The sequence below is a fragment of the Pseudomonas sp. LJDD11 genome, assembly GCF_024584215.1.
Classification (GTDB): Bacteria; Pseudomonadota; Gammaproteobacteria; order Pseudomonadales; family Pseudomonadaceae; genus Aquipseudomonas.
The window spans coordinates 1-57671 of sequence record NZ_JANJFL010000009.1 but is presented as its reverse complement, the minus strand read 5'-3'; the positions used below and the strand labels follow the sequence as shown (position 1 = coordinate 57671).

Below are 57671 nucleotides of genomic sequence, written 5' to 3'. Positions count from 1 at the left end.
TCAGGGGCGCATCACTTTGGTGCGTGACTATGACCCGAGCATTCCCGATGTACTGATCGACCGCGAGCAGATGATCCAGGCAGTGCTCAATATCGTGCGTAACGCCATGCAGGCAATTGGCAGCCAAAACGAGCTGCGCCTTGGGCGTATCACCTTGCGCAGCCGGACCATCCGCCAGTTCACCATCGGCCATGTACGTCACCGCCTGGTGAGCAAGGTCGAGATCACCGACAACGGTCCGGGCATTCCGGCCGAACTCCAGGAAACCATTTTCTATCCAATGGTCAGCGGCCGCCCCGACGGTACCGGGCTGGGCCTGGCCATTACCCAGACCATCATTAGCCAGCACCAGGGCCTGATCGAGTGTGAAAGCCATCCCGGCCATACCACCTTCTCGATCTTTCTGCCGCTGGAACAAGGAGCCGCCTCGTGAGCCGTAGCGAAACTGTCTGGATCGTAGATGACGATCGTTCCATCCGCTGGGTACTGGAAAAGGCCCTGCAACAGGAAGGCATGACCACGCAGAGCTTCGACAGCGCCGATGGCGTGATCAGCCGCCTGGCCCGCCAGCAGCCGGATGTGATCATTTCCGATATCCGCATGCCCGGTACCAGTGGCCTGGACCTGTTGGCGCGGATTCGTGAACAGAACCCGCGCCTGCCGGTCATCATCATGACCGCGCATTCGGACCTCGACAGCGCCGTGGCGTCCTATCAGGGCGGCGCGTTCGAATACCTGCCCAAGCCGTTCGATGTCGATGAAGCCGTATCACTGGTCAAGCGTGCCAACCAGCACGCCCAGGAACAGCAAGGCCTGGAAGCTCCGCCGGTCATGGCCCGCACCCCGGAAATCATCGGCGAAGCGCCGGCGATGCAAGAGGTGTTTCGCGCCATCGGTCGTCTGAGCCACTCCAATATCACCGTGTTGATCAACGGTGAGTCCGGTACCGGTAAAGAGCTGGTCGCGCATGCCCTGCATCGTCACAGCCCACGTGCCGTCGCGCCGTTCATTGCGCTGAACATGGCGGCGATCCCCAAGGACTTGATGGAATCGGAGCTGTTCGGCCATGAAAAAGGCGCGTTTACCGGCGCCGCCAACCTGCGCCGCGGACGCTTCGAACAGGCCGACGGCGGCACCCTGTTTCTCGACGAGATCGGTGACATGCCGGCCGACACCCAGACCCGCCTGTTGCGCGTGCTGGCCGACGGCGAGTTCTACCGGGTCGGCGGCCATACGCCGGTCAAGGTCGATGTGCGCATCATCGCCGCGACCCACCAGAACCTTGAAGGCCTGGTGCATGCCGGCAAGTTCCGCGAAGACTTGTTCCACCGCCTGAACGTGATCCGCATTCATATTCCACGCCTGTCGGACCGTCGCGAAGACATCCCGACCCTGGCCCGCCATTTCCTCAGCCGCGCCGCCCAGGAACTGGCCGTCGAGCCCAAGCTGCTCAAGGCCGAGACCGAGGAATACCTCAAGCATCTGCCGTGGCAGGGTAACGTGCGGCAACTGGAGAATACCTGCCGCTGGATCACCGTCATGGCGTCTGGCCGTGAGGTGCACATCAGCGACCTGCCGCCTGAACTGCTTAGCGTGCCGCAGGATGCAGGCCCGATCACCAACTGGGAACAGGCGCTGCGCCAGTGGGCCGATCAGGCGTTGTCACGTGGCCAGTCGAGCCTGCTCGACAGCGCGGTGCCATCCTTTGAACGGATCATGATCGAAACCGCCCTCAAGCACACCGCCGGTCGTCGTCGTGATGCCGCCGTGCTGCTCGGTTGGGGTCGCAATACCCTGACGCGCAAGATCAAGGAACTGGGCATGAAGGTTGATGGCGGCGACGAAGACGAGGCCGAAGACAACTGACGAAAGGGCAGGCCCGCCCGCCAAGGGCTGCACGGCCTGCTGTCATTTCTATCAGTTTACGACCCTGCCGTTCGCTGATTAGCTCCGGAAAACGGCCTTGCATGGCAAGGCCAGAAGGAGCTTATCGCGATGGACCCACGCCCTCTTACTGGCAACCGCCCGCCGCTGTGCGGCCTGCCGTCACGGTCATCCATTGGCTGCCCTAACCGCATCGTCGACTATCAGCTCGCTGAAATGGCGGTGCTGCTGCGCAGCGGCGAACTGACTGCCGAACAGTTGACCATTGCCAGCCTGGCACGCCTTTACCGGTTCGAAGAATCGCTCAAAGGCTATGGCGACAACAGCCTTTCGGTGCATATCGATGCGCAGCAGGCGCTGACCCGCGCGCGCCTGGCCGATCAATGGCTGAGCAACGCCGATGACCCTCGCGGCCCTGCGCCGCTGCTGTGCGGCATCGTGCTGGGCATCAGCGAGTCACTGGTGGCCGTGGCGCGTAATGGCCGGCCCTGGAAACTTGAAGACTCGCCGCTGGTTGCCCGGCTGTATGACCAGGGCGCGATTTTACTCGGCCCGCTGCGCGGCTCGATATGCCCCGGTGGCACGCAGAGCGGGTTGAGCGCCATCGCCCCGGTCGCCAGGCTGTGCGCTGCGGCGCTGGCGCAAACCGCCGATGACGCCTTCATGATGCCCAGTGCCGCTCATGCGGCCAGCGGCATCAAACCGTCGCTGGGCCTGGCCATGGGCTGGGACGTGCCCGGCACTGTCGCACGCAGCGTGCGCGATGCAGCGCTGGTGCTGGCAGCGCTCAGTGAAGCCGGTGCAGCGCAAACCGCGCCCGTGCGATGGCCGGTGACAGCCCGGTCAGGCTACAGACCGCTGCTCAGTACCCGCATTGGCGTAACGCCGCCGAGGGCAGCGGACGCGCCGCAAAGCTGGCAGGTCCTGGAGCGGTTTCGCGAGCAACTGGCGCGCCTGGGAGCGCGATTGATCGAACTTCCCGATGCACCGCCATGCCCGCCGCGAGGCTGGGAAAGCAACCTGCGCGATCAACGCCTGGACTTCATGCTGGTGATGTCCTCAGCATCGTCCGGGCCTGACAGGCTACCCCATGTGCCGGGCTGGCCGATGGTCACTTTCCCCATCGGCCAGAGCAGCAGCGGTGCCAGCATCAATGCAGCGTTCTGCGGCCCGCACCTGTCGGACGCCAGGCTTATCCAGGCGGCCCTGGACTTTCAGGCGTGCTATCCGCACTACCATGACAGCGCCCCGCCGCTGCGGATCGGCTCACTGAGGCTCGCCAACGTTACTGCGCCAAAGAAGGCCTGGCCCACAAATTGATACCGCCCTCCACGGCAAAGCGATCAATCTCGGCCAGCTCCTCGGCACTGAACGCCAGGTTGTTCAAGGCGGCAACGTTTTCGACGATCTGCTCGGGTCGGCTGGCGCCGATCAACGCCGAGGTTACCCGTGGGTCACGCAGGGTCCAGGCCAGCGCCATCTGTGCCAGGCTCTGGCCACGCTGCCGGGCGATCGCGTTGAGTTTGCGTACATGCTCAAGGTTCTGCTCCGACAGATGCTCAGCCTTCAATGAACCACCGCCGGGACGATTGACCCGGGCATCTTGCGGCACGCCATTGAGGTACTTGTCCGACAGCAGGCCCTGGGCCAGCGCAGTAAAGACAATCACGCCCGCGCCCAGCTCATCGGTGGCATCAAGCAGGTCTTTCTCCACCCAGCGATTGAGCAGGTTATAAGCCGGCTGATGAATCAGCAGCGGCACATTCCACTGTTTGAGCAGCGCGGCGATTTCCCGGGTTTTACTGCCCGAGTAAGACGAGATGCCGATGTACAGCGCCTTGCCTTGCTGCACGGCGGTGGCCAGTGCGCCAGCGGTTTCTTCCAGCGGCGTGTCGGGGTCGAAGCGGTGCGAATAGAAGATGTCGACATAATCGACACCCAGCCGTTGCAGGCTTTGATCGAGGCTGGCCAGCACGTACTTGCGCGACCCGCCGCCCTGACCATAAGGACCTGGCCACATGTCCCAACCGGCCTTGGTGGAGATGATCAGCTCGTCGCGATAAGCCTTGAAGTCTTCACGCAGCAAACGGCCGAAATTGACCTCGGCGCTGCCATAGGGCGGGCCGTAATTATTGGCCAGGTCGAAGTGGGTAATGCCCAGGTCGAAGGCAGTGCGTAGCATGGCGCGCTGGGTATCGATCGGCGTGGCGTCACCGAAGTTGTGCCACAGCCCCAGCGACAGCGCCGGCAGCAACAAGCCACTGCGCCCGGTGCGACGATAGAGCATGTCGTTGTAGCGGTTTTCGGCAGCGATATAGGTCATGCGGATTTCCTTGAATAATTCGGTGTTTTCGTCGCCGTAAGCCCGGCCGGGCGGTGGCCCGCTTTAGCCGGGAAGCCTTCGCTGCTAAAGCAGCTCCTACGGGATCAATGGCTGTGCCAGACCGCCTTGCTGACATCGATTTTCCTGGGCAGCAGACGGTTATCGTAGAACAGGTCCGCAGTCACCTGCTGCGCCTTGATGATCTCAGGGGTAATCGGCAGGCTCGGCGAGACCGGACGGTGGTCGATGTACAGAGCGATCACCTCGGCCGGCAGGCCCATGCTGCGGGTCAGGATCTCGATGCTCTGCTCGCGCTGGCTGCGGGTCAGGTCATCGGCAGCCGTCAGCTCATCCAGCACCTGCTGGACAAACGCCGGATGTTCCTGAGCAAACCCACGTCGGGCAGTGTAGACCGGACCGGACAAGCCCAGCCCCGTACCATCGGCCAATAGCCGGCTATGCCCTTCAACCAGCGCGATGGAATAGTACGGGTCCCAGATCGCCCAGGCATCGACGCTGCCATTTTCAAAGGCCGCCCGGGCATCAGCCGGGCTCAGATAGATCGGCTGGATATCCTTGAACGTCAACCCGACCTTGAGCAAGGCGCGCAGCACCAGATTGTTGGCGCTGGAGCCTTTCTGCAAGGCGACCTTGCGGCCCTTGAGGTCCTCGATCTTCTGCAAGGGGCTGTCCTTGCGAACCAGAATCACCTCGGCTTGGGGCTTGGCCGGCTCGGCGCCGACATACACCAGATCAGCCCCGGCAACCTGGGCGAAGATCGGCGGAATATCACCCGTGGAGGCGATGTCCAGACTGCCGACGTTCAACGCTTCAAGCATCTGCGGCCCGGCCGGAAACTCGACCCACTTGACCTGCGTCTTGGCAAAGCGCTTCTCCAGCAGTTGATGCTCTTTGGCCAGGACCAGCGGAATCGAGCCTTTCTGAAAGCCGATCCGCAACGTCTCCGGGTCAGCGGCAACGGCCATATTGATCAAGCCGCAAAAGGCCAGAGCGGCGCTGAGCAATGCCAGTGGTTTCATCGGTAATAGACCTCATTCAAATCGGTTGGCGGGCCGTTGCAGCCCCAGATTTTCGCGCAGGGTGGTGCCTTCATATTCGATGCGGAACAGGCCACGGCGTTGCAGCTCCGGCACCAGCAGCCGGGCAACATCTTCCAGCCCGCCGGGCAGATGCGGCACCAGCACGTTGAAGCCATCGGCCGCACCGTTTTCAAACCAGTTCTGCAGCTCATCGGCAATCTGTTCAGGTGTGCCGATCAGGCTGTAATGCCCACGACCACCGGCAATCCGTCGCCCCAGTTGCGCCAGGTTCAGGTTTTCCCGGGCAGCCAGCTCAGTCAGCAATTGCTGGCGGCTGCGCTGACCGCTGTCGGTCAGCGGCAGTTCCGGCAGTGGCCCGTCCAGTGGATAACCGGACAGATCGAAATTACCCAGCATGCGGCCCAATAACGCCACGCCCACCTGCGGCTCGACCAGTTCCTGAAACGACTCGAACTTTGCCTTGGCGGCTTGCTCAGTCTCGGCCACTACAATCAGCACACCGGGCATGATCTTCAGCGAATCCTGACTGCGCCCATACGCTGCCAGCCGCCCCTTGAGGTCGGCATAGAAGGCTTGAGCACTGGCCAGCGAAGTTTGCGCGGTGAACACCACTTCAGCGGTGCGCGCCGCCAGGTCACGGCCCACTTCCGAAGAGCCGGCCTGTACCACCACCGGCTGGCCCTGTGGTGAACGCGCCACGTTCAGCGGCCCCTTGACCCGAAAGTGCTCGCCCTGGTGATTCAGCACATGCAGCCTGGCCGGGTCGTAATACTCGCCGCTGGCCTTGTCACGAGTAAAAGCATCATCGCCCCAACTGTCCCACAAGCCGGTCACCACCTGGTGAAACTCCTGTGCCCGGCTGTAGCGGTCGGCGTGACCGACATGCTCATCCAGACCGAAGTTCTGCGCTTCGGCCGCCGCGTCGGAGGTCACCAGATTCCAGCCGGCACGCCCGCCGGACAGGTGATCGAGCGAGGCAAACTTGCGCGCCACGTGGTACGGCTCGTTATAGGTGGTGGTCGCCGTGGCGATCAGGCCGATATGCTCGGTCACCGCGCTGAGCGCCGACAACAGGGTCAGCGGCTCGAAGTGATCCGAGCGTGCCATGCGGCTGGCGATATCGCCGGTCGCTGCTGCCACGCTGTCGGCCACGAACAGCGCATCGAAACGCGCCGCCTCGGCCACCTGGGCCAGATGCCGGTAGTGCTTGAAGTCCAGCCCCGCGTTGGCGGGGACATCCGGGTGACGCCAGGCCGCGACGTGGTGCCCGGTAGCCATCAGGAATGCGCCCAGTTTCAGTTGGCGGGCAGGCTTGTTCATCTATACGACTCCTTGGTGTTGAGGGTTGTCGCACGCAGTAGGGTTGTAGAGGTAAACACAGGCTGCGAACACAAGGCCCGTAGGAGCGGCTTCAGCCGCGAAGCTTTAGCCTCGAGTCTTCACCGCTAAAGCGGCTCCTACAGAAAACCGTGCAGCACTGTCAGAAGTCTTTACGCAGTTGCACGCCAAAGTAGCGCTCATCGTCACGCGGAACGGCGCGGTAGATGTAGTTGCCGCCGGTGGCCAGCATCGGCGAATACGACTTGTCGGCCAGGTTTTTGCCCAGCAGCGCTACGCGCCAGCCAGCGTTGTAGTCGGCCAGGGCCACGCTGGCGTTCCAGATGCCGTAGGCGCCCTGCTTGGTGTCGATGTTCTGGCTGATGTCGTACTGCACTTCGCTCTGCCAGGCGTAATCGGTGCTCAGCTCGATATCCAGGCCGTTGTCCAGCGGGATGCTGTAGTCGGCACGGACATAGCTTTTCCAGTCCGGGCTGTACGGCAGGGTCTTGCCATCGACATTGCACGAGGCGGCGGCGCCGGCCGGGCAGGCAAAGGTGTCGATGCGCGCCTTGGTGTAGGCCAGGGCACCGGAGAGTTTGAACTGCGAGGTCACCTGCAGCGCATAGTCGAGTTCGACGCCCTCAGTCTTCACGCTACCGGCGTTGATCAGCCGGGTCACCACCTGGCCGGCGACGCTGTCGAAGAAGTTCGCCTGATAGTTGTCGTAGTCGCTGTGGAACACCGCCAGGTTGGTGGTCAGGCGGTTATTCCAGGCGCTGGCCTTGATGCCCACTTCCCAAGTGTTGGAGGTCTCCGGCTTGAGCGCGTCAGTGTCACGTGGCTGCATGTTGAAGAACACGTTGTACGCCGGGCCTTTGTAGCCACGCGAGTAGGTCACGTAGCTGGTCACCGTATCGCTCAGGTCGTACTGCAGGCCCAGGCGGCCAGATTTGCCGTCTTCGTCCACGCTACCCGAACTGCTGGTGGCCGGCTGGATACCGCTGACCGTGACCGCCGAGGTCGAAACCCGCCGGTGATCGTATTCGAGCTTGTCGTGGGTCCAGCGCAGACCGGCAATGGCGCGCAGATCCGGGGTCAGATTGAAGGTGCTTTCACCGAACACCGAATAACTCTGGTTGGTAGTGCTGTAGTCGGCGATACCACGGTCGCGGCTGTTCGGGGTGATCAGTGTGCGCTGGTAGGTTTCGTCACTCTTGCCGTACATGTAGAACAGACCGCCGACGTATTCGACGAACTCGCCTTTGGGCGAAGCAAGACGCAGCTCCTGAGAGTACTGGTTGTAGTCGAGCTGACCTTTGTCTTCAGTGCCGGCAAAGGCGCTGGTGATCGCCCCGAGGCGGTCGCCGTCCTGGTACTGGGTGTTATCCCAGCCGCGCCAGGCGGTGATCGATGTCAGGGTGAAGTCGCCCAGTTGCCAGTCCAGCTGGCCAGACAAACCCTTGTTCACATCATCGACATGGCTGCGGTAATCGCTGAGCACATCACGGTTGTCGCTGTCGGCACGTACCGGCGCCAGCGCCGCGCCAAACGCCGGGGTCAGCGCTTTGCTGACCACCCCGTTGGGCGCGTCGTCATGGGCCTGCTGGTAATCACCGATCAGGGTGAACGTGATGTCGTCGTTAGGGGTGAACTCCAGCTTGCCGCGAATGCCTTTACGGTTGTAGCCGTTGACTTCCTGGCCGTTGAGTTTGTTATCCACATTGCCGTCATAGCTGCCGAACAGGGTGGTCAGCGAGCCTTTGAGGGTGTCGGGAATCAGGCTGCCGCCAATCCCGAAGCGGGTCCGGCTTTCATTGCCGGTGTACCACGACTGGTCGATGTAGCCATGGGTCTCGGCGCTCGGCGCCTTGCTCACCACGTTCAGTACACCGGCCGAAGCGTTCTTGCCAAACAGCGTACCCTGCGGGCCGCGCAGCACTTCGATGCGCTCCAGGTCGAGCAGGTCCAGGGTCGCCTGACCCGGACGGCCAAGCACCACACCGTCGATCACGGTGGCCACGGTCGGCTCGACACCCGGCGAGGTGGAGATGGTGCCCACGCCACGAATGAACAACGAGGTGTCCTTGTTCGAAGCACCGGTCCGGAAATTCAGGGTCGGCACCTGTTGCACCAGGCTGGCCACACCATTGCGGTTATCGCGCTCCAGTTGCTCGCCCTCGACCACCGAGACCGCCACCGGGACTTTCTGCAGCGACTCTTCACGGCGCGTGGCGGTGACCGTCACGGCGTTGAGCACCGGTGCATCGCTGGCATTCTGGCCAGTCTCGGCCAGGGCCGCACCGGGCGCCAGTGGCAGGCTCGCCAGGCCCAGCAGCAACCAGGCGCAACGGCCTGCACGTCGGCTATTCGGCTGAGCGCCAGCATGATGAATGGCCTGCGCCAGAAGAGTGTGTTGCGTACCGCCCCCAAGTGTTGTCTGCATCTGTGTGCCTGCTTTAAATGTGCCGAACCTCGCCAATGCCCCACGCATCGACCGCTGATTGTCTGCTAACTTGATTCGGCATTCGCGGCAGCGAGTAGCAGACAAACCATGACGTTAGCGCTAACATCGCAAGTATCAGAAATTGGCACATAGAGCGTCCAATACTGAAAAATTACTTTTATATATCGTTAAGTTTTATAAGCCTTCGAGCATGACGGAAAAATCCAGCGCAACACGCAAGCGCCGTAACGCCGGTCGGGTGACCCTGAGTACGGTGGCCAAACAGGTCGGGGTTTCAGCGATTACCATCTCGCGCTACTTCAACCAGCCCGAGCAAGTCTCGCCAGACCTGCGCGAGCGCATCGCCGCCGTGGTCAACGAGCTGGGCTATGTACCCAATCTGGTCGCCGGCGGCCTGGCCTCGGCGCGCAGTAAAGTGGTCGCGATGGTTATCCCCAATATCTCCGGGCCGATCTTTGCCAATACCATTCAGGGTTTCAGCGACACCCTGAGCCAGCACGGTTTTCAACTGCTGTTGGCGTCCAGTTACTTCTCTGCCGAGCAGGAAGAAAGCGCCGTGCGCGCGTTTCTCGGCTGGTCACCGGCAGCATTGGTATTGACCAGTCATTTCCATACCCCGGCCACCGAGAAGATGATCGAGCAGGCCGACATGCCGGTGATCGAGACCTGGGACTACCGCCCGGAGCGCGGCCCGATGCAGATCGGATTTTCCCATTACCAAGTGGGCGTCAGCGCTACCCGCCATCTGCACGCCAAGGGCTACCGGCGCATCGCCTTCGTGCTCAACAGCATGGCCGGCGACTTCAGCGCACTGGAGCGCCGCGACGGTTACGCCGCAACGTTACAGGCCCTGGGCCTGGAGCCCTGGGTGTTCACCCCGCAAGCGGGGCTGACCCCGTTCGAAGCCGGCAAACAGGCCATGCACGCTCTGATGAACAGCCCCACCCGCCCTGATGCGATCGTGTTTGCCAACGACAACCTGGCCGCCGGCGGGCTGCTGGCCGGGCAACGGGCCGGCCTGAGAATTCCACAAGACTGCGCGGTGATGGGCTTTGGCGACTATGCGTTCGCCGAGATGCTGCTGCCCAGCCTGAGCACCATCAAGCCCCCGGCGCTGGAGATCGGCGTACTGGCCGCGCAACGGGTTTTACAAAGCCTGGGGGTGTTGCCGGTGAGCGGGGATATCCAGCGGTTGAACCTGCTCGATTGCCAACTGATAGAACGAGAGAGCACTTAAACCGCCTAAGATGGGTTGATGTTTCTTAGTTTGCCAAAGGAGACCTGCCCCATGACCCGCTCTCGAAAAGTCGCGATCATCACCGGTGCATCACGCGGCATCGGCGCCGAAATTGCCCGGCGCCTGGCGGCCGATGGCTTTGCCGTGGTGATCAACTACGCCAGCAGCGCCGATGAAGCCGATACCCTGGTGGAACAACTGATCGGCGAAGGCCGTGACGCCATCGCGATCAAGGCCGATGTGTCCAGCGTCAGCGATGTGCGGCGGTTGTTCGACGCCACTGAACACCATTTGGGCAAGGTCGATGTGCTGATCAACAATGCCGGTATCCTCAAGACGATGGCGCTGGCCGAAACCAGTGACGAACTGTTTGAACAGACCTTCGCCATCAATACCCGTGGCGTGTTCAACACCCTGCGTGAAGCCAGCAAGCGCCTGAACGACGGTGGACGGATCATCAATTTTTCGACCACCGCCCTGGCCCTGAACCTGCCGGGTTACGCCATCTACAACGCCAGCAAGGCTGCCGTGGAAGCCATGACGCCAGTGTTTGCCAAGGAGCTGCGCGGACGCAACATTACGGTCAACAGCGTCGCTCCCGGCCCGGTGGCTACCGAGCTGTTTCTGGCCGGCAAGACAGAGGAACAGATTCAGCATTTCGCCAGCCTGCCGCCGCTGCAACGGCTCGGCCAGCCAGAGGATATCGCCAGTGTGGTGGCCTTTCTGGCCGGGCCGGACTCGGGATGGGTCAATGGGCAGGTATTGCGCGCCAATGGTGGCTTGGCCTGAGTTGTGCTGCCGGGTGGGAGGGGGCTAGCCGGGATGCCAGACCACCCCGAAAGGGCCAGTAAAACCGGCACATCTGCTGTGAATGTACCGCAGCATTCGTCGGCTGCCCGGAGCGCCGACCGGCCACTCCCACCAGACCGCGTTGCCCTTAACTGATCGGCATTACCCCGTAGGAGCGGCTTTAGCCGCGAAGAGCATCGCGGCTTTCGCGGCTGAAGCCGCTCCTACGTCGGCCTGCGCGCAAGGCGCAATCAGTATTCGATGCGCACGTCGGTTTTCGGAATGCTGCAGCACGACAGGATGTAACCTTCGGCCTCGTCGTCTTCGGTGATGCCGCCGTTGTGCTCCATCTCCACTTCGCCGCTCAGCTTCATGACCTTGCAGGTTCCGCAGATGCCCATACCGCAGGCTTTGGGGATCATCAGACCCAGCTTGGAAGCCGCCGCGTGTACGGTTTCGCCCGGGGCAATGCGGATGCTCTTGCCGGTGTCGGTGAACTCCACCTGATGCAGGTCAGCGGTGTCCACATCAGCCGCTTCAGCCGCATGCTCGGCGTTTTCGACCGCGTCAGCCTTGGCTTCGGGCGGCGTCGCACCAAACGACTCTTCATGGTACTGGGCCATGTTGAAGCCATTGTCCTGCAGCATGCGCTTGACCGCACTCATGTAAGGCGTCGGGCCGCAGCAGAACACCTCGCGGTCGCGGAAGTCCGGCGCCATCATTTCCAGCATTTTGATGTTCAGGTAGCCGCGATAGCCGGCCCATGGCTCGCCCAGGCCATATTTTTCACAGATCAGGTGCAGGTCGAAGTTCTCGATCCGCGCCGCCATGTGTTCCAGCTCACGATGATAGATAATGTCTTTCGGCGAGCGGGCGCTGTGCACGAACACCATGTCGACGTTGGCGTTGGTGTCGTAGTACCAGCGCGCCATGGACATGACCGGGGTGATCCCTACACCGCCGCTGAGGTAGAGAATCTTGGGGTTAGGGAAATCGATGGCGTTGAACAGCCCGACCGGGCCATGCACCGCCAGTTCCTGACCTTCGTGCAGTGTGTCATGCAGAAAGTTGGAGACCTTGCCGCCAGGCACCCGCTTGACGGTAATCGAAAAGCTGTAAGGCACTGAGGGGGCACTGGAGATGGTGTACGAGCGCATCACCGGCTGGCCTTCGATCTCCAGCTCAAGCGTGACGAACTGTCCCGGCTTGAAAAAGAACATGATCGGCTGGTCGGCCATGAAGCAGAACGTACGGACATCCCAGGTTTCCTGAATGACCTTGACGACGCGCACAAGGTGACGACCGTTGGCCCATGTCTGGGTGTTGACCGGGTTAAGGAAGTTTTGGGACATGCTCGATCTCCACGGCCGACTGTCGGCCTTCTTATGGAACGGATTCTGCGCAAGCCCCCGTCCGGCCATTTACCTATCAGCGACATTGACGTACTTACCGCGACCAGCCCCATAGGGCATGGGGTTGCCAGTCGGGAACGGATTCGGCCATGTCGTGCATGGATAAGGATCAAGCCTCGTGTATCTCCACACTCGCCGCTAAATCGTTACGCGATGCTCGTAAGCCAAAACGAACCAAAACGGGCGCCTGAAAAACCCGCCCTGCGTGCCAACAAGAACCGTATTAGCCACATTATTTTCGCGGCCGCCCGAGGCGGTCATGAGGAACCACACGATGGACGTCACTGCAAACCTGAGCCTGGGCGACCCGCTTGAAGCCGCACGCAAGGCAACTGCCGAGATGCTGCAGACCCGCGAACGCACCTATTCTCTGCCGCAACCGTTCTACAACGATGAGCGCCTGTTCGAAATCGACATGCAGGAGATCTTCCAGAAGGAATGGCTGATCGCCGGCATGACCTGCGAGATTCCGAAAAAGGGCAACTACCTGACCCTGCAGGTCGGTAAAAACCCGGTGCTGGTCGTGCGCGGTCCTGACGACACCATCAATGCGTTCTTCAACGTCTGCCGTCACCGTGGCTCGCGCCTGTGCACCGGTGAAAAAGGCAAGGTCGCCAAGCTGGTCTGCCCTTACCACCAGTGGACCTACGAGCTGGACGGTCGCCTGCTGTACGCTGGCAGCGAGATGGGCGATGACTTCGACATGAAGAAATTCAGCCTCAAGCCGATCAAGGTCAAAACCGCCGGCGGCTACATCTTCATCAGCCTGGCAGAAAACCCGCCAGCCATCGACGAGTTCCTGGCCACACTGCACCACTACATGGAACCGTACGACATGGAAAACACCAAGGTGGCGGTGCAGACCACCTTGATGGAAAAAGCCAACTGGAAGCTGGTTCTGGAAAATAACCGCGAGTGCTACCACTGCAGCGGCTCGCACCCTGAACTGCTCAACACCCTGCTGGAATGGGATGACACCAACGACCCGCGCGCCAGCCAGGAATTCAAGGACCACGTGGCAGAGTCCGCTGCCAAGTGGGAAGCCGAGAAGATCCCTTACCTGCACGCCGGTTTCGGCCTGCGTAACCGTATCGTGCGCATGCCGCTGCTCAAGGGCACCGTGTCCATGACCATGGACGGCAAGCAAGGCAGCAAGAAGCTGATGGGCCGCATCCAGAACCCTGACCTGGGCTCGATGCGCATCCTGCACCTGCCGCACTCCTGGAACCACTGCATGGGCGATCACATCATCGTCTTCACCGTGTGGCCGATCAGCGCTCAGGAAACCATGGTCACCACCAAGTGGCTGGTGCACAAGGACGCTGTGGAAGGTGTCGACTACGACGTGGCACGCCTGCGCGAAGTCTGGGACGCCACCAACGACCAGGACCGTCGCCTGGCCGAAGAGAACCAGCGCGGCATCAACTCTATCGCCTACCAGCCAGGCCCGTACTCCAAAACCTACGAGTTCGGCGTGGTCAACTTCATCGACTGGTACAGCGCCCGCATGCTGGCCAACCTGGGTGCCGAGCCTGCGCCTTACCTGAAAGAAGTGAAGATCCAGAGCAACTGACCAGCGCCTGGCCTGACAAGCCCGCCTCTGTAACCGGAGGCGGGCTTTTTTGTGGCCGATGAGGATTGCCTCAACGGCCTCTATCAGTTCTGCCAGTAACTGCGCACGTTGATGATTCCTAGACTGATGTTGGCCATGTCATCTGCTCAACAGAAATGGTCATCCCCTCAAGGAACCAGAGACGCCTCATGAAAGCCATTGCGCACCTCATCTTGCCCGCCATTCTGCTCGCAAGCCCGTACGCAGCCCTGTCGGTCGGCACTGCGTACGCCGAAAACGGACCTGACATGTCAGCCGCCCCTCAACCAAACGCTGAAAGCAATACTGCTCCGCCGACCGAGTCACTTGAACCGCGCGAAGAGTCGGCATCGCAAAGCCAGGCTGGCGATGAATATGCCGGTGATGAGCAAGCCACGACTTCTGACATATCGGTTACCCAAGGAACAGTCGAACGCCCCAATACCTGGTCTGATTACTCTCGGGTCGGTGATATAAACGTCTACGAATACGGCGGTCAGCGCTTGTTATTTCAGGCCAAGCGTGAGGGACGACCCTCCGACTATAATTGGCACTACCCCACGTCAGCATCCGACAATGAGCACTGGACGTTCTACTCCCGGCACATCGGAACGTTTAGCGACCCCAAGGACTGGAATGACTACAGCGTGCCGGGTGATATTCATCGTTACGAATATGGTTATAAAACCCTGTTCTTTCAGGCCCGGCAGTCCGGTCGGCCGTCCGCTCATAACTGGTATTACCCGACCCGTGAAGTCAGTGACGCTAACTGGACTTACAAAGGATTGCATGCCGGTACATGGCAAGATCCAAAAACGTGGAACGAGCCGACCTGGCCAGGCGCTGTACACTGGTATAAAGAATACAATCTGTTTTTCACCTCCCGGGTCACCGGTACACCTTCAGCCAACTACTGGCATTACCCGACTTCGGCCGTGAGTAACACTTACTGGTCCTACCTGAACCCGCAAACCCGCACCGCGCCGACGATCAACGACCTCGACAGAGGCTACGATAAATACACTTGGGTAACCGCGCATAATGCTTATCTGGACGCGCTGACGCCACAACTTGATCGGGGTGTAAGAGGCTTCATGCTGGACTTGCGCCTCGACTCACAAAACACCGTGCGCATGTGCCATAAGCCAGGCCCGCAGGACAAGTGTTCAACCAGCGATCCTTCATTGCGCGATGCGTTCTCGAACACATTCCTGCCTTACCTGCAACAGAACCCCAACGCCGTCATCGCCCTGCTGCTGGAGGCCTATGTGTCACAGGACGATATCCAGCGGGTGTTTGAGCAAGTCCCGGACCTTGCCAATTACAGCTATGCTCACGGCGACAACGAACTGCAATGGCCCACATTGCGCCAACTAATCAGCACCAATAAACGCTTGCTAATCTACTCCGACAGATCCCTGCCAGGTACCTATCAGGTTGGCAACAAAAACATCACCATTTATCGCGCCTCCGATCATCAGATCGAAAACACTTATAACCTTGGCGACACGGTACTCATTCATAACTGGGAGTGTAAGTCTCGCTACGGCGCAGGGTTTGACCCCTTCACTACCAGCAGTGGCATGAACAAACTGTTCGTGCTCAATCAATTCCATTCATTTGGCAGTAGCACAGCGCACGCCGGTGACATGGACAACAATCTCACCTGGCTGCAACGGCGGGTGGAGCGCTATTGCTCAGGACCGACCAACGGGCGCAACCCGAATTTTTTGACCATAGATTTCAATCAGGTGGGCGATGCCTTTCCTTACGCCGCCGCGCTGTCACAAGGCGGCTACTATTTTTATGAACACAATGCCGGCAACCGGGATGGCGACAGCACCTGTGCATTACCAGGTAATCAGCCAAGTGGCAGTGATGGCGTCCAATACAATTTGCGGCTGGCCGCCAATGGTTGTGAGAACGACGAAATCCGCTCCTTGGAACTGGATGGAATTCGTGCCGGAACCCGACTGGAACTGTATGACAGTCCCGATGCTGACCGGCAGGATGATTTCACGCTGATTGATGTAAAACAGTCGATACCCATGGGCCAGCGAGTGCGCATTAATTCACTGGAAGGCTCTGCAGAAACGTTCTACTACCGCAAACTCGCGGCCCATAATAACGGGCTTGATGGCAAGGTCTCACGTATCAGGGTCCGCACGACGCCAGCCGATAATGATATAAGCGATGCACTGATCGTCTTTCACGAAGGCAATAATGGCAGCCAGAATATTGTCTGTTCGGTTCCCTTCGATACTTACCGTGCATTCAAAATGGGCAGCGGCAATAACCCCTACGGCTGCGATAACGACGAGATTCGTTCGGCCAAAATCATCAAAGCTGGCAAGGGCTCGACCTTCAGGGTGATGGGCAACCCGAACGGCAGTCCTGACCAAGGGCAGGCAAGCGTGACCGTCAAACGCAACATCCTGACCCCTGTTACGATCGGCAGCTTCGCCAGCAGCTATGAAAATGCAGATGTAAAAGTCATTGGTGGTGGAGGCAATCTGGATGGCAAGATTTCTTACGGTGACTTCCAACCCAAGGCCGAGCCTGAGCAGCAGCCCGAACCTGAGCCGCAGCCCGACCCACCGCCCGACCCCGGCGCGCCTGCGGCACCTACAGACCTTCGGCTGGAGCAGCAACAACAACAGCAGCATCTGCGGCTGCGCTGGAATCCGAGCTCAAACGCGGTTAAATACAGGGTATTCCATTACTTCAAGCAAATCGGAGAAGTCACTGGTACTTCACTGGCCTATGACCATCCAGACAGTGTTGCCGGTCGTTATCATGTGCATGCAGTGGACAGCCAGGACAGGTTATCACCCAGATCGGATTTTCTTTGGGTTTACCCCGAATGGTGATGGGTGAGGGGTGCGGGGTGCTCAGCGATGCCGAACTGATCAATTATTGAGCACCCACCGGTAAAGCATACGTGACGTGGCCTGGAGCCAAGAGCAAACAACTTGTCCACAGGCCCGCCAACAGAGATTGTGCACAACAATTTGAATTGTGCTGCTACGATCCAGGAACCGTACCCTGCAGGAGGCTCCCAATGTCAGCCAGCTGACCTGATCATTATTTGACCTTCGGCTTGCATCCCTTTAAATACAAGGGCTACAGAGATAAGCAAACATATTATCCACAGCCAGGCACACAAGGAATGTGCGTAACATCGGGAAGCGCTGAGCTGCGCGGCTAGCGCATCCATAACAAGGTTGAAGGGCCATGTCATGGAAATCGTTTGTTTTTTAACCAGTACTTCTAACTTTCTGATTTTAAAGACAATTAATTGAAAGCGAACAACTTGTCCACAGAGGCGCTAACAGAGATTGTGGGCAACTGTAGGCAAGCTGACCTCTTGTGGGGTTTTATCCACACTGGAGAAATCTGAAAAATCAAACCCTTAACTGTTCAAAAATTGAACAAAGCTCTACACGCCTTTAAAGCCGGTCATCTCAGGCAGTAGCGAACAACTTATTCACAGGCACGCGCACAGAGATTGTGCGTAAGCGGGGGCAGCGCCCGGAATGTGGTCTTCGCAGCTGGAGTGTGGTCTTCGCAGCTAAAGCTGCTCCTACAGGGCCGCTCAGGTCAGGATATTTATACTGCCTGGGGATAAAAAGATTCGCGGCTAAAGCCCTCCTTGCACCTGGATCTCCGGTCCTGTGCAAGAACAGCTTTAGCCGCGAAAGAGGACAACCTGTGCGGTGGATAAAACGGGGCTTAACGCAGCACCCCCTCCTCCACCAGAAGCTTGAGAATCGCCTCGGCGCCTTCCTGGGCGCTGACGCCTTTGAGTACTTTACCGCCGCCACCGCTGGCCTTGGCGGTCGCCGCCTTCATGCGGTCGGCGCCGCTCTTGGCCTTAATCACTTTCAAGCGCTTGGGTCGCGGCTTGGCCGGTTGCAGGCTGTCGCTGCCGAGCACCTCATCACTGACCACCTCGACCTGATCGACACCCAGCACACCGCGTCGGGCCGGTCCGAAAGCCGTCTGGCGTGGCGTGGGGCCTGCGTTATCCACAGTGGCGAGAAACGGCAGGCGCACTTTCAGGCGCCGCCGCTGACCACGTGGCAGGGCTTGCAGGACGATGGCCACGCCGTTATCCAGCGACTCGACCTCAGCCAGGCCCACCACCAGCGGCCAGCCCAGCCGTTCGGCCAACAGGAACGGCAGCATGCCCGACCCTTCGCCGGTTTCAGCCTGCGTGCCGGTCAGCACGATCTGTACATTGCAGTCGCGGATATATTCCGTCAGGGCCGGCAGCGCATCGGCGCCGGCCGGTTGTTCAAGAATCTGTATTTCATCCAGGCCCATACCCAGATAGGCACGCAGCGCAGGTTCTTCAGGATTACCGGCGTGCAGCAACTGCAAGTTATCCCCAACCAGCTTGAGGCCCAGCTCGACTGCCCGGGCGTCCTGCTCGGCACGCCGGGCGCGCCCGGAAGTCGGGTGAGAGCCCACCGAGACCAGGCTCAGCACCTGTAGCGCCGGGTTATTCACAGGCTTAGGCTGCATCGCGTTTACCTCCGTTGCGCCAGGCTTCGACGGCCTCGATGAGGGCTTTGAACACTTCGGTGCTGTCGCCAATTACCGACAGGTCGGCACGCTTGATCATGTCGCAGCCAGGGTCCATGTTGATTGCCACGACCTTGTCGCAAGCGCCAATACCCTGCAAATGCTGGATCGCTCCGGAGATACCCACCGCCACGTAGACCCGTGCAGTGACCCAGGTACCGGTTGCACCGACCTGACGGTCGCGGGCCATGAAGCCGTTATCCACAGCCACCCGCGACGCGCCTTCGGTGGCGCCCAGCACAGCGGCAGTTTTGTGGAACAGCTCCCAGTCCTGTACCCCGTTGCCGCCGGAGAAGATGAACTCCGACTCGGCCATCGGAATGGCGCCGGGGTCGACCGCCACCGAACCCAGGTCTTCGATACGCGCCAGGCTGCGTACCACCTCTGTGGACAACTGCACCGGGGTCGCTTCGTGGCGGGTTTCGCTGATCGGGTCGGCGCATTCGGCGGCAGCCAGAATCAGCCGCGCCAGTGGCCGCACCAGATCTTCGCGGCCAGCACCGGCGCGCCCGCTGCATTGCCCGTCCTTGATCTGCCAGACCCGCGTGGCCGGGCGCTCGCCAAGGCTTGCGGCAAAGCGTCGGCCCAGTTCACCGCCACCGGTGCGGCTGTCAGGCAGCAGCCAGTGACGTGGGTCGAACTGGTTATCCACAGCCCGCAGGCCCTGGACACGTTGCTCTGGCGAGTACCCTGCAAAAGCGTCGCCTTCGATCACCAGCAGGCGGTCCACGCCAGCGGTGTCGAATGCGCTTTCCTTGTGCTCACCAAACACCACGGCCAGTACCGCACCGTCCTGACCGGCCAACTGGCGAGCCAGCCCCAGCAGGTCACGGTCGTGGCTGCTCAGGCGGCCACCGACCATGTCCGGCACCACGGTGATGTAGAACGCTGGCGCGGCAACAACATGCAACGGCAGTTGGACTTCCACGGCAGCGCTGCGCTTGGCCGAACCGCCTTGCTGGGCACCGGTGCGGTCAATCCGTTTAATGCCGTTGGGGCCGATGAAACCGATGCCGTGCACGTTCTTGCGGATCAGCCCGTTGGGGCCCATCCAGCGATCCTGGACCGGCTGCATGGCCGCGTGCAGCGGGTGCAGGCGGTTACGGGCGATCCACTCGGCGCGCGGGTCGCGGCGGATAATGTCGCTCATCAGTGCACCTCCGCAGGTTCACGTTTGGCCGGGGCTGCCTGACGGGCCGGGGCAGCAGCGTCGTTTTCGAGCAGCGCGTCAGCCACCAGCTCGGCAATGTCCTTGATCAACGGCCGTGGCTCGACCACGCCTTCGAGCATCGCGGTACATTGTGGGCAGCCCACCGCCACCACTTCAGCGCCCGTCTCGCGGATGTCTTGCATGCGCATGTCAGGAATCCGCTGCTTGCCCGGGATGTCAGTGATCGGCGCACCGCCGCCACCGCCGCAGCAACGTGAACGGAAGCCCGAGCGTTCCATTTCCTTGACCTCGATGCCCAGCGCCCGCAGTACATCACGCGGTGCCTGGTACTCGCCGTTGTAGCGGCCCAGGTAGCAAGGGTCGTGATAAGTCACGCTGCCACCTTTGTGCTGGTCGAGGTTCAGCGCGCCGGCCTGGACCAGTTCGGCAATGAAGGTGCTGTGATGCTGGACCTGATACTCGCCACCAAAGGCGCCGTATTCGTTTTTCAACACATGGAAGCTGTGCGGGTCGCAGGTCACGATACGGGCAAACTTGTAGCGCGACAGGGTCTGGATATTGCGTTTGGCCAGGCTCTGGAACGTTGCTTCATCCCCCAGACGACGGGCCACGTCACCGCTGTCACGCTCTTCCAGCCCCAGCACCGCGAAGTCCACGCCAGCAGCCTTGAGGACCTTGACGAAGGCCCGCAGGGTGCGCTGGTTACGCATGTCGAAGGCACCGTCACCGACCCAGAACAGCACATCGGCCGACTTCTTGTCGCTGAGCAGGTTGAGGTTGAGGTCCGCCGCCCAGTTCAGACGACCACCAGGGTTGAAACCACCCGGGTTATCGGTCGCGATCAGGTTGTCGAGCACCTCGGCGCCCTTGTTCGGGGTCGCGCCTTTTTCCAGCGTCAGGTGACGACGCATGTCGACGATGGCGTCGACGTGCTCGATCATCATCGGGCACTCCTCGACGCACGCACGGCAGGTGGTGCACGACCACAGCGTTTCGGCGTCCACCAGGCCATTGACGATCGGCTGGTGCGGATTACCGCTGTGCTCACCGACCGGTTTGCCAGGGTAAGGGCTACCGGCAAATTTGGCATCGCTGCCGCCGGCCAGGCCGACGACCATGTCCTGGATCAGTTTCTTGGGGTTCAGCGGCTGGCCGGCAGCAAATGCAGGGCACATCGCCTCGCACTTGCCGCACTGCACGCAGGCATCGAAACCCAGCAACTGATTCCAGGTGAAGTCTTTGGGCTTTTCGACGCCCAGTGGCGCTTGCGGGTCTTCCAGATCCAGCGGTTTCAAACCTGTGGAGCGACCGCCACCGAAACGCTCGGCGCGGCGGTGCCAGGCCAGGTGCAGAGCACCGGCGAAGGCGTGCTTCATCGGCCCGCCCCAAGTCATGCCGAAGAACAGCTCACTCACACCCCACAGCACGCCCAGGGCCAGAACCCCGGCCAGCAGCCAGCCACCGAAGTCGGCCGGCAGGATGCCTGCCACCGGCAGGGTGAGCAGGAAGAAGCTCGCCGAGAACGCCAGCAGGCTTTTGGGCAGGCGCATCCACGGGCCTTTGGACAGGCGCGAAGGCGGGTTCAGGCGACGACGGAACACGAAGATTGCGCCGACGAACATCACCGCCGTCATCAACAGCAGCGCGTAACCGAGAATCTTGTTATGCAGGCCGAAACCATGCACCAGAATGGCCAGCACAATCGAAGCCACCGCACCACCGGCAGTCGCAACGTGAGTGTTGGCGATGTATTTGTCGCGGGCGACCACATGGTGCAAGTCGACCATGTAGCGTTTGGGCATGGCGAACAGGCCGCCGATCAGATCGACTTTCGAGGCCCGGCCGTTACGCCACATTTTGACCCGCCGCAAGGCGCCCAGGACCGCAAGGCCCAGGGCGGCAAACAGCAGGATGGGGAGAATAGTATTCAGCATGATGGCTCCTGGCGAACTCATCGAAACGCAGCGAAGTGCGTAGGAGCGGCTTGAGCCGCGAAAATTTGCCAGGCGTCACCAATGCAGCGCCCGCATTCGCGGCTGAAGCCGCTCCTACACCATGGCTGTCAGAAGTCTTTGCAGAGTCGAAGACCGTCGTAGATCGCCGCATGGGTGTTACGCTGCGCCACGCAGTCGCCGATCCGGTACAGCAGGTAACCGTCGCCCGGCTGGCTCAACTCTGGCTGGGGAGCGATGGCGAACAGGGCTTCGATGTCGATCTGGCCCTTGTTGCGCGATCCTTCCTTCAGCGCGTAGTAGATCTCTTCGTCAGGACGCACGCCGTTTTCCACCACCACCTGGTCGACGACCCGCTCTTCCTTGGCACCGGTGTACTCGTTCTCCAGTACCGCAATCAGCTTGTCGCCTTCGCGGTAGACTTTCTCCAGCATCATGTCGCCAGTCATGATGACTTCTTTCGGATACATGCTGCGGTAGTAGGTCGGGAAGGTCGTACCGCCCATCGCGACGCCCGGCTTGATATCGTCGGTGACAATCTCGACCTGCGAGCCCTTGTCGGCCAGGAAGTCGGCCACCGACATACCGGTGAATTCACAGATGGTGTCGTAGACCAGCACGTTCTTGCCCGGTGCAACCTTGCCGTCCAGCACATCCCAGCTGCTGACCACCAGGCCCTCAGCCGCGCCCCAGTGTTCGTTCTGCTCCATGAATGGATGGCCGCCGACGGCCAGCACCACGATGTCCGGGCGCAGGTCCATGATGGTCGCGGCATCGGCCGCAGTGCCCAGCCGCAGGTCAACTTTCAGACGCGCCAGCTCCAGCTGATACCAACGGGTGATACCGGCGATCTGGTCACGTTGCGGCGCCTTGGAGGCCGTGGTGATCTGGCCGCCAATCGCGTCTTTTTTCTCGAACAGGGTCACGTCGTGGCCGCGCTCGGCAGACACCCGCGCCGCTTCCATACCGGCCGGGCCGGCGCCGACGATGACCACCTTGCGTTTCGGCCCGGTGGACTTCTCGATGATGTGCGGCACGCCCATGTACTCACGGGACGTCGCGGCGTTCTGGATGCACAGTACATCCAGGCCCTGATACTGACGGTCGATGCAGTAGTTGGCACCAACGCACTGCTTGATCTGGTCGACCTGGCCCATCTTGATCTTGGCGATCAGGTGCGGGTCGGCGATGTGTGCACGGGTCATGCCGACCATGTCGACGTAACCGCCTTCCAGAATGCGCGTGGCCTGGTTCGGGTCCTTGATGTTTTGCGCGTGCAGCACCGGCGCCTTGACCACTTCCTTGATGCCGGCGGCCAGGTGCAGGAACGGCTCCGGTGGATAACTCATGTTCGGAATGACGTTGGCCAGGGTGTTGTGAGTGTCACAACCCGAGCCGATCACGCCGAAGAAGTCCAGCAGGCCGGTATCGTCGTAATACTTGGCGATCTGCTTCATGTCGTCATGCGACAGGCCATCGGGGTGGAATTCATCACCACAGATACGCATGCCCACGCAGAAGTCACGGCCGACTTCGGCACGTACGGCTTTAAGCACTTCCATGCCGAAGCGCATGCGGTTTTCGAAGCTGCCGCCCCACTCGTCAGTACGCTTGTTGACCCGCGGGCTCCAGAACTGGTCGATCATGTGCTGGTGCACCGCCGACAGTTCGACGCCATCGAGGCCGCCTTCTTTGGCCCGGCGCGCAGCCTGGGCGTAGTTACCGATGATCCGCCAGATTTCTTCCGGCTCGATGGTCTTGCAGGTCGCACGGTGCACCGGCTCGCGGATACCCGACGGCGACATCAGGGTCGGCCAGTGATCACCGTCCCAACGGGAACGACGACCCATGTGGGTAATCTGGATCATGATCTTGGCGCCATGCTTGTGCATGGCGTCAGCGAGGTTCTGGAAATGCGGAATGATCCGGTCAGTCGCCAGGTTGACCGACTTCCACCAGCTCTGCGGGCTATCAATAGCCACCACAGACGAACCGCCACAGATCGCCAGGCCGATACCGCCCTTGGCTTTCTCTTCGTAATACTTCACGTAACGCTCAGTGGTCATACCGCCGTCGGTGGCATACACCTCTGCGTGTGCAGTACTCAGAACACGGTTACGGATGGTCAGTTTGCCGATCTGAATCGGCTGGAACATCGCTTCAAAAGCCATTTCCAAAACTCCTCAAGGCGAAAACAGGCTGCTGCGCTCGGTCGCTTGTTGCGTAGCCAGACTTGCCGGCCACGCCTTGCCAGAGCTTCACTCGCGCTGTTTTCTGACGGCGCTATTTAAAGTGGTTTGACGACAAACAGACCGTCATCGTGGCCCTCTTCGGAGCCTCCGTAGACCTGCTCGGCCACGGTGCGGATCGAGCTGCCACGGGCAGCCAGGATCTGATCCATGGCGCCAGCGAACCAGCCGGTGAACATGTAGTCGACCTTGCGACCGACCTTGCCGTACACGTACACGAACGCCGAGTGCTCAAGCGTGATACTGGCGGTGCCTTTGTCCAGGTCGATGTCCTGAATTTTGAACAGGCCCCAGCCACGCTGCGACAGACGCTTCATGTAGTGCTCGTAGACCGCAACGCCTTCCAGACCATGGCACTCGGCTTCTTTCTCGCACCAGTGCCAGGCAGACTTGTAGCCGGCCTTGTAGAGCACTTCGGCATAAGCTTCGGCGCCCAGCACTTCTTCGATGCCGATGTGGTTGTTGACGAAGAAATGACGAGGTACGTACAGCATCGGCAGGGCGTCGGACGTCCAGACGCCGGTTTCGCTGTCGACTTCGATTGGCAATTGCGGGGCGATTTTGGCCATGGAAACTTAACTCCAGAAAAATTCTTGTGATTGGGCAAGCCTTCAGGCTTGCCGGAATTGAGCGGGGTGTGGCTAGCGGCGTTACTCGCCCCAGACATCCTTGAGGACGCGCACCCAGTTCTCGCCCATGATCTTGCGTACCACCTGCTCGGAATGGCCGCGCTTGAGCAGCGTCTCGGTCAGGTTCGGGAACTCGCCCACGGTGCGGATGCCCAGCGGGTTGATGATCTTGCCGAAGTTGGTCAGGCGACGGGCGTAGCCCTTGTCATGGGTCAGGTATTCGAAGAATTCCTTGCCATGGCCCTGGGTGAAGTCGGTGCCGATGCCGATGGCGTCTTCGCCAACGATGTTCATGGTGTATTCGATGGCTTCGGCGTAATCGTCGATGGTCGAGTCGATGCCTTTGGCCAGGAACGGCGCAAACATGGTGACGCCCACGAAACCGCCGTGATCGGCGATGAATTTGAGTTCTTCATCGGACTTGTTGCGCGGGTGCTCTTTCAGGCCTGAAGGCAGGCAGTGGGAATAGCAGACCGGCTTCTTGGATTCGAGGATGACTTCCTCGCTGGTCTTGGAGCCTACGTGGGACAGGTCGCACATGACGCCGACACGGTTCATCTCGGCAACGATCTCGCGACCGAAGCCCGACAGGCCGCCGTCGCGCTCATAACAACCGGTGCCCACCAGGTTCTGGGTGTTGTAGCACATCTGCACGATGCCAACCCCGAGCTTTTTGAAGATCTCGACATAGCCGATCTGGTCTTCATAGGCATGGGCGTTCTGAAAGCCGAACAGGATGCCGGTTTTGCCCAGCTCTTTGGCCTTGTAGATGTCGGCGGTGGTGTTGACCGGCATGACCAGATCGCTGTTTTCGCGCATCAGTTTCATGCTGGAGGTGATGCTGTTGACAGTCGCCTGGAAGCCTTCCCACACCGACACGGTACAGTTGGCCATGGTCAAACCGCCTTTGCGCATGTCTTCAAACAGCTCGCGATTCCACTTGGCGATGATCAGACCGTCGATAACGATGCTGTCGGCGTGAAGTTCTGCTGGGCTCATCAGGCGGTCCCCTTTATAAGACTCTTGCGCACCGAATCGGTTGTCGGCGCGTTATGGGGCCAGCATATGCCTGAGGCTCAGGGGAGCCGGATGTAAAAACGACAGGGGAATTGCCGAAAGCGTCAAGCTGCGACAAAGCGTCCCTCATCTGCGCAGAGGCGCCAGCCAAACCTGTTCTTTGTCATGCGCTTGAGCCAGAATCCTGAGCATTAATGGCTCGGAGTGAATCGATGAAAACATTTTTCCTGGGGCTGGCCCTGACAGCCGCCATAGCCGGTAACGCCTATGCTGCACAAGATTCCGATTCGACCCCGTGCGACGGGGTCGACAGCGACAACCAGACCCTGGAATGCTCCATTTACAGCCGCACCACTGCCGAGGAGCTGCTCAAGGAAAACTTCCAGAACCTGCTCAACCGGGTGCAGTCGCAATTTGTCGCCAACAAAACCCAGTACAACGACTTCACCAACAAGCTCAGAAGCGCCCAGCAGGCCTGGGAGAAACTGCGTGATGCCGATTGCGCCGTGGAAGTGTTCCCGTCGGCGGCGGGCAGCAAGGCGTACAAAATCAGCGAAAATGACTGTATTGCGCGGATGAGCGACGAACGTTCGGAATACATCGAGTCACTGGTGCAGGAATAATCCGGCCAACGGCTGCGTCTGAAAACGTGAGTGCTGGCAACCCGGGTGGTTGTTAGAGGTGACCAATGCGCTACCCTGTGTATTTGTCATGCAGGGCACAGGGAATTTCATGATCATTTGCGGTGTAGAAATCAAGGGCAGCGAAGCCATCTTCGCCCTGGCCACCGGTCAGAACGCGACCCTCAGCCACCTGCCATTGGCGACACGCAAGCTGGCGCTGGAAGATGACGACGAGTCGCTCAACGTCAAAGACTTCGCTACCCGGATTGCCGCTTTCGTACGGGAAAACGGCATCAGCCATATCGCCATCAAGAAACGCAGCAAAAAGGGCGAATTTGCCGGTGGCCCGACCACCTTCAAGATCGAGACGGTATTGCAGTTGCTGACCGACTGCGAGGTGACCCTGCTGTCACCGCAGACCATCACCGCTCAGCACAAGAAACACGCCATTGAACTGCCGGGCAGCCTCAACAAATACCAGCACGAGGCTTACAAAACAGCCTGTGCGGCGCTGTTGAAGAAGGCCTGACGGATCACCCACCACCTGTAGGGGTAATGCCGATCAGTCGCGATTATCCGGCTCAACTCGGTCCCGGTGGGAGGAGGCTAGCCGGGATGCCGGACCACCTCGAAAGGGCCAGTAAAACCGGCACATCTGTTGTAGATGTACCTCTGTATTCGCCAGCAGAGCTGCCTCCCATAGGACTAAGCCGGTCTTGAGTGATAGGTATTATTCCTACTGACCGACCACAAAAAAACCCGCATCGCTGCGGGTTTTTTGTTCAGCGAATCAACACTCAGTTGATCCGGGCGTCCAGCTCGCCTTTGGCGTAGCGCTCGAACATGCGGTCCAGGGAGACCGGCTTGATCTTCGAGGCGTTGCCGGCAGTGCCGAACGCTTCGTAACGGGCGATACAGACATCACGCATGGCCACAACGGTCTTGGCCAGGTATTTGCGTGGGTCGAACTCGGCCGGGTTCTTGGCCATGAATTCGCGGATGGCACCGGTGGAGGCCAGACGCAGGTCGGTGTCGATGTTGACCTTGCGTACGCCGTGCTTGATGCCTTCGACGATTTCTTCAACCGGTACGCCGTAGGTCTCTTTGATGTCGCCGCCGTACTCGTTGATGATTTTCAGCCATTCTTGCGGAACAGACGACGAACCGTGCATCACCAGGTGGGTGTTGGGGATGCGCTTGTGGATAGCCTTGATCTGCTCGATGGCCAGGATGTCGCCGGTAGGCGGCTTGGTGAACTTGTAGGCGCCGTGGCTGGTGCCGATGGCAATGGCCAGGGCGTCGACGTTGGTGCGCTTGACGAAGTCAGCCGCTTCTTCCGGGTCGGTCAGCATCTGGCTGTGGTCCAGCACGCCTTCAGCGCCAACGCCGTCTTCTTCGCCGGCCATGCCGGTTTCCAGCGAGCCCAGCACGCCCAGCTCACCCTCTACCGACACGCCGCAGGCGTGGGCGAAGGCGACGACGCGACGGGTCACTTCAACGTTGTAGTCATAGCTGGCCGGCGTCTTGCCGTCTTCCATCAGCGAGCCGTCCATCATCACTGAGCTGAAGCCCAGCTGGATCGAGCGCTGGCAGATGTCAGGGCTGGTGCCGTGGTCCTGGTGCATGACCACCGGGATGTGCGGGAATTCTTCGATCGCCGCGAGGATCAGGTGACGCAGGAACGGGGCACCGGCGTATTTGCGGGCACCGGCCGAGGCCTGAACGATCACTGGGGAGTCGGTCTTGTCGGCCGCTTCCATAATGGCGCGCATCTGTTCCAGGTTGTTTACGTTGAAAGCTGGGACGCCATAGCCGAATTCGGCGGCGTGGTCCAACATCTGGCGCATGCTGATAAGTGCCATTGTCTGTTTCTCTCCCGGTCGGGTCGTTAATCGTGCAAGCCTGCCCCAGTGGCGGCTGCTGTTCAAGTAATGCGCAATCTGGACAGCTCTAAAAACTACCTGCGTTGCCATCGCTGCGTTGAAAACCGGCTCAAAATGCTCATTTACAACTCGTAAACTGCGCTTTCTCGCCGGTTTTCGCCTTGCGCTGGCTGCCTCGCCTACGTTTTTAGAGGTGCCCAACTGCGCGTGGTACATCGGCTGCGGGCTATCTACCGCTCATCGGGCCTTGCAGCCGCGACCGATCAAATCGTTGGTGGCAGACCAGTACACCAGGCCTTCATCACCGTTTCTGGCAAACGACAGTACGCCGTTGCCAAACAGTTCACCGGCGGCACCGGGCTCGGCCTGCAGATGAAACACCTGCTCGCTCTGGTTCAGGCGCACATCCACCGCCTTGCGGGCAGCGTCAGCGTAGCGCCAGGTGACCTCGGCCTTGCTGTCACAGACCCAACGGGTCCACGGGTCTGCCGGTGCGGCAGACTTGAAGCTGGAGCAACCGCTCAATACCGCCAGCGCCGCAAGGGCAATCAGGCCTTTCATCAATTCTCCTGGACTGCCCTGGCGCGTATAAGGTCAAGGGCAGTGTTGTTCGTGTTTACCATCGTCAGCCGGTTCGCCCGTAGCCTGGGCTTCGACCCGCTGGCTGTTTTCGGTGGTAGGCACTACCACCGAGGCCGGGCTGAAGACTTCACAAGCCTTGGAACGGCTACCGGAACCGCTACAACCGGCAAGCATCATGCAACTGAGCAGCATCACAGCGACGATCTTCATGGCGAAACTCCTTTCTGGAAAGATCCACCCTGTAAATGACCGCCATATCGCAGGGATGTTGCCAGAAAGCGCCTTGCTCAATCAGCGACAGGCGACGTTGCCGACCTGCGGCGTGAGGTCATACCGGTCCCACACCTCCTGGCCGCCACGTTTGTAGACGACCTGGATGGTCTCGGCCTGCCAGGCAGTCTGATAGCAGCTCAACTGCAACGCCGCTTGCTGCTCTTCCCTGGCATCCTCAGCCGCAGGGCTGCCGGCACACCCGGCCAGCACCCCCACGATCAGCAACACCGGCATCGCCCTGACCATTTGCCACATCCTCAAGCCGCTCGGCTTATTGCGCCTTGGCGCGCTGCTCCAGCACTTCGACCGCAGGCAAGACTTTGCCTTCGACGAACTCCAGGAACGCGCCACCGCCGGTGGAAATATAGGAAATCTGCTCGCCCACTGCGTATTTGTCGATCGCCGCCAGCGTGTCACCGCCGCCTGCGATGGAAAACGCCGGGCTCTCGGCAATCGCCTTGGCCAGCACTTTGGTGCCATTGCCGAACTGGTCGAACTCGAACACGCCCACCGGGCCGTTCCACAGGATAGTCCGGGAAGATTTCAACAATTGGGCGAACTGCTCGGCTGTTTGCGGGCCGATGTCCAGAATCATGTCGTCATCGGCAACGTCAGCGATCAGCTTGACAGTGGCTTCTGCGTCTTCGGCAAAGGCCTTGGCGACGACCACGTCGACCGGCAGCGGGACGCTGACCTTGGCGGCGATGGCACGGGCGGTATCGAGCAGGTCCGGCTCGTACAGCGACTTGCCGACCTTATGACCGGCCGCCGCGAGGAAGGTGTTAGCGATGCCGCCACCGACGATCAACTGGTCGCAGATACCGCTCAGGCTGTTGAGCACGTCGAGCTTGGTCGACACCTTGGAGCCAGCGACAATGGCAGCCATCGGCTTGGCCGGCGCACCCAGCGCCTTGCCCAGTGCTTCCAGCTCGGCCGCCAGCAACGGGCCCGCCGCCGCAACCTTGGCGAACTTGGCCACGCCGTGGGTCGAGCCCTCGGCGCGGTGCGCAGTACCGAACGCGTCCATTACGAACACATCGCACAGCGCGGCGTATTTCTGCGCCAGCTCGTCAGCGTTCTTTTTCTCGCCCTTGTTGAAGCGCACGTTTTCGAACAGCACCACGTCACCGGCTTTGACTTCAACACCGTCGAGGTAGTCGGCCACCAGCGCAACTTCGCGGCCCAGCGCCTTGCTCAGGTAGTCGGCCACCGGCTTGAGGCTGTTTTCAGCCGAGAACTCACCTTCGACCGGACGGCCCAGGTGCGAGCAAACCATGACCGCTGCGCCTTTTTCCAGCGCCAGACGAATGGTCGGCAAGGACGCCAGAATGCGTGCGTCGCTGCTGACGGCACCGTCCTTGATCGGCACGTTGAGGTCTTCGCGAATCAGTACACGCTTACCTTGCAGGTCAAGGTCGGTCATCTTCAGCACGGTCATGAGGCGTTCCTGTCTTTACTGTTGTGGGTCTGCAACGCGCAGCAAATGACCTGCGACGTCGAGCATACGGTTGGCAAAGCCCCATTCGTTATCGAACCAGGCCAGCAGGTTGACCAGCCGGGGGCCGGACACGCGGGTCTGACTCGCATCGACAATCGCCGAATGGGGGTCATGATTGAAATCGCAGCTGGCATGCGGCAATTCGGTATACGCCAGCAAGCCTTTGAGCGGGCCGCTGCTGGCAGCCTCGCGCAGGATGCGATTGATTTCGGCGGCATCGGTGTCGCGTGCCACCTGCAAGGTGATGTCCAGGCACGAGACATTGACCGTCGGTACGCGAACTGCTTTGGCCTGAATTCGGCCCGCAAGTTCCGGAAGCAGGCGTTCAATGCCTCGCGCAAGGCCCGTCGACACCGGAATGATCGACTGAAATGCCGAGCGCGTACGACGCAAATCCTCGTGGTGATAGGCGTCGATCACCGGCTGGTCGTTCATCGCCGAATGGATGGTGGTGATGGTGATGTATTCCAGCCCCAGCGCTTGATCGAGCAGGCGCAGCAAAGGCACGCTGCAGTTGGTGGTACACGATGCCGCCGAGACCAGCAACTCGCGGCCCGTCAGCGTCTGCTGATTGATGCCATAGACAATCGTGGCATCGACGTCGGCCTCACTGGCCATCGGCTGCGAGAACAGCACCGACGGCGCACCGGCCGCCAGAAAGCGCTGGCCATCTTCGCGAGTATTGTAGACACCCGAGCATTCGAGCACCAGGTCCGCGCCCAGGCTGGCCCAGTCGATGCCTTCGGGCGTCGGGCTGCGCAACACGCGGATGCGGTGATCATCGATATGCAGATAGTCCCCCTCGACCCGCACATGGCCGGGAAAGCGGCCATGGGTAGAGTCGAAGCGGGTCAGGTATTCGAGACTGGCCATGTCGGCCAGATCGTTGATCGCCACCACCTCGAACCCGGCGCTGGCGCCACGCTCGCAGAGCGCACGCAAAACGCAGCGACCGATACGGCCATAGCCGTTCAGGGCAACCTTGTACACACGGGGTTGAGGCATGGTGGCTCACATTTCGGTAGGAGCGACCCTGGTCGCGAAAGGGCCGGGCCAGGCGATACATGTTTATCGCCTGGCAAGCCGGATTCGTGAGCAAGACGGATCGCCGCCCGCTCGCTCCCACATTGCAGGGCTATCAGTCTTCGAGCAGTTCTTCGGCGGTGCCCAGGATGTTCTCCAGGGTGAAGCCGAACTCTTCGAACAACGCTGCGGCCGGGGCCGACTCACCGAAGGTGGTCATACCGATCACACGGCCTTCCAGGCCGACGTACTTGTACCAGAAGTCTGCATGGGCAGCTTCGATAGCGATTCGCGCGCCGACCTGAACCGGCAGTACCGACTGCTTGTAAGCCGCGTCCTGGGCATCGAACACGTTGGTGCTTGGCAGCGAGACCACACGCACCTTGCGACCTTTGGCGCTCAGCGCATCAAACGCCTGCACGGCCAGACCGACTTCGGAACCGGTGGCGATCAGGATCAGCTCGGGTTCGCCAACGCTGTCGCGCAGCACATAACCGCCACGGGCGATATTGGCCAGTTGCTCGGCATCACGGCTCTGGTGTGGCAGGTTCTGGCGCGAGAACACCAGCGCCGATGGGCCGTCGTTGCGCTCGATGGCGTACTTCCAGGCCACTGCCGATTCCACGGCATCGGCCGGGCGCCAGGTGTCGAGGTTTGGCGTGGTACGCAGGCTGGTCAGTTGCTCGACCGGCTGGTGAGTCGGGCCGTCTTCGCCCAGGCCGATGGAGTCGTGGGTGAAGACATGAATGACCCGCTTCTTCATCAGCGCCGCCATGCGCACGGCGTTACGAGCGTATTCCATGAAGATCAGGAAGGTCGCGCCGTAAGGCACGAAGCCGCCATGCAGGGCGATACCGTTCATGATGGCCGCCTGGCCGAACTCACGCACACCGTAGTGCAGGTAGTTGCCGTTGGCGTCTTCACCGCTGATGCTCTTGCAGCCTTTCCAGATGGTCAGGTTGGAACCGGCCAGGTCAGCCGAACCGCCAAGGAACTCAGGCAGCAGCGGACCGAAAGCGCCCAGCGCGTTCTGGCTGGCTTTACGGCTGGCGATGGTTTCGCCCTTGGCGTTGACTTCAGCCACGTACGCTGCGGATTTTTCGGCGAAGTCGGCTGGCAGTTGACCGCTGACCCGGCGTACGAACTCGTTAGCCAGCTCAGGGAAGGCAGCGGAGTAAGCAGCAAAGCGCTGGTCCCACTCGGCCTCGGCGGCCAGGCCTTTTTCCTTGGCGTTCCACTCACTGTAGATATCGGCCGGCACTTCGAACGGACCGTGGTTCCACTTCAGCGCAGCGCGGGTCAGGGCGATCTCGTCGGCGCCCAGTGGCGCGCCGTGGGATTCTTCCTTGCCGGCCTTGTTCGGCGAACCGAAGCCGATAGTGGTCTTGCAGCAGATCAGGGTCGGCAGCGGGCTCTTGCGCGCGGTGTCGATGGCGGTTTTGATCTCGTCGGCGTCATGGCCGTCGACATTGCGGATCACCTGCCAGTTGTAGGACTCGAAGCGCTTTGGCGTGTCATCGGTGAACCAGCCTTCGACTTCACCGTCGATGGAGATGCCGTTGTCGTCATAGAAGGCGATCAGCTTGCCCAGGCCCAGGGTGCCGGCCAGGGAAGCGACTTCGTGGGAAATGCCTTCCATCATGCAGCCGTCGCCCATGAACACATAGGTGTTGTGGTTGACGATTTCATGACCTGGGCGGTTGAACTGCGCCGCCAGGGTTTTTTCCGCGATTGCGAAGCCCACTGCGTTGGCGAAACCCTGACCCAGCGGGCCAGTGGTGGTTTCGACGCCAGGGGTGTAGCCATACTCGGGGTGACCCGGGGTGCGGCTGTGCAGTTGGCGGAAGTTCTTCAGGTCGTCGATGGACAGGTCGTAGCCGGTCAGGTGCAGCAGCGAGTAGATCAGCATCGAACCATGGCCGTTGGACAGCACGAAGCGGTCGCGGTCGGCGAACGACGGGTTGGCCGGGTTGTGCTTCAGATAATCGCGCCAAAGGACTTCGGCGATATCCGCCATACCCATGGGGGCACCTGGGTGGCCGCTGTTGGCTTTTTGCACGGCATCCATGCTCAGGGCACGAATGGCATTGGCACGCTCACGACGGCTAGGCATCGCTGATCTCCTGGGAAGTAAAGAATTGGGAGCAGAAAAAGGCGTCCATTTTCCCTCAGCCTCTGGCTGGGGGCAATGAAAGATAGTCACCTGAGCGCTTTTTTCCTGCCATGCAGGCTTTGTTGGCCTTTAACCGGCTCAAGGATAGACCGCAGCGGCGGGTTGACGACGCCTGTTTACTGACATCGCGGGCAATATCAAAACTTTTTGATATTGATCTTGCAGCTTATTCAGAGCGTGACTAGACTGCGAACCTATGAATCTACCCGCGCCAGCAGTACGCCATGATGATTGCGACGAACTGTCTGCCTTGTGCAAGGCTGGCGGCGACCCGTTGCGGCTTAATGTGCTGCGTGCCCTGGCCAACGACTCGTTCGGGGTGCTGGAACTGGCGCAGATCTTCGCCACCGGTCAGTCCGGCATGAGCCACCACCTCAAGGTGCTGGCCCAGGCCGGTCTGGTTGCCACGCGCCGCGAAGGCAACGCCATTTTCTACCGCCGCGCCCTGCCCCATAGCGGGCTGACCGGCGGACGCCTGCATGCGGCGCTGCTCGATGAAGTCGATGCCCTGGCGTTGCCGGTCGAGGTCAAGGCGCGAATCGACGCGGTGCACCAGCAACGCGCCGCAGCCAGCCAGGACTTTTTTGCCCGGGTTGCCGACAAGTTCAATGCCCAGCAAGACCTGATCGCAGGTCTTGCGCAGTACCGCGACAGCCTGCTGGCGTTGCTCGACAAACTGGTGTTCGCGCCGCAGGCCAAGGTGCTTGAGGTCGGCCCCGGTGATGGCAGTTTTCTGCCCGACCTGGCCCAGCGTTTTGCCCATGTCACGGCCATGGACAACAGCCCGGCCATGCTCGAACTGGCCCGCAAACTGTGTGAGCGCCAGGGCCTGGACAACGTGGAATTGCGCCTGGCCGATGCACTGAACGACGCTAAAGTACAGGTCGATTGCGTCGTTCTGAACATGGTGCTTCATCATTTCGCAGCGCCTGCCGATGCTCTTGGGCAACTGGCAGAGCACTTGCAACCCGGCGGTAGCCTGCTGGTGACGGATTTATGCAGCCACGACCAGAGCTGGGCCAGGGAGGCCTGTGGCGATCTCTGGCTGGGCTTTGAACAGGATGACCTGGCCCGCTGGGCCGTCGCTGCCGGGCTAGTCCCCGAACAGAGCCTCTACGTGGGCTTACGCAATGGTTTCCAGATCCAGGTACGCCAATTTCAGCGGCCGGCTGGTGACACTTACCCTCGATTTACTTCAGGAAACCCGTAGACATGAGCGAATACTCAATTTTCACCTCCGAGTCCGTCTCCGAAGGACATCCGGACAAGATCGCCGACCAGATTTCCGATGCGGTTCTGGATGCCATCATCGCGGAAGACAAATTCGCCCGTGTCGCGGTCGAAACCCTGGTCAAGACCGGCGTGGCAATCATCGCCGGCGAAGTCACCACCTCGGCCTGGGTCGACCTGGAAGACATCGTCCGTAACGTGATTCTCGACATCGGCTACAACAGCTCCGACGTCGGCTTCGACGGCGCTACCTGCGGCGTGATGAACATCATCGGCAAGCAGTCGGTAGACATCGCCCAGGGCGTTGACCGCAGCAAGCCTGAAGACCAGGGTGCGGGCGATCAGGGCCTGATGTTTGGCTACGCCAGCAACGAAACCGACGTGCTGATGCCAGCACCGATCACCTTCTCGCACCAACTGGTCCAGCGCCAGGCCGAAGCGCGTAAATCCGGCCTGCTGCCATGGCTGCGTCCGGACGCCAAGTCGCAGGTCACCTGCCGCTACGAAGACGGCAAAGTGGTCGGCGTCGACGCTATCGTGCTGTCGACCCAGCACAACCCGGAAGTGTCGTACAAAGACCTGCGTGAAGGCGTGATGGAGCTGATCGTCAAGCACGCCATCCCGGCGCACCTGCTGCACAAAGACACCCAGTTCCATATCAACCCGACCGGCAACTTCATCATCGGCGGCCCGGTGGGCGACTGCGGCCTGACCGGCCGCAAGATCATCGTCGACAGCTACGGCGGCATGGCCCGTCACGGCGGCGGCGCATTCTCCGGCAAGGACCCATCGAAGGTTGACCGCTCGGCGGCCTACGCCGGTCGCTACGTGGCCAAGAACATCGTGGCTGCGGGCCTGGCCGACCGCTGCGAAATCCAGGTTTCCTACGCCATCGGCGTGGCCCAGCCAACCTCGATCTCGCTGAACACCTTCGGCACCGGCAAGCTGTCGGACGACAAGATCATCCAGCTGGTGCGCGAGCACTTCGACCTGCGTCCATACGCGATCACCACCATGCTCGACCTGCTGCACCCGATGTACAAGCAGACCGCAGCCTACGGCCACTTCGGTCGCAACCCGTTCGAAATGACGGTCGGCGAAGACACCTTCACCGCCTTCACCTGGGAAAAAACCGACCGCGCCGCCGCCCTGCGCGCCGCTGCCGGCCTGTAATACCGACCGGTATTAGCCAAAGCCCCGGCACCCTCGGTGTCCGGGGCTTTTTTGTGCCTGCCATAAAACCGGCGCCTGAAAAAAATCGAGTGATCTGCGTCACAAAATCGGCGCACCCGTGGGAATTTTCTGAGTTGTAGCCTGTCTGTATGGGCGTCGATACACACCATGAAACATTCGTAACACTGATCGACATCCTCAGGGCGTACTGCCCTTCCCTCGGGGTCGCCCAGACCAGACCCCGGCATCAACGATGGAACGCTTATGCCAGTCTTCTCCCGGACATGGATGGCCTCGTGCACCCTGGTGTTTGGCCTCGCCTCCCAATTACCCGCCCACGCTGCAGGCCTGCCGACACCCGGCGAGCAGGACCTGATTCGCGACCGCCAGGACCGCCTGCTGGAAGAACAGCGCCGTCGCCTCGAAGAACTCAAGACCCTGCCCGGCCAACAGGCCGAGCCGAGCGCGCCATCGGCCGCGACCGAACAACGTTGCTTCGATATCCAGCGCATCGAGCTAAAGGGCGCAGAGTCACTGTCCGAAGCCGAGCGCAAAAAACTGGTCAGCCCCTGGGTCGGCAAATGCCTGGGCGTGCCGCAGCTCAACGAAGTGCTCAAGGCCATCACCGACCACTACCTGAACAAGGGCATGGTCACCACCCGCGCCTACCTGCCGCAACAGGATCTCTCTCAGGGCGTACTGCACGTGCTGGTGGTCGAGGGCAAGCTTGAAAAACTCGGCAGCGAGGGGCCGGGCAAAGTCTCCGAACGTGAACTGGCCATGACTTTCCCCGGCAAGCCCGGCGAGGTGCTTAACCTGCGCGACATCGAGCAGATGGTCGACCAGTTCAACCGCCTGCCCTCGCGGCGGGTGCAAACCCGCCTGACGCCCGGCCAGGCCATTGGCGGCAGCAACGTGCTGGTCGACAACAGGCCGGACAAACCCTGGCGCGCCAGCCTGTCGCGGCATAACGACGGCCAGCGCAGCACCGGTGAACAACAGTGGAGCACCGGCCTGGAATGGGACAGCCCGTTGGGGCTGGCCGACCAGTTGCGCCTGCGCGGCGGCCATGACGCGCTGAGCGACCATCGCAAGACCTCGAAAAACTTCCTGATGGGCTACGAGGTGCCATGGGGCTGGTGGAACTTCAGTTACTACTACAGCGAGAGTGACTACCGGGCGCTGGGGCAAGCCAGCACCTTCGACTTCAAGCAAAGCGGCGACAGCCAGAGCCACCAGTTGCGCGCCGAGCGGGTGATCCACCGCGATGCGCTGAGCAAGACCTCGATCAATACCGGCCTGTCGCACCTGCGCACCAACAACTACATCAACGATGAAAAGCTCGGCACCAGCAGCAACCGCATCACCGAGGCCCAGTTCGGCATCACCCATGGCCGGCGGGTCGGCGGCTCGTTCGTCAACATCGACCTGGGCATGCAACAGGGCATCGGCGCCCTGGATGCACAAGGTGACCATGACCCGAATGGCAATCGTCCAGGCCCCGGCATCCCCACCGCCCGCTACCGCAAGTACACCGCCACCGTCAGTTACCTGTACCCCTTCCAGCTGTGGGGCGAGCGGCTGACCTTCAGCAGCCTGGCCACCGGCCAACACAGCGAGGATGCACTGTACAGCCCGCAGCGTTTGAGCCTGGGCGGGGTGTCTTCGGTGCGCGGTTTCAAGGACCAATACCTGTCAGGCGACAGCGGCGGCTACTGGCGCAACGAGCTGCGCCTGACCCGCCCGGTCGGCCTCGACTGGCTGCGCCCGGCGTTCAGTGAATATGGCGCGGCCATCGGCTACGACCAGGGCGTGATCAGCAATGACCGCTACAACGGCGCGCAGCACGGGCGGTTGTCCGGCCACTCGTTCGAGCTCTTTGCCCGCGGCCGCAACGTGGCGACCTCGGTGACTTTCGCCCACTCGCTGGAACGCCCCTCGGTGATTGAGCGCGAAAGCCCGGTGTATTTCCGGATCGATTTTTTCCTTTAAACGACGACGCTTCAACGAGGTATCCACATGGATGTCACTGCTCCGGCCCGCCTGGCGGACAAGCCTTCTATTGCCCAGCAAAACACCGAGCGTCGTCACAGCGCCCTGCAACGCGCCCTGGCGCTGGTGCTGGCCAATGCCCTGTTCTGGCAACCGATCCTGGTCCAGGCCCAAGGCGTGGTCGCCAGCAACCCCAACACCCAGGTCGGCCAGGCCGGCAACGGCGTGCCGGTGGTCAACATTGCCGCGCCCAACGCCAGCGGCCTGTCGCACAACCAGTACCAGCAGTACAACGTCGATGCCCAGGGGCTGATTCTCAACAACGCCACCGACACCGCCCAGGCCACCCAACTGGGCGGCATCATCCAGGGCAACCCAAACCTGCAGGGCCAGGCCGCCGGGGTCATTCTCAACGAAGTAACCGGCGCCAACCCCAGCCAGCTCAAGGGCTACACCGAAGTCGCCGGGCAGCCAGCCAAGGTCATCGTCGCCAACCCGCACGGCATCACCTGCAATGGCTGCGGCTTCATCAACACCCCGCAAGCCACGCTGAGCACCGGCAAACCCGTACTCGACGCCAACGGCCAGTTACAGCGCTTCAATGTGCAGGGCGGCAGCGTGGCGATCGAAGGTGCGGGCCTGAATGCCAGCAATGTCGAGCAGTTCGACATCATCACCCGCAGCGCCAGAATCAACGCCCAACTGCACGCCAACAAACTCAACGTGATCACCGGGCGCAACGACGTCGACGCACAAACGCTGGCGGCCACGCCATTGGCCGATGACGGCAGCAGCAAACCGGAACTGGCCATCGACAGCTCGGCGCTGGGCGGCATGTATGCCGGTGCCGTAAAACTGGTCGGCACCGAAGCCGGGGTAGGCGTGAAGCTGGCCGGGGACCTGGCCGCCAGTGGTGGCGATATCCAGATCGACGCCAACGGCCAGTTGACCATGGCCCAGTCTGCCGCCAGCGGCAACATCGTCGCCAAGGCTCGCGACATCGACGTCAGCGCGCCGATGTATGCCGAGGGGCAAGTACAGCTCAATGCCGACAAGACCCTGACCAACCGCAAGAGCATCGCCGCCGGGCAGGTCGTGAGCCTGCAGGCTGACCAGTTGAACAACAGTGGCCGGGTAGAAGCCGGGGTCAACGCCGACAACAGCCGCAACAAGACCGGCGATGTGCGGGTGGCCGCACGCAACATGACCAACCAGGGCAGCGTCACCGCCAGCCGCGACCTGACCGCCAACGTCGATGCGCGCCTCGACAACCGCAAAGGTCAGCTGCTTAGCCAGGACAGCCTGAACGTCAGCGCCGGGCAACTGGATAACCAGGACGGCAAGCTGCTCAGCGACAACAGCCTGACCGTCAAGGGCGGCGCCCTGGACAACGGCAATGGCACCCTGAGCGCCATCAAGTCGGTGACGGTGCAGAACGACCGGCTGACCAACCGCAGCGACGGCCAGGTCACCAGCGGCGGCGCACTGAACCTGCACGTGCAGAACCTCGACAACCTCGGCGGCATGGTGTCTGCCCGCGAAACCCTGACCGTCAAGACCGGCCGTTTCGACAACAGCAACGGCACCCTGGTCGGTAGCGGCGGTGTGAATCTGGAACTGCTCCAGCAACTGACCAACAGCAACGCCAAGGTGGTCAGCGGCGGCGACCTGCTGATCAGCGGCAACGCGCAGATCGACAACCGCAATGGCCGGCTCAGCAGCCAGGGCTTGCTGAGCCTGATGGCCGCCCAGGTGGATAACCGCAACAAGGGCGTGATCACCGCCAACAGCCTGTCGATCGACGCGAAAAACATCGATAACCAGAACGGCACCCTGTTCAGCAAAGGACGGCTGCAACTGCGCGGCAGCGGTCTGGACAACCGCAACGGCGAAATCGCTGGCAACCAGTTGGACTTCGGCCTGACCGGCGCCCTGCTCAACAGCTACGGCGTGATCGAAAGCAGCGCCAGCCTGACGCTGGGCGCCGCCCGCCTGGACAACAGCCAAGGCCAGATCGGCGCACTGGGCAGCACCGGCACCACCGAACTGAACATCAGCGGCACGCTGGACAACAGCCGCGGTCGCTTGCAAAGCGCCAATCAGCACATGGACTTCAGCCTCGGCCGGCTGACCAATAACGAGGGCGTCATCGCCCACGCCGGTAGCGGCCGCCTGGGCCTGGGGCTGCCTCTGTTGCAAGACGCCGGTGGTCGCGTGTCGAGCAACGGCACCCTGAGCCTGAGCGGCGAGCGCTGGACCAACAGCAGCAACGTGCAGGCCGCCAATCTGGACCTGGACATCGCCACCCTGACCCAGACTGAAGGCGGCCGGCTGATTGCTGCCAAGCGCTTTACCGGGCGGGGCCAGAACTGGACCAACAACGGCCTGATCGGTGCCGACGGCGACCTGACCCTCTCCCTGAGCGGCAGCTACACGGGGGCCGGCCGGCTGACCAGCCTCGGCACGCTGGAGCTCAGCGCGCCGAGCGTGCTCAACCGGGGCATCATCACCAGCGCTGGCGACATGCGCCTGCTGGTCAACGATTTCACCAACCAGCGCGGCCACCTCTACAGTCTGGGCGACCTGCAGATCAGCGCCGATGCCGCAGGCGCCAACGCCAACAGCATCGTCAACCGCTCCGGCACCCTGACCAGCGACGGCGACATGCTGCTGGCCGCCCGCTCGATCCAGAACATCCGCGACCTACTGACCGTCAACGACGCCGGGATCTACAGCGCGCAAATCAACGAAATCGCCTGCACCACCGCCGGCACCGGCAACCTGGACTGCAGCGGCGGCAAGGAACACCACGTCTGGAATATCCAGCAACTGGAAAAGCTTGAAGTCACAGCCTTCAGCGAGGCCTCCAGCATCACTGCCGGCGGCGATATCACCCTGCGCGGTACGGATTTCCTCAACAGCAGCAGCACCCTGGCCAGCAGCGGTGCGCTGACCGCCAACTTCAGCAACAACTTCAGCAACATCGGCGTAGTGCCCAGCACCACCCACACCAGCCGCACCTTCATCTCCGAGCGCACCCGCAGCCCGGGCGGCTGGTATGCCCTGGCTGACGACTTTACCCAGCGTTATTCACAGGGCGGTGCGCGTTACAACGCCAACGATCTGGGCGGCCTTGAAGCGGCGATGAGCAACTTCATCGCCAGCACTGAACGGGAAGTCACCGAGCTGCGCACCATCAACCGCCAGACACCTGACCAGCAGAGCTTTGCGGCGCTGATCCAGGCCGGCGGCAACGTGTCCATCGAGACTGGCAACAACTTCGACAACCGCGCCGTGCAGCGCGGCTTCACCTACGTCAGTGGCGGCGAGCGGACCAACATCGACGCGCCGGGCACCGCCCACGCCACCGCCATCCGCCTCGACAGCCAGCTGTCGCCGGACCTGGCCCAGCAGCAGATCAACCCCACCACCCTGCCCGGCTTCAGCCTGCCCAGCGGCCAGAACGGCCTGTTCCAGCTGGCTGACGAGGCCAGCGGCGGCGCCCTGCTCAACACCACCGGTGCCGGTAGCCACCCGTACCTGATCGAGACCAACCCGGCACTGACCGACATGCGTCAGTTCCTCAGCTCCAGCTACCTGCTCGACAACCTCGGCTACAACCCTGACACCCAGTGGAAACGCCTCGGCGACGGCTACTACGAGCAGCGGCTGGTCCAGCAAGCCGTGGTCTCGCGCACCGGCCAGCGTTACCTGGCCGGCCTGACCAGCGACGAAGCCACCTTCAAATACCTGATGGACAACGCCCTGGCCAGCCGCGACGCGCTCAAGCTCAGCGTTGGCGTGTCGCTGACCGGCGAACAGGTCGCCGCCCTCACCCACGACATCGTCTGGATGGAAGAACAGCAGGTACAAGGCCAGCGCGTGCTGGTGCCCGTGCTGTACCTGGCCCAGGCCGACAACCGCCTGGCCGCCAACGGCGCGCTGATCCAGGGCAACGACCTGCAACTGATCGCCGGCAACAACCTCAACAACGTCGGCACCCTGCTCAGCCGCAACAACCTCAGTGCCAAGGCAGGCAGCAACCTGCTCAACAGCGGCCTGATCCAGACCGAACAACGCCTGGCGCTGGAGGCCGATAACAACCTGATCAACCACGCCGGTGGCGTGATCAGCGGCCACGACGTCAGCCTGCTGGCCAAAGACGGCAGCGTCAGCAACGAACGCAGCGTCACCCGTCATCAGAGCGCCATGGGCGCCTCTGTATGGCGCGAAGACTTCGCCGACAACCCGGCCCGCATCGAATCGGCCGGCGACCTGCAGGCCAAGGCCGGCAAGAACATCAACAACATCGGCGGGGTGATGCAGGCACAAGGCGGCGTGCGCCTGGAGGCCGGGCAGGATGTGAACATCGTCGCAGCGCAAACCCAGGAAGGCCGCATCAACGGCGCCAACCACACCCGCTCCAGCGTCACCCAACTGCCCGCCAGCGTCAGCGCCGGGCAGAACATCGGCGTACAGGCCAGTAACGACATCAACGTCATCGCCAGCCAGGTCGAAGCCCAGGGCAACCTGGTGATGAATGCTGGCAACAACCTCAACATCACTTCAGCCGCTAACGAAAGCCAGTACTACAGCAAAACCAAAAAGGTCACCGACCAGCAGGAGCACACCCAACAGGTCGCCAGCACCCTGACTGCCAAGGGCAACGTCGCACTCAGCGCCAAACAAGACCTGACCGTGAGTGCCAGCCAGGTCAAGGCCGGGGATGCGGCGTATCTGTATGCCGGGAATAACCTGAATCTGCTGGCGGAAAAGAACCGCGACTACTCGCTGTACGACATGAAGAAAAAGGGCAGCTTCGGCGCGAAGCAGACCCAGCGTGACGAAGTCACCGATATCCGCCATGTCGGCACGCAAATCACCACCGGCGGCGACCTGCTGCTGACCAGCGGCGGCGATCAACGTTATCAGGCCGCACAGCTCAACAGCGGCCGCAACCTGACCCTCGAAAGCGGCGGCGCCATCACCTTCGAAGGCGTCAAGGACCTGCATCAGGAGAGCCACGAAAAGAGCAAGAGCGACCTGGCCTGGAACTCGATGAAGGGCAAGGGCCGCACCGACGAAACCCTGCGCCAGACCCAGATGATCGCCCAGGGCGAACTGGCGATCCGCGCCGTGAACGGCTTGCAGATCGATGTGAAACAAGTCGATCAGGAAACCGTCAGCCAGGCCATCGACGCCATGGTCAAGGCCGACCCGCAACTGGCCTGGCTCAAGGACGCCGAACGCCGGGGCGATGTGGACTGGCGGCAGGTGAAGGAACTGCACGACTCGTTCAAGTACAGCCATTCGGGGTTGGGGGCCGGCTCTCAACTGGTGATTGCGATCGTGATGGCGGTAGTCGTTGGGCCGGCCGCGATGGGGGCATTGGGTGGTGCAGGCACAGCAGTGGCTGCTGGAGGTTCGGCCATAGCCACCAGCGCTGCCACAACAGCAACAGTCAGCGCTATCAACAACCGAGGAAATCTGGGCACCGTCTTTAAAGATGTGACCTCATCGGACGCGATGAAGGGTTACGCAGTGAACGGTTTGACAGCCTCATTGACTGCTGGCGTGTATGACGGCATCACAGGCACTAAAACCAACCCGGTGACCAATAAGGTCAGCATAGACCTTTCAAGCATGGAGAACATTGGAAGGTTCGCCGCCAGCCAGACCTTACAAAGCGGTACCTATGTAGCACTTAGCAAGGCAGCAGGTATGGAGGGAAGTTTCAGTGATGCCCTGACCAACTCCGTACTGAACACCATCGCAGCCACCAGCTTTGATGCTGTAGGAGGCCTCAACCTCGAAGACGGTAGCCCTGGAAAAATTGCCTGGCATGCCTTTATTGGCGGCACGCTGGCAGAAGCATCGGGCAGCGACTTCATGACCGGCGCGATTGCTGCGGGAGCCAACGAAGCGGTTGCTACACAACTGCGGCGAAAGATTATTGAGATGGCTCCCGAGCAGTGGGATCTGCTACTCACTGCTGCATCACAACTGGTAGGAGTGATGACTGTCGCTGGCGTGGGTGGCGACGAAAAGGCTTTAGAGACGGGTGCATGGATTACCAAGAACGCCACTCAGTACAACTTTCTCAATCACTACGAAATGGAAGATTTCGTCGGGGATATGAAAGCCTGCAGCACTCCAGAGTGCTACCAGAACACCTGGAAAGGCACCTTTGGCGATATCGAGTATGACCAGCTTAGCCAGGACAACCTCGCAGATGCGCTTGCCACTGTTGGGCCAGCAAGGGCCAAGGCGCTATTGGGTGAAATCCATGGTGGCCTTGCAGCGCTAGGGGATTGGGACTGCCCGCCAGAAGCCTGTGAGTACAAACTCACCCTCATTGACCGAGCGTTTACCGCCAAGGCAGAGCTACAACAAACACTTGTAGAGGGCCAGGGTATTGTCGGCGGCGTACTCACCGCGCCGCTGGGAGCCGTGAATGCTGGGGTTCGAAATACGGGCACTGTGGCGACCGTAGAGGCCAGGGGTGTTGAAAAGGCGTATGCTTATTGGAGTAATGCCCGAGGTGCAAAAGCGCCAGTCAGTTCTCCGTTAAGACTTGGCGAAACCAAGGCGATCAACGATGTCAGCATGACTCGTGTAGGAAGGTGGATGTCTCCTGATGAACTGGCGCAGATGCAAAGCACGAATAAAGTGGTGCAAGGAGGTGGAGGACAAACCTTTATTTCGACTAATGGCATCGCCGACTTTAAGGGGGCTGCATCCAAAGGCTCTGTCTATGTTGAGTTTGATGTTCCAGCTAACAGCTTGCTGCAAGGCGGAAAAGATGGCTGGTTTAAAATGATTGGCCCTGACGCAAGTAAATCTCAGCAATTCTTGCTTAACAAGCAGGGCGGCGAGCATCTTCCGGCGATTAAGAACATTGAGATTCTAGACAAGAAGTGAGAGATCTTATGAATAGCTCCTGGTTTGATGAAAACGTAAAACCACTTTTGAATGGATTTTCTCTAGAGTACTCATCATTTACTGATGGAAATTTTGGTGACCTTGAAAGGATAGAGCTGGAAGGTTTTAACAAGCTAGGGACTGTTGAGTTCTGGTCTAGAGGTTGGGTGAGCATTGATATATATGACTGTACTATTGATGAGCAGGTTATGAATATTTTGCTCTCTCCAGAAGAGGGGCGGGCTGTTTCTAAGGCATTTGATAGATTTATAGAAATATTGACGCAAGAAAATAGTTGATGGTGCAAAAGCTACGGCAACTGACAGTGGGCCAGCCAGAGCTTCGTCAGCAGTTCAAGTCCTTTATGAGCAACCATGGCGTGAATGTGACCCACACCCCGGAATATCTAGATGATAGATGAACTGAGAAAAAACCTATCAGCGGAAATCGACAAGCTAGATATTCCATGGATAAAAAAAACGGAGTACAACTCTGGAGGGACCATTTTGAAATGCGGCCTTGTATCCAAAGCTGAAGGATCAACTGATACAAGAAAACCTGAGCACTATTGCGGCTCAGGACTCAAGATTAGCTGCGACTGTGAACGGCAGTGGAACGAAAAATCCGAACTTCTCTATAGGTCAAGGTACATCTTCCGAAGCTAATCAGTTGGGTAAAACCTGGGTTGGAGATGGCGCGACAAAAACAAGTGACGGACTTGGTTTGATTAGCGCAGACGGCACTCGTGTATATAGGCCGCCAACACCCAAAGATTCATCTTTTGCAACGACAGGCGTACAGGCCAATTTTGAAACTTACAACATCAACCCGGTAACAGGTCAGCGCGTAAAAGTAAGTAACGGCCATCTGAATGTGGCTGACTAGGAGGAATGATGCACGCTGTTATAAAAAGTATTTCTAATGATTTTTTTGATGTCGAGACCTACATCCCTGAGAGCGTAGACAACTTTTCTTTAAGTCTTCGTATTCGAATTGGGCTTGATAGTACGCAAGGGGCAGATGATTTTGAGCTTTTCATCTGCACTCCAAAGTGGTTAGAAGAGACAATGTGGGAGCCTCGTTGGGGGAGAGGTCTATTAATTGTTCGAGAATATAATTTTTCGACTATTAATGGATTGATTCATGAGTATGTAAGTCGCTGCGAGGGGGATAGCTGGGAAACTATCGTGATAAATCTGGGAAAGATATTTGCCTGGGAGTTTGATGATTACCAATCCTAATCAACAGGATTGTTTATCTAACACCGGCCTTGCGCCGGTGTTTTTGCACCCTATCTGCACTTGTAAATGATGGAGTGTTGGGCGAGCAACTGGCCCTGCAAACCCTTAACGAGAAAACCGGCCTCAATTTCAAACCTTTGCAAAACAGTAGCAACCACGGCTGCGATGGCTGCGCGGTGGCGATCAATGGCGATACGATTACCGTGGTGGTGATGGGTGCGAAGTCTTCGGTGAATGGCGTGAGTAAGGCCGGTACGCCGCATGGGGATCCAAGGACGCGGTTGGAGGGGTGGCTGGCTAACAGATCAATTGCCGACTCTGATCCTGCTTTACGCGATGCTTTGCAAGCGGCGTTAGATTCGGCAAAAACCAAGGTTCAAGAGGTAACAGTCAAAGTCGGTGTTCCCGCCCCCAATAAAACAGGTGTAGCAGAATTTAAGGTGGAACCATGGACCAAGAAGTAATTCAGTGCGAACGCTCGGGCGTGAACCCGAGATGGCCTTCCTACAAAAGCGTGCTGGGGCGCATAGCCAAGGGGCCACACGTCTCAGATAAATACGAGCTGAATGGCATTCGTGAATATGTTGAACGCGGCGATGCATTTGCGAAGCCATCAATGCCTGTACCGAATAGTGACAACATTACGCGTAGTAGCTCCGAATGGATGGCCGTCACACGAGCCCACAAGGTATTGGCAACCGCACCAGATAATCCGCAATGGCTTCTGGAATTGGCCCATTGGCTGCGCTATTACCAAGTAGGAATCTGGCAGTTGTTCTTCTGGGCGGGCCAGTTCGACATTATTGCCAAAGCGGCAGGCAATGATCGACGCCGCCAAAACTACAGCATCCAAACCGCCAGCAATATGATGGCCGCCATGGCGATCCTAGGCTGGAAGGACGCCGTCATCCATCAGGGCTATCTCACCCATGCGGCTCTCAACCGTGGGCATCAATTAGTGATTGAGTACGAAGAGCAAAACCGCCGCGCCCAAGCCTTTATGCTGCGTGTGTTTGCCGATTGGATGGGCGATGTCTCGCATCAATGGCCTGCTTATGCTTACGACGAACCCATCTACGAAGCCTTGTTGGCCATGTGGCGCACTCCCAGCCCCGACGACCTGATGCCCTGCCTGTTGGCCGCGTGTGACCGCCACACTTGGCAAACCGGCAAAGAGAGCCAGAAGAATTCCTACGACTTCAATCAGGACTGGCACTTGGAGCGCGTTCCGGTGGAAATTATCTATATCCTGCGCCTGCGCCAGTGGGAAGGTTTAGCCAATCCGCAGAAGATTGATCATCCGCTGCTGGCCGCGCCCTTTGACCAATTGCCGCCAGAGCAACCAGTCCCTGAGTTGGACGAGTTGATGCAAGGTGTGCTCAAACGCGCGAGGGAAGACTGGCCACAGTACGATGAAGTGCTGTCTTTACCAGCATTGAATAGTTGAATAAGGGCAAAAGGAACGGGCACAGGAAAGGCGCCATACACCTCGACTGTCTCTCCGAATGCTGAGGCTGGCATGCCATATACCAACCCGGTAAAGGAGGCGGGTGCAAAACAGGCTGCCGCCGCCAATTGATTAGCAAGATTATCTGAACGGGCGGTGCAAGTACGCTCGAAGCTAAATATTGGTAGCGGTAGGAATATTGCTGTTGCTGAGTATTCAATTGATGGACAAAGCGCTGAGCTTGTAGGAATAAGCGGGCTAGTGTGATGTCTCAGAAGTGAGACTCATAGTCGCCAGACCTGGCCCAGCAGCAGATCAACCCCACCACCCTGCCCGGCTTCAGCCTGCCGAGGGGCCAGAACGGCCTGTTCCAGCTGGCTGACGAGGCCAGCGGCGGCGCCCTGCTCACCGGCACCGGCAGTGGCCACGACACCAACCTCAAAGGCGCGGTCGTAACGGCCAATCAGGTTCAGGCCAACGTAGGCCGTGACCTGAATATCGAGAGCCTGCAGGACACCAGTAAATACAAATCCAAACAGACCGATGCCAGCGTCGGGATCAGCATTTGTATTCCACCGTTTTGTTATGGCGTAAGCGGAAGCGGCTCGTTCAATCAGCAGAAAATGCAGAGTGACTACGCCAGCGTCAGCGAACAGTCAGGTATCAAAGCGGGCGACGGTGGCTTCCAGATTGAGGTCAAGGGCAACACCGGCCTCACCGGTGGCGCCATCACTAGCAGTGATCGAGCTGTAGAGCGCGGACTCAACACTCTAAGCACCGGTACCCTGACCTCCACCGATATCAGAAACAAGGCTGATTACGACGCCAGCAGCATCGGCCTGAGTGGCGGAGCGGGTAATCAGACCGCGCGCAAGCCTGACAACACCATAGAGGCCGGCGCCCCCGGTCAGAAGCCGGCGGATGTCAAGGGCATCAGCGCCAACGCGCCGATTGCGCTGGTTGCCAGCGGTGATGCCCGCAGCACCACCCGCAGTGGCATCAGCGGGGCCAACGTCACCATCACCAATGAGGCGGGCCAACAAGCACTAACCGGGCAAACCGCCGCCGCAACCATCGCGGATATCAATACCGATGTGTCCAGCGAACGCGATGGCAGCAACAAGCTCAAGCCGATCTTCGATGCTGAAGAAATTCAGAACAACTTCGCGATCACCAGCACCTTCATACAAAACACCGGCATCTATCTGGAGGAGCGGGCCAGGGAAGTCGACGCCAAGAACAAGCAGGCCGACGAGGAACTGGAGGCACTGAAAAACCCCACCCTCTCCGACAAGGAGCGAGAGACCCACATCGCCAATTACAACAGCCTGAAAGAACAGGCTCGGCAAATCGACAATGACTGGGGCTCTGGCGGCACTTATCGGCAGATCACCGTTGCGCTCACTGCTGGGGCCTCCGCGAATGTAACGGGCGGCACCAGCCAGTTCGCGCAGAACATGCTGGTCAACTACGTGCAGCAGGAAGGCTCTTCTGCCATCGGCAAGATGGTCGAAAAGGGGTTGAAAGAAGGCAGTCCCGAACACGCCGCCTGGCACGCCATGCTGGGCTGTGCAGGCGCTGCCGCCAGCCGGCAAAGCTGCTCGGCAGGCGCGATGGGCGGTGCGGCTTCCAACTTCCTGACGACCTTCTTCTCCGAAACCAGTGCCGATGAGTCCAACGCCTCACGCGAAGCCAAACGCAATGTGATCGCCAGTCTGGTGACCGGTATCGCGGCCATGACTGATCCGTCCGCAGCGGCTACCAGCACCAACGCTGCCATCGCCAACGTGGACAACAACTGGCTGGCGACCCAACAGATCATCCAATACAAGAAGGAATACAACGAGGCTAAAACGCCCCAGGAGAAAGTAGCTGTATTCCTGAAGTGGGAGAAAACCTCACTCGATCAGGATGTACTGACCGGTGTAGGAATCGCCAAGGGCTTCAAGGATGGCATGGCCGGTATAGGGGTCGACACCCTCAACAGTGCCGTGAGCATGCTGCGCGATCCGCAAGCGCATATCGACGCCGTGATCGCGTTTGTCGATTCCCCGGAAGTCAGGGATCGGCTGAAACAACACATCCACGCCCAACTTAGGGAGAAACTCGAAAAAATCGACCAGGCCCTTGAGCACGGTGGCGACGAAAATGCCGAGATGCTCGGCAAGATGATGGGCGAGGTCACTGCCGTCGTCATCAGTACCGTGTCCACCGGCGGTGGCGGCGCAGCCACCAAGTCCGCAACACTTTCGGAAATGGGAATTCTCATCTCTGGCAAAAAGCTTGAACAGCTTGCCACCACGGTGAAACTGGAGAAGGTCACCGAGAACTTCGCTCAGACCGGGAAGCCAGGCAGGGATCCGGATGTGCCGTTTGTAGAGACGGTTACGACGGCAGGCAAGACAGTAGACCAGATAGAAATTCCGTCTTGGTACAAAGAGGACAGTTCAGCAGGCGCGATGCTTGCTCGTCCAGCAAATTTACCGGAGGGCTCCAGGGTTTTCGTAAATACCAAGACCGGAAACGTCGAGGTACTGATCCCTGAAAAAGGCCTCCATGTCGTAAGAGGCGAAGGTGGATTAGAGGTAAAGGATGGTGGTAGGTTAGCGAATCTGAAGGCGGCAGAGGCGAACATCGCCGAGGCGCAGAAGGCCGGTAGTTCAGTAGGGGGCACTGGTACAAAAGGCATTTCTCCGGTTGTCACTGCCGAGGGGAAAATTGGGAATGCAGCATTTACTGATGTAAACCAAACAGCTCGCCCAATTGCTCAGGCAAAATCAGATGAGGCAACCCTAATAGCTGATCGAGTAGCGACCAAGATTGAAGCAACAGGAAAACCGTTGCCGAACGGAAATATGGCCGACGCTCATGCAGAAATTGGAGTCATACAGCAGGCATATAATGCTGGCAAGACTCAAGGAGCTGATATGACTATGAGCGTTGCAGGTAAAGATGTATGTGGTTTTTGCAAGGGTGATATAGCAGCAGCGGCGGAAAAGGCCGGATTGAAATCTTTAACTATTCAAGCGATGGATGACGTAACGGGACTGCCAAAAAAATATAATTGGGTGCCGGGAATGCGGTCTATTAAGGAAGTGCCATGAGTATGGTTTTTGGAGGTTATATTGTTGATTCTAATGGCGGTCGCCATCAGCTAGAAGCTGTCGTGGATCCTGAGGCGTTTGTTGTTCGGGATGTGTTGAGTTTCATCAGTGAGCGCTCCGGCGTTATCACAATGCGGCGCCAGTTGGAATGTGAAGTTCAGCCCTATGAGCTTGTATTGTATGTTGAGAGTGGAAATTTCTTACTGATGCTTAGCGAATATGATAAAGATGGTGAGCATGGCGTGAGAACTTTAACTGATCTCAACTCGAAAAACGAACTCGTCAGTATTTTAGGTGAGATGTATCCAGCTAGGGCGATCACGCGTAATCTAGAACTTGTTTATGCTGTTTTTATAGAATTCGCTCGTGCAGGAAATGTGTCCGCAGATATCATGAGGTAAGCCCCACCCAATGTCGCCTGACTAGTTGATGCAAAAGCTTCTGGCGGTGCAGCAGAAAAGTTAGCTGATGTTGTAGCTTCATCGTCTAAACCTGAATGATTGCAACGACTTGATGCGGGCAATGAGTTTAATAAGGCACAGCGTAACAACTATAGGAACTCTAATTACGAAAAAGACACTTATTTACCACCCCAAGAAATTGGTAGTCCATATTCATACGGATTGACCCGATTACTGGACAGGGACCCATGGCTATTGACTCCTCCTTATTTACATCAGGCCAGAAAACAATGGATGGTGGGATCCGCAACTCCAGGCAATTTTTGGACGCATGAAAAACATGGCGTTTGCAGGAGCAGAGTGCAACCGCCCGTTACTGGAGCCGCGCATGCGAACGTGCAAACGCCGCATGTAATTGAGTACGGTAGAAATAAGTTGCCAGACGGGACGATTAGAGTTCAATCGCCCTCGACAAAACTAGCACCAAGGCCCGCTAAACCCGGCGAGATCCCATAATGAAAGTTAACACAATTCATCCCTTGATCGGCTTGGTTCGTTATGAATCCTGGAAGTCGGGATGGGCGAAAAAAGACGAGGTTGATGAGTTTTCTTATATAAGCAGTCAGTGCAACCCTGAGGATGTATTATTGTCATGCAAGCTTTTGTTTCCTGATTTTGTTGTTGAATACGTAGCATTGTGTCCAGTGGGTACGGCTTGCGACCTTCTTCTCCGAAACCAGTGCCGATGAGTCCAACGCCTCACGCGAAGCCAAACGCAATGTGATCGCCAGTCTGGTGACCGGTATCGCGGCCATGACTGATCCGTCCGCAGCGGCTACCAGCACCAACGCTGCCATCGCCAACGTGGACAACAACTGGCTGGCGACCCAACAGATCATCCAATACAAGAAGGAATACAACGAGGCTAAAACGCCCCAGGAGAAAGTAGCTGTATTCCTGAAGTGGGAGAAAACCTCACTCGATCAGGATGTACTGACCGGTGTAGGAATCGCCAAGGGCTTCAAGGATGGCATGGCCGGTATAGGGGTCGACACCCTCAACAGTGCCGTGAGCATGCTGCGCGATCCGCAAGCGCATATCGACGCCGTGATCGCGTTTGTCGATTCCCCGGAAGTCAGGGATCGGCTGAAACAACACATCCACGCCCAACTTAGGGAGAAACTCGAAAAAATCGACCAGGCCCTTGAGCACGGTGGCGACGAAAATGCCGAGATGCTCGGCAAGATGATGGGCGAGGTCACTGCCGTCGTCATCAGTACCGTGTCCACCGGCGGTGGCGGCGCAGCCACCAAGTCCGCAACACTTTCGGAAATGGGAATTCTCATCTCTGGCAAAAAGCTTGAACAGCTTGCCACCACGGTGAAACTGGAGAAGGTCACCGAGAACTTCGCTCAGACCGGGAAGCCAGGCAGGGATCCGGATGTGCCGTTTGTAGAGACGGTTACGACGGCAGGCAAGACAGTAGACCAGATAGAAATTCCGTCTTGGTACAAAGAGGACAGTTCAGCAGGCGCGATGCTTGCTCGTCCAGCAAATTTACCGGAGGGCTCCAGGGTTTTCGTAAATACCAAGACCGGAAACGTCGAGGTACTGATCCCTGAAAAAGGCCTCCATGTCGTAAGAGGCGAAGGTGGATTAGAGGTAAAGGATGGTGGTAGGTTAGCGAATCTGAAGGCGGCTGAGGCGAACATCGCCGAGGCGCAGAAGACCAATAGTTCAGTAGAGGGTATTGGTGAAAAAGGAGTGTCAGGTTCGACTCTGACGAGAGACGAATTGATCTCGGGCTTGTCTGGAGGAACTAAGATCACGCCGGAAAATGTGGTTGATATCCGTAGATTGCCAGATGGCCGAACAGTCTGGTTGGAAAAGGGTACTGATGCTGCTGGATTGCAACATATCTATAAACGACACGAAGTAGACTTTGTCAATAAGGGCATCTCGCGCAATGATATTCCAACGATAGTAATGAACGCTCTTGAGCGTGGTGACATTATCGGGACCAATGGTTCGGCTAATGTTTATCGTGTTACGTACAATGGTGTTGAGCAAAATATTGCAGTCGGTGTTGGCTCAAACGGTTTCGTGGTTCGAGCTAATCCGGTAAGTTTTTGGAAGCCATTGCCATGATTAGGTTAAGACTAACAAGTGAATATTTGGCCGGGCCAATATTTTGCCCAGATCCGGATAGAATGGGGCACGTTGACATCGAGGATTTACCCATCTCTCAAGAGTTGATGGCGAAAATCAGGAGTTGGGACGAAGAGTACCAAGCGACTTTCAACAGCGACTACCCTCCCGACTCTGTTTTTCCCACTCTTGAGGCAGAGCTTCGGCATAAAGCCGAAGGCATGCAACTGGCGAAGTCGTTACAACAAGAACTAAAGGGCGGCTATATGATTGAGTATTGGCCGTAGTCGATAGTCAGTTGATGCAGAAGGAACTGGGAGTGTTCCGAATCTTACTGAGCGGGGCACGTCAGTTAACCTACACCCTAATGACATTGCTATCGCACAGCGACCAGCAAGAACACTTGCACAGGATGATTTTTGGCGCTACTGGTTACAAACTCAAACCGAAAACAGAATAACTCCATCCGGCTCATATGATTTTGTAAAAACGCCAGACGGAAGTATTCGGGTTGTCAGGCTAAATGTGAGTCAAGACTTCTCAACCCATACGAACAGCCTAAAACCAGCTAGTTACTATTCGAAGGTGTTTACCGATGTAGGCGTCACAAACTTTAAGTTCGTAATTACCCCGATAACAAAGTGAGGTGTGAAATGAGTAGTGATCGGGAGACGTTAGAAAAAATTCTGGGTGGGAAAATCGAGCAGTCGAACTCTCGAAATGTACCTGGTGTTACGGCTGTTGATGGGCAGCAAGTTGTTTATTTTTCGGACGATGGGAAAAACAAATTCCGAAAACAATTTAATAACATTACGTGCTTTTCTGAACCTCCGAATGCTGTTCGTGGAGGGGTAAATGATCGCGGGTGCAAAGTCACCCCGCCCGCGGGGCCTCTTTTTTACGCGATTTCCTATCATGGTGATCTTGACGGTTGGAGAAAAGATATTGAGGCAGGGGCAATTGGCCTTGGTCTGTTACTCGCCAAAATCAAAGGTAATCAATTGGTTATTTCCGATGGCCGCTCGATCCCTCTGTCAGATTGCAAAATAGAGTTCTCTTGAACACTGCTTACCCTCAACACCGGCCCTGCGCCGGTGTTGTTGTATCTGCTTACTGCAAAACCTCCCGTCTGTTGCCGCTGTCCGACGGCTTCGCCACCGAACCGCCAGGGGCTTTTGTCGCTGGTTGGTTTAGGTCGTCCAGGTCGTATTTTGACGGGCTGAAAACCCACGTCGGGGTGGTTTTATTCAGCGAGCGCGAATCAGCTGGGCCGACCGGCGCGCAGGCCGCGCCACGTCTGGCGTTGCGCGTGTAGACAACGAAATTTGCGTCGGGTGATACTGTTGGGTGACTCTAAAAACGTAGGCGAGGCAGCCAGCGCAAGGCAAAAAACGGCGAGGAAGCGGAGTTTACGGGTTGTAAATGAGCATTCTGAGCCGTTTTTTAACGCTGCGATGGCAACGCAGGTAGTTTTTAGAGGTGCCCTATAGTCGGCGGCGGGATCTGGAAGAAAAATGGAGTTCTTCGAACTTATGAATGGAGCGGACATTACGGGATGAACTGGACTCCAGAGCTTCGTCAGCAGTTCAAGTCCTTTATGAGCAGCCATGGCGTGAATGTGCCCCATACCCCGGGAATATCTAGATGATAGATGAACTGAGAAAAAACCTATCAGCGGAAATCGACAAGCTAGATATTCCATGGATAAAAAAACGGAGTACAACTCTGGAGAGACCATTTTGAGTTGGCTTCCTATAGCAGAGTTGTGTGGAGGGCACTTTAATTTAGGGCTTACTTCCAAAGGATTTTGGGCTAGACCGACAGAGTATACTGTTCAGACAGGCAGCGAAGATAATGCATATGTCTTTTTTTGCCCATCCTGGAGAAATTTCCAGAAGCCGTTTACTGCAAAATGATATACAGCCTCAAAAAACATAGAGTTCCCGAGAAGCTCATAGACCTATTTCCGTTTGAAGCCATTATTGTGCAAGGCCTTAAAAGTCAAAGTGAGCACTGGTCTAGTGCAGCGTTGAAATGGGCTTTATTCGTCCTACGATCTACAATATTAGAAGCGGCGCTGGAGACTTTAGTAAAAACTGGAGAGACTCAAAAAATACGTCACCTGGCAAAAAAACAGCCAAGCAACTAAAGCCTTTATGACATAGAGCGGGCAAAGTACCGGGTCAAAGAAAATGGACGGGTATACTTGGTATCATCATCAAGATAGTTGGCGAATGCAGTTGGCCCCTGAATTGATTCATGAGAAAACGGAGCATATCGGTGGCTAAGCCATGGGGTGGAATGTGAGTCTGAATGAGACTAGTTGCTTCAGTGATGAGCTGATGGCGTTCGTTATGACCTGTCTTTTTTGTAGGGCTATAAGCAGGCATGAACTTAATTTTTGGTGCACTCAAGCGTTGTCGCTGAATAACGCTCCAGCATTTTTGTATGACTTAATGGATTTTTATGATGAGATTTTCAAGATCTATAAGGTAATTGGCTATGTGCCCCATTGGGAACATACGGAAGATGACGAGCATGCTTTGTATGGTATTGCTGTTCGTCGAGGGTTTGAGCCTTACGACATTCCTTTAACGTCGAATGACGCGCTTGCGTGTCTTGAGGCGTCGCCAGATATTGAGCGACTGTTTGGCCAGGTCTTTGACTTCATCAAATTGTAAGTAGGTGCAAAAGTCTTAGAAATTGCGCCGGGTAAGTTTTACTAGTTGTTTGGCCGTGTCGAAAGCAGCTCCCATAACGCGGCTCATTCAAATCAACTTGCGCTTTAAATGAAGAGGCTCAATGCTCCAGACAATACCGCTGGTCGTCAGATACCAACTGACCATTTGACTCTTTCTGCCAAAAATGACGACAATGTGATGAGCACCATCTCCAATCAGTACGGAAATTTTGAGGTTAGATAGTCGCTGTTTATGGGGCCATCAGGTAAAGCTGCTAATTTTCAGAGCACCTTCCAGATTCTTGATGACGGAACTCGTAAACTCAGCACAGTCATACCGCTCCACTGAGGACTTAGTAATGAAATTTCCAAGTACAAGTGATTTTTTGGAAGAGTTTGGTATCGAGCCTGTTGAGCTTGATCCAAGTCTGGCGCTATGTCGCTACAAAAAGAAGTCAGAAAACAGTGAGTTAGAGATTGATGTTTCTTTTAGCGCCGTGATGAAATCCTTCCAAATCATGTTAAGGCTTGCCACGCAAGAACTGGTAGTTATTTCATCGGAAAACGTCAAGTCTATCGAGTTGGTGAGAGATAATGCGGGTGCTGGACTTCATGTTGTATTTGAAATTTGTGATTCAATTTCGGAGGCCAGGGTGACATTTGAACCAGAGGTAAGCTGCCGATGGTGGACATTGCGCAACATATAAGACGGGGCAAGCGCGCTGGGCAAGGCGGTGCATTATCTGGCGAATAACTGGAGCCGGCTGGAACGCTACGTCGAAGCGGGTTACTTGCCCATCGACAACAACGCGGCCGAAAGAGCGATCAAGCCGTTTGTCATCGGGCGCAAGGCCTGGCTGTTCAGCGACACCGTCAACGGCGCCGGTGCCAGCGCGAAGATCTACAGCCTGGTCGAGACCGCCAAGGTAAGCGGCCAAGAGCCCTATACATGGCTGCGCCACGTACTCGAGCGGCTGCCGCACGCCTCGTCAGTAGCAGACTACGAAGCTCTGCTACCGTGGAACTGCTCGCCAGAAATGCCACAGTAAACCGTCAACCCATCGTTGGGCAGGTGGGGTTTATGGATCGCATACAGCAGAGGTTGCCAAGAAGTCTGGAAAATGACTACGCCGAATAATGGATGAATATGGTCCAGGCTATGGCTCCAATAGGAAAGAGACGAGGATCAATAATGATTAGTCTTCCAGAGTTAAATGAATTGCTTGTTGCTCATAACTGCCTACATACAATTAGTACTCAGTTGAATACTGATGAGATGGCTTATGATTTATCTTTATCGATTTCGGCCTCTGAACAGGCCGGGACTGATGTAGTGAGTATCAAGTTCATTGATATTAGTCAATTTACGGCCCGTGATTTTGGTGGCGGATTAACTCAGCTGATGCACATGAATGTTCATAAGCTGGATTCTGGCTTCGATAGAATGCGTTATCACCTGAGTGATCTTGAGGATAAAAAGTTTTCGTTTTATTTCTCATCATTCTTGCTTGATTAGCTGGTGCTAGGTTTTGTACGAAAAGTACTGACGCATGCAACGCAGGCTGCAGGCCAGCGTGACCATGGCTGAAAAGC

47 protein-coding genes and 3 pseudogenes (1 of these 50 running past the window's edge) are annotated in these 57671 nt (G+C 58.6%); 32 read left to right on the top strand and 18 right to left on the bottom strand.

The features are described 5' to 3' along the window. The 3 genes from glnL to NRB16_RS12735 form a co-directional block, all read left to right on the top strand. Positions 1-433, top strand: the final stretch of a protein-coding gene (gene glnL, locus NRB16_RS12745; RefSeq protein WP_045486316.1) for a nitrogen regulation protein NR(II). It extends 650 nt beyond the left edge of the window; 433 of the gene's 1083 nt are visible here — the last part of the coding sequence; the start codon falls outside the window, past its left edge; the stop codon is at positions 431-433. Next, positions 430-1866 carry a nitrogen regulation protein NR(I) gene (gene ntrC, locus NRB16_RS12740; protein ID WP_045486313.1) on the top strand — a complete coding sequence of 479 codons (1437 nt, stop codon included), beginning with the start codon at positions 430-432 and terminating at the stop codon, positions 1864-1866. Before glnL ends, ntrC begins: the two co-directional genes overlap by 4 nt. 129 nt (positions 1867-1995) lie before the next feature. Next, a complete protein-coding gene (locus NRB16_RS12735; protein WP_253140247.1) occupies positions 1996-3204 on the top strand; it encodes a hypothetical protein in 1209 nt (402 codons plus the stop codon). Here the strand turns inward: NRB16_RS12735 and mgrA are convergent. The 4 genes from mgrA to NRB16_RS12715 form a co-directional block, all read right to left on the bottom strand. Next, positions 3170-4207, bottom strand: coding sequence for an L-glyceraldehyde 3-phosphate reductase (mgrA, locus tag NRB16_RS12730; RefSeq protein WP_045486311.1), 1038 nt, complete (start codon positions 4205-4207; stop codon positions 3170-3172). The genes NRB16_RS12735 and mgrA overlap by 35 nt on opposite strands. Before the next feature lie 104 nt (positions 4208-4311). Next, entirely contained in the window at positions 4312-5247 is a 936-nt protein-coding gene (locus tag NRB16_RS12725; protein WP_257106265.1) for a sulfonate ABC transporter substrate-binding protein, read from the bottom strand. Positions 5248-5259: 12 nt separating this feature from the next. Next, on the bottom strand, positions 5260-6588 hold the full coding sequence (locus NRB16_RS12720; RefSeq protein WP_257106264.1) for an LLM class flavin-dependent oxidoreductase: 1329 nt from the start codon (positions 6586-6588) through the stop codon (positions 5260-5262). A 160-nt stretch (positions 6589-6748) separates the two neighbouring features. Beyond that, a complete protein-coding gene (locus NRB16_RS12715) occupies positions 6749-9079 on the bottom strand; it encodes a TonB-dependent receptor (protein WP_257106263.1) in 2331 nt (776 codons plus the stop codon). A gap of 163 nt (positions 9080-9242) precedes the next feature. On the opposite strand from NRB16_RS12715, the gene NRB16_RS12710 reads away from it, so the two are divergent. Then, the gene (locus NRB16_RS12710; protein WP_045486300.1) at positions 9243-10289 is read left to right on the top strand and encodes a LacI family DNA-binding transcriptional regulator; all 1047 of its coding nucleotides are present in this window, start codon (positions 9243-9245) and stop codon (positions 10287-10289) included. Positions 10290-10340: 51 nt separating this feature from the next. Further along, positions 10341-11078, top strand: coding sequence for an SDR family oxidoreductase (locus NRB16_RS12705; RefSeq protein ID WP_253112123.1), 738 nt, complete (start codon positions 10341-10343; stop codon positions 11076-11078). Positions 11079-11329: 251 nt separating this feature from the next. On the opposite strand, the gene gbcB is transcribed toward NRB16_RS12705, so the two are convergent. Further along, on the bottom strand, positions 11330-12430 hold the full coding sequence (gene gbcB, locus NRB16_RS12700) for a glycine-betaine demethylase subunit GbcB (protein ID WP_045486294.1): 1101 nt from the start codon (positions 12428-12430) through the stop codon (positions 11330-11332). A gap of 334 nt (positions 12431-12764) precedes the next feature. Between gbcB and gbcA the strand changes: the two genes are divergently transcribed. Further along, the gene (gene gbcA / locus NRB16_RS12695; protein ID WP_045486291.1) at positions 12765-14063 is read left to right on the top strand and encodes a glycine-betaine demethylase subunit GbcA; all 1299 of its coding nucleotides are present in this window, start codon (positions 12765-12767) and stop codon (positions 14061-14063) included. A 188-nt stretch (positions 14064-14251) separates the two neighbouring features. Further along, positions 14252-16951, top strand: coding sequence for a hypothetical protein (locus tag NRB16_RS12690; protein WP_257106262.1), 2700 nt, complete (start codon positions 14252-14254; stop codon positions 16949-16951). An 862-nt stretch (positions 16952-17813) separates the two neighbouring features. Here the strand turns inward: NRB16_RS12690 and NRB16_RS12685 are convergent. The 6 genes from NRB16_RS12685 to NRB16_RS12660 all read right to left on the bottom strand — a co-directional run bounded on the left by NRB16_RS12685 (position 17814) and on the right by NRB16_RS12660 (position 25668). Beyond that, positions 17814-18608, bottom strand: a complete 795-nt coding sequence (locus tag NRB16_RS12685; RefSeq protein ID WP_253140242.1) for an electron transfer flavoprotein subunit beta — start codon at positions 18606-18608, stop codon at positions 17814-17816. Beyond that, entirely contained in the window at positions 18598-19818 is a 1221-nt protein-coding gene (locus tag NRB16_RS12680; RefSeq protein ID WP_257106261.1) for an electron transfer flavoprotein subunit alpha/FixB family protein, read from the bottom strand. The genes NRB16_RS12685 and NRB16_RS12680 overlap by 11 nt, the downstream gene beginning before the upstream one ends. Next, positions 19818-21773 carry a dimethylglycine demethylation protein DgcB gene (dgcB, locus tag NRB16_RS12675; protein WP_253140240.1) on the bottom strand — a complete coding sequence of 652 codons (1956 nt, stop codon included), beginning with the start codon at positions 21771-21773 and terminating at the stop codon, positions 19818-19820. The genes NRB16_RS12680 and dgcB overlap by 1 nt, the downstream gene beginning before the upstream one ends. 128 nt (positions 21774-21901) lie before the next feature. Then, positions 21902-23962 (bottom strand): dimethylglycine demethylation protein DgcA, encoded by a 2061-nt coding sequence (gene dgcA, locus NRB16_RS12670; protein ID WP_045486280.1) that lies wholly within the window; start codon positions 23960-23962, stop codon positions 21902-21904. Between the two features lie 116 nt (positions 23963-24078). Further along, positions 24079-24609, bottom strand: coding sequence for a 4-vinyl reductase (locus NRB16_RS12665; RefSeq protein WP_045486277.1), 531 nt, complete (start codon positions 24607-24609; stop codon positions 24079-24081). A gap of 81 nt (positions 24610-24690) precedes the next feature. Beyond that, positions 24691-25668: a dipeptidase gene (locus tag NRB16_RS12660; protein ID WP_045486274.1), complete on the bottom strand. Its 978-nt coding sequence runs from the start codon at positions 25666-25668 to the stop codon at positions 24691-24693. Positions 25669-25898: 230 nt separating this feature from the next. Between NRB16_RS12660 and NRB16_RS12655 the strand changes: the two genes are divergently transcribed. Beyond that, positions 25899-26309, top strand: a complete 411-nt coding sequence (locus NRB16_RS12655; RefSeq protein ID WP_045486271.1) for a lysozyme inhibitor LprI family protein — start codon at positions 25899-25901, stop codon at positions 26307-26309. A 109-nt stretch (positions 26310-26418) separates the two neighbouring features. Further along, positions 26419-26838 carry a DUF3010 family protein gene (locus NRB16_RS12650; protein WP_045486268.1) on the top strand — a complete coding sequence of 140 codons (420 nt, stop codon included), beginning with the start codon at positions 26419-26421 and terminating at the stop codon, positions 26836-26838. Positions 26839-27106: 268 nt separating this feature from the next. Here the strand turns inward: NRB16_RS12650 and fba are convergent, their stop codons facing one another. The 7 genes from fba to tkt all read right to left on the bottom strand — a co-directional run bounded on the left by fba (position 27107) and on the right by tkt (position 33681). Next, positions 27107-28171 (bottom strand): class II fructose-bisphosphate aldolase, encoded by a 1065-nt coding sequence (fba, locus tag NRB16_RS12645; protein WP_045486265.1) that lies wholly within the window; start codon positions 28169-28171, stop codon positions 27107-27109. Between the two features lie 258 nt (positions 28172-28429). Then, positions 28430-28753: an MliC family protein gene (locus NRB16_RS12640; RefSeq protein ID WP_045486262.1), complete on the bottom strand. Its 324-nt coding sequence runs from the start codon at positions 28751-28753 to the stop codon at positions 28430-28432. A 33-nt stretch (positions 28754-28786) separates the two neighbouring features. After that, on the bottom strand, positions 28787-28984 hold the full coding sequence (locus NRB16_RS12635; protein WP_045486259.1) for a hypothetical protein: 198 nt from the start codon (positions 28982-28984) through the stop codon (positions 28787-28789). An 81-nt stretch (positions 28985-29065) separates the two neighbouring features. Continuing rightward, positions 29066-29293, bottom strand: coding sequence for a hypothetical protein (locus NRB16_RS12630; RefSeq protein WP_257106260.1), 228 nt, complete (start codon positions 29291-29293; stop codon positions 29066-29068). 25 nt (positions 29294-29318) lie between these two features. After that, entirely contained in the window at positions 29319-30485 is a 1167-nt protein-coding gene (locus tag NRB16_RS12625; protein ID WP_045486255.1) for a phosphoglycerate kinase, read from the bottom strand. Between the two features lie 15 nt (positions 30486-30500). After that, a complete protein-coding gene (epd, locus tag NRB16_RS12620) occupies positions 30501-31550 on the bottom strand; it encodes an erythrose-4-phosphate dehydrogenase (protein WP_045486253.1) in 1050 nt (349 codons plus the stop codon). A gap of 133 nt (positions 31551-31683) precedes the next feature. Then, a complete protein-coding gene (gene tkt / locus NRB16_RS12615; RefSeq protein ID WP_045486250.1) occupies positions 31684-33681 on the bottom strand; it encodes a transketolase in 1998 nt (665 codons plus the stop codon). 256 nt (positions 33682-33937) lie between these two features. On the opposite strand from tkt, the gene NRB16_RS12610 reads away from it, so the two are divergent. The 23 genes and pseudogenes from NRB16_RS12610 (at position 33938) to NRB16_RS12520 (ending at position 57594) form a co-directional block, all read left to right on the top strand. After that, complete coding sequence (locus tag NRB16_RS12610; RefSeq protein ID WP_045486247.1) at positions 33938-34951, top strand: metalloregulator ArsR/SmtB family transcription factor; 1014 nt, start codon at positions 33938-33940, stop codon at positions 34949-34951. 2 nt (positions 34952-34953) lie between these two features. After that, positions 34954-36144 carry a methionine adenosyltransferase gene (gene metK / locus NRB16_RS12605; protein WP_045486244.1) on the top strand — a complete coding sequence of 397 codons (1191 nt, stop codon included), beginning with the start codon at positions 34954-34956 and terminating at the stop codon, positions 36142-36144. Between the two features lie 288 nt (positions 36145-36432). Then, on the top strand, positions 36433-38136 hold the full coding sequence (locus tag NRB16_RS12600; RefSeq protein ID WP_257106304.1) for a ShlB/FhaC/HecB family hemolysin secretion/activation protein: 1704 nt from the start codon (positions 36433-36435) through the stop codon (positions 38134-38136). A 27-nt stretch (positions 38137-38163) separates the two neighbouring features. Then, a complete protein-coding gene (locus NRB16_RS12595; RefSeq protein WP_257106259.1) occupies positions 38164-45057 on the top strand; it encodes a DUF637 domain-containing protein in 6894 nt (2297 codons plus the stop codon). Positions 45058-45065: 8 nt separating this feature from the next. Next, positions 45066-45356 (top strand): hypothetical protein, encoded by a 291-nt coding sequence (locus tag NRB16_RS12590; RefSeq protein WP_253140237.1) that lies wholly within the window; start codon positions 45066-45068, stop codon positions 45354-45356. A gap of 220 nt (positions 45357-45576) precedes the next feature. Continuing rightward, positions 45577-45942 carry a hypothetical protein gene (locus NRB16_RS12585; protein WP_253140236.1) on the top strand — a complete coding sequence of 122 codons (366 nt, stop codon included), beginning with the start codon at positions 45577-45579 and terminating at the stop codon, positions 45940-45942. A gap of 8 nt (positions 45943-45950) precedes the next feature. Next, entirely contained in the window at positions 45951-46298 is a 348-nt protein-coding gene (locus tag NRB16_RS12580) for an immunity 8 family protein (protein ID WP_257106258.1), read from the top strand. 74 nt (positions 46299-46372) lie between these two features. Further along, a complete protein-coding gene (locus NRB16_RS12575; RefSeq protein WP_257106257.1) occupies positions 46373-46762 on the top strand; it encodes a hypothetical protein in 390 nt (129 codons plus the stop codon). A 308-nt stretch (positions 46763-47070) separates the two neighbouring features. Then, positions 47071-47745, top strand: a complete 675-nt coding sequence (locus NRB16_RS12570) for a hypothetical protein (protein ID WP_306456430.1) — start codon at positions 47071-47073, stop codon at positions 47743-47745. A gap of 296 nt (positions 47746-48041) precedes the next feature. Further along, positions 48042-48126 (top strand): annotated as a pseudogene (locus tag NRB16_RS29685) (hypothetical protein); the annotation flags it as partial. Beyond that, positions 48111-48230: pseudogene (locus NRB16_RS29680) on the top strand (hemagglutinin repeat-containing protein); the annotation flags it as partial. The pseudogenes NRB16_RS29685 and NRB16_RS29680, both read left to right, overlap by 16 nt. A 138-nt stretch (positions 48231-48368) precedes the next feature. After that, the gene (locus NRB16_RS12560; protein WP_257106254.1) at positions 48369-50849 is read left to right on the top strand and encodes a DUF637 domain-containing protein; all 2481 of its coding nucleotides are present in this window, start codon (positions 48369-48371) and stop codon (positions 50847-50849) included. Next, positions 50846-51250 (top strand): hypothetical protein, encoded by a 405-nt coding sequence (locus NRB16_RS12555; RefSeq protein WP_257106253.1) that lies wholly within the window; start codon positions 50846-50848, stop codon positions 51248-51250. The genes NRB16_RS12560 and NRB16_RS12555 overlap by 4 nt, the downstream gene beginning before the upstream one ends. A 294-nt stretch (positions 51251-51544) precedes the next feature. Then, on the top strand, positions 51545-51766 hold the full coding sequence (locus NRB16_RS29675) for a polymorphic toxin type 24 domain-containing protein (RefSeq protein ID WP_373568462.1): 222 nt from the start codon (positions 51545-51547) through the stop codon (positions 51764-51766). 297 nt (positions 51767-52063) lie between these two features. After that, a complete protein-coding gene (locus NRB16_RS12550; RefSeq protein ID WP_257106252.1) occupies positions 52064-53398 on the top strand; it encodes a hypothetical protein in 1335 nt (444 codons plus the stop codon). Then, positions 53380-53685: a hypothetical protein gene (locus NRB16_RS12545; RefSeq protein ID WP_257106251.1), complete on the top strand. Its 306-nt coding sequence runs from the start codon at positions 53380-53382 to the stop codon at positions 53683-53685. The genes NRB16_RS12550 and NRB16_RS12545 overlap by 19 nt, the downstream gene beginning before the upstream one ends. Positions 53686-54051: 366 nt before the next feature. Then, on the top strand, positions 54052-54459 hold the full coding sequence (locus tag NRB16_RS12540; RefSeq protein ID WP_253112095.1) for a hypothetical protein: 408 nt from the start codon (positions 54052-54054) through the stop codon (positions 54457-54459). Positions 54460-54884: 425 nt separating this feature from the next. After that, positions 54885-55046, top strand: a complete 162-nt coding sequence (locus NRB16_RS29670; RefSeq protein ID WP_373568461.1) for a polymorphic toxin type 43 domain-containing protein — start codon at positions 54885-54887, stop codon at positions 55044-55046. Between the two features lie 544 nt (positions 55047-55590). Further along, positions 55591-55686, top strand: a complete 96-nt coding sequence (locus NRB16_RS29665; protein ID WP_373568460.1) for an HNH endonuclease — start codon at positions 55591-55593, stop codon at positions 55684-55686. Positions 55687-55701: 15 nt separating this feature from the next. Then, positions 55702-56079, top strand: a complete 378-nt coding sequence (locus NRB16_RS12535) for a hypothetical protein (RefSeq protein ID WP_257106250.1) — start codon at positions 55702-55704, stop codon at positions 56077-56079. A gap of 358 nt (positions 56080-56437) precedes the next feature. Continuing rightward, positions 56438-56785 (top strand): hypothetical protein, encoded by a 348-nt coding sequence (locus tag NRB16_RS12530; protein WP_257106249.1) that lies wholly within the window; start codon positions 56438-56440, stop codon positions 56783-56785. A 9-nt stretch (positions 56786-56794) separates the two neighbouring features. Continuing rightward, positions 56795-57127, top strand: a pseudogene (locus NRB16_RS12525) (transposase); the annotation flags it as partial. 143 nt (positions 57128-57270) lie between these two features. Then, on the top strand, positions 57271-57594 hold the full coding sequence (locus NRB16_RS12520; protein ID WP_257106248.1) for a hypothetical protein: 324 nt from the start codon (positions 57271-57273) through the stop codon (positions 57592-57594). The last annotated feature ends 77 nt before the right edge of the window (positions 57595-57671 follow it).

Bases quoted from the DNA above. Each gene is read 5' to 3' on its own strand.
- NRB16_RS12635 (WP_045486259.1), bottom strand. From the start codon at position 28,984: ATGAAGATCGTCGCTGTGATGCTGCTCAGTTGCATGATGCTTGCCGGT.
- NRB16_RS12710 (WP_045486300.1), top strand. From the start codon at position 9,243: ATGACGGAAAAATCCAGCGCAACACGCAAGCGCCGTAACGCCGGTCGG.
- dgcA (WP_045486280.1), bottom strand. From the start codon at position 23,962: ATGGCTTTTGAAGCGATGTTCCAGCCGATTCAGATCGGCAAACTGACC.
- epd (WP_045486253.1), bottom strand. From the start codon at position 31,550: ATGCCTCAACCCCGTGTGTACAAGGTTGCCCTGAACGGCTATGGCCGT.
- NRB16_RS12640 (WP_045486262.1), bottom strand. From the start codon at position 28,753: ATGAAAGGCCTGATTGCCCTTGCGGCGCTGGCGGTATTGAGCGGTTGC.
- NRB16_RS12720 (WP_257106264.1), bottom strand. From the start codon at position 6,588: ATGAACAAGCCTGCCCGCCAACTGAAACTGGGCGCATTCCTGATGGCT.
- NRB16_RS12690 (WP_257106262.1), top strand. From the start codon at position 14,252: ATGAAAGCCATTGCGCACCTCATCTTGCCCGCCATTCTGCTCGCAAGC.
- NRB16_RS12540 (WP_253112095.1), top strand. From the start codon at position 54,052: ATGAGTAGTGATCGGGAGACGTTAGAAAAAATTCTGGGTGGGAAAATC.
- gbcA (WP_045486291.1), top strand. From the start codon at position 12,765: ATGGACGTCACTGCAAACCTGAGCCTGGGCGACCCGCTTGAAGCCGCA.
- NRB16_RS12555 (WP_257106253.1), top strand. From the start codon at position 50,846: ATGAGTATGGTTTTTGGAGGTTATATTGTTGATTCTAATGGCGGTCGC.
- NRB16_RS12705 (WP_253112123.1), top strand. From the start codon at position 10,341: ATGACCCGCTCTCGAAAAGTCGCGATCATCACCGGTGCATCACGCGGC.
- NRB16_RS12680 (WP_257106261.1), bottom strand. From the start codon at position 19,818: ATGAGCGACATTATCCGCCGCGACCCGCGCGCCGAGTGGATCGCCCGT.
- NRB16_RS12655 (WP_045486271.1), top strand. From the start codon at position 25,899: ATGAAAACATTTTTCCTGGGGCTGGCCCTGACAGCCGCCATAGCCGGT.
- NRB16_RS12595 (WP_257106259.1), top strand. From the start codon at position 38,164: ATGGATGTCACTGCTCCGGCCCGCCTGGCGGACAAGCCTTCTATTGCC.
- NRB16_RS12650 (WP_045486268.1), top strand. From the start codon at position 26,419: ATGATCATTTGCGGTGTAGAAATCAAGGGCAGCGAAGCCATCTTCGCC.
- NRB16_RS12725 (WP_257106265.1), bottom strand. From the start codon at position 5,247: ATGAAACCACTGGCATTGCTCAGCGCCGCTCTGGCCTTTTGCGGCTTG.
- NRB16_RS12685 (WP_253140242.1), bottom strand. From the start codon at position 18,608: ATGCAGCCTAAGCCTGTGAATAACCCGGCGCTACAGGTGCTGAGCCTG.
- NRB16_RS12520 (WP_257106248.1), top strand. From the start codon at position 57,271: ATGATTAGTCTTCCAGAGTTAAATGAATTGCTTGTTGCTCATAACTGC.
- NRB16_RS12580 (WP_257106258.1), top strand. From the start codon at position 45,951: ATGCACGCTGTTATAAAAAGTATTTCTAATGATTTTTTTGATGTCGAG.
- NRB16_RS29665 (WP_373568460.1), top strand. From the start codon at position 55,591: ATGGACGGGTATACTTGGTATCATCATCAAGATAGTTGGCGAATGCAG.
- NRB16_RS12600 (WP_257106304.1), top strand. From the start codon at position 36,433: ATGGCCTCGTGCACCCTGGTGTTTGGCCTCGCCTCCCAATTACCCGCC.
- NRB16_RS12630 (WP_257106260.1), bottom strand. From the start codon at position 29,293: ATGGTCAGGGCGATGCCGGTGTTGCTGATCGTGGGGGTGCTGGCCGGG.
- gbcB (WP_045486294.1), bottom strand. From the start codon at position 12,430: ATGTCCCAAAACTTCCTTAACCCGGTCAACACCCAGACATGGGCCAAC.
- dgcB (WP_253140240.1), bottom strand. From the start codon at position 21,773: ATGCTGAATACTATTCTCCCCATCCTGCTGTTTGCCGCCCTGGGCCTT.
- mgrA (WP_045486311.1), bottom strand. From the start codon at position 4,207: ATGACCTATATCGCTGCCGAAAACCGCTACAACGACATGCTCTATCGT.
- NRB16_RS12735 (WP_253140247.1), top strand. From the start codon at position 1,996: ATGGACCCACGCCCTCTTACTGGCAACCGCCCGCCGCTGTGCGGCCTG.
- NRB16_RS12590 (WP_253140237.1), top strand. From the start codon at position 45,066: ATGAATAGCTCCTGGTTTGATGAAAACGTAAAACCACTTTTGAATGGA.
- NRB16_RS12660 (WP_045486274.1), bottom strand. From the start codon at position 25,668: ATGAGCCCAGCAGAACTTCACGCCGACAGCATCGTTATCGACGGTCTG.
- NRB16_RS12550 (WP_257106252.1), top strand. From the start codon at position 52,064: ATGACTGATCCGTCCGCAGCGGCTACCAGCACCAACGCTGCCATCGCC.
- NRB16_RS12610 (WP_045486247.1), top strand. From the start codon at position 33,938: ATGAATCTACCCGCGCCAGCAGTACGCCATGATGATTGCGACGAACTG.
- fba (WP_045486265.1), bottom strand. From the start codon at position 28,171: ATGGCACTTATCAGCATGCGCCAGATGTTGGACCACGCCGCCGAATTC.
- tkt (WP_045486250.1), bottom strand. From the start codon at position 33,681: ATGCCTAGCCGTCGTGAGCGTGCCAATGCCATTCGTGCCCTGAGCATG.
- NRB16_RS12530 (WP_257106249.1), top strand. From the start codon at position 56,438: ATGAAATTTCCAAGTACAAGTGATTTTTTGGAAGAGTTTGGTATCGAG.
- NRB16_RS12560 (WP_257106254.1), top strand. From the start codon at position 48,369: ATGCAGAGTGACTACGCCAGCGTCAGCGAACAGTCAGGTATCAAAGCG.
- NRB16_RS12715 (WP_257106263.1), bottom strand. From the start codon at position 9,079: ATGCGTGGGGCATTGGCGAGGTTCGGCACATTTAAAGCAGGCACACAG.
- NRB16_RS12665 (WP_045486277.1), bottom strand. From the start codon at position 24,609: ATGGCCAAAATCGCCCCGCAATTGCCAATCGAAGTCGACAGCGAAACC.
- NRB16_RS29675 (WP_373568462.1), top strand. From the start codon at position 51,545: ATGGTGGGATCCGCAACTCCAGGCAATTTTTGGACGCATGAAAAACAT.
- NRB16_RS12625 (WP_045486255.1), bottom strand. From the start codon at position 30,485: ATGACCGTGCTGAAGATGACCGACCTTGACCTGCAAGGTAAGCGTGTA.
- metK (WP_045486244.1), top strand. From the start codon at position 34,954: ATGAGCGAATACTCAATTTTCACCTCCGAGTCCGTCTCCGAAGGACAT.